We start from the raw sequence: 57671 nt of genomic DNA on the forward strand, positions 1-57671 counted from the left end.
AATGAGATACGATTCCCCGTCAAATACGTAACGAATCTTTTTTTGCTGGATTAATTTTTCAACATATGCTTCTGATACTTCTAAGTATTCAGCTGTTTCTCCAATTGTTAAATACATGCATGTGCACCACCGTTCGTTTCATCTTACAAATTATATCACGAGCTGGTGAAAAAACAGATATCGCTTGTTCATGTTTTTTTCATCTTTTCTTCACTGATTCGTCAACTCGCTTTTGTACAGTATTCATACACCCACTCAAACACTAGGAGGTGATGATCCTTCGCATGACAAAGAAAAATATTCGGACCTATGCCACATTTTTAACTGTAGGCGCAAGCAATACGATGATTGACTTTCTGTTCTTCTTTTTTTTCACTGCTTTCTTTGTTCCCTCTTTTCTTGCACAGTGCCTGTCCTATACAGCAGGAATGCTGAACAGTTATGTTTGGAATCGAAAATGGACGTTCCAAGTAAAAAAGAAAGCGGACAGGTGGGAATGGATCAAGTGGGCCACAGTCAACGGCGCAGCGTGTCTCCTCACCTATGTTGTCTTATATGTCATGCAGCAAGCAGGTTTCTCATTATTCATTAGTAAAGCGATTGGTACCCTTCTTGGCATGATGATCACTTTTACTGGAAGCCGCCTATGGGTGTTTCCATCAGAAAACAAACGATCAGAAATGGAGCGATGATTCAATGAACATCAAAAAAGCCGTTATACCAGCAGCCGGATTAGGCACACGTTTTTTACCCGCAACGAAAGCACAGCCAAAGGAAATGCTGCCGATTATCGACAAACCCGCCATTCAATACATAGTTGAGGAGGCTGTTCAATCAGGCATTGAAGATATACTGATTATCACAGGAAGAAATAAAAAATCGATTGAAGATCACTTTGACCGTTCGATTGAGCTAGAACAGAATTTGCTTGAAAAAGGAAAAAAAGAACAGCTGGCTGAAATCAAACATATTGCGGATATGGCAAATATTCATTATATTCGTCAAAAGGAGCCCTTAGGTCTTGGACATGCGGTATTATGTGCACGTCATTTTACTGGCAACGATCCTTTTGCGGTGCTTTTAGGTGATGATGTCATGGTGTCAGAAAGACCTGCACTCTCTCAGCTCATGGAAGTCTTTGAAGACAAACAAAGAGAGGTCATTGGCGTCCAGCAAGTGGATCGTCTAGATGTCAGTAAGTATGGTATGATAAGACCAGCTAGAGTAGACGGTCAAGTGTTTGAAGTCACAGACTTAGTGGAAAAGCCAGCTATTCATGAAGCTCCTTCCGATTTAGCCGTGATGGGCAGGTATCTGTTAACACCATCGATTTTTCCTATTCTACAAGGAATCGAGAGAGGTGCTGGGAACGAAATCCAGCTGACAGATGCCCTGAAAATCATTGCACATGAATCACCCATTTATGCAAAACAATTAGATGGGATGAGATTTGACGTTGGTGATAAGCTGGGCTCATTTAAGGCAGCGGCTGAAATTGGATTGATGCGTCATGATATGCGGCCAGCCATGCTAGCATATATGCAAAGCATACTCATGAGAGAAGCAAAACAAGCATAGGCTCTTATAAGGATGCTTGAAGAAAATTCGTATTTAAAGGCAGAGTGAAATGAATGGGAACCTTGTTTAATGAAATTTTAACCTGGCTGACAAGCCTTGGTTACGCAGGTGTTGCACTTGGACTGATGATTGAAATTATTCCGAGTGAAATTGTACTTGCCTACGGCGGATATATGGTGTCAACAGGAAGCATTGGATTTGTTGGAGCCGTCATCGCTGGGGTTATTGGAGGAACACTTGCCCAGTGCTTTATTTACTGGATCGGCCTTTATGGCGGAAGACCTTTTTTAACAAAGTATGGGAAGTATTTATTCATCCATGAGCATCACATTGCCACGGCAGAACGCTGGTTTGACCGATATGGAACTGGTGTCGTATTTACAGCTCGTTTTATCCCAGTCGTGCGCCACGCGATCTCAATTCCAGCTGGTATTGCAAAGATGCCATTTCTCAAATTTGTTCTTTTGACCGGATTAGCCGCCATCCCTTGGTCCATCCTATTTATTTATCTTGGAATGCAACTTGGGACAAAATGGGACCACATTCAAAGTGTCGCTCACACGTATACAACACCAATTATGGTCATTGCTATCGTTCTCATCGTACTGTATTTCGTTTTGAAAAAAATTCGCACAAATCGAAAACGGACAATCTAACGAAAACGCCTTTCACTCGTCATGTGAAAGGCGTTTTTTCTATGCGTGCGTCGATTGTTTTTTCATATATTGAGATAATTCCATAATCATTGCACCCATTCTTTCAAGTGAAGGGGCTAGAATGCGGCTTATCCCCTCTTCTTTTAAAGCTTCAGCTGTGACTTTTCCAACAGCTACAGCTAATACATGCTGCTCGAATAGATGTTGCAGTTCTTCTTTTTTGTCCCATTCTTCTGCTAGTTTGAAAAAGGCATGAACCTGAACAGCGGTTGTAAAACAAACGGCATGGACCTTCCCTTCTTTCATTTCTTGAAGCAAAGTGTCCGCCGCCTCTGGTTCAGGGGGCGTGTGCTGATATGGCATGAGCTGCAAAACGTCTGCTCCCTTGTGATGTAAAAAATCAATGAGAGCTGGTGCATTTTCGCCGTGAAGCTGCACCATGACCCGTTTACCTTGAAGTTCTTTGTCTTCTAACTTTGAAATGAGGTCACGAACGGTTCCATCTTCATCAGAAACATCTGGCTGAATGCCGTGTTTTTTTAGAGCCGCGAACGTTTTGTATCCTCTTGAAGCGATATGGGCACTTGATAAAATGTTCATAAAAGCTTCTCCAAGCTGCAGCTCTTCTGCACTTTCAATTAATGTGTCTGTGCCGATACCCGTTGTTAAAATGACCCAGTCAGCTCCCTTCTTTACAAAGGTTTCTATGCCTGGCTTCAATTCCTCTTTGGCTAAAAATACAGTGCCCTGAAGAGAACGAATAACAGCTTGTCCTCCTTGCTTTTCAACAAGTGTACGCATTTCTTCTGTTTTTCTTGTTCCGCATATGGCAATGGTCTTTCCAGCTAAGCCTTTACTCATTCTCATCCCTCTTTTTCTATCACATGTATGATGTATTGTATTAAATATAGATTTATTTGGAAGACGTTGCAAGTGTCTACTAAAAAAGAGCTTGACGTTTCTATCGAATTCGAGTATCTTTTGTAAGTGCAAATTGTAGGAGGTCATTATGGAAAAACAGAATGTTCAAGCAATTCGATTATCAATCGCAGACCCAACACCACTTGGTTTGTTTGGTTTAGCAATGGTGACGCTTGTTGCGTCTTCACAAAAACTAGGAATCACAGATGGCACATCCCTTATTTTACCTTGGGCTATCTTCCTTGGAGGAATCGCGCAGCTGATTGCGTCCATACAAGATTCAAAGCATCATAATATTTTTGGAGCCACTGCCTTCGGCGCATTCGGTCTTTTTTGGATGGGCGTTGGAACCACTTGGCTCATTCAAGCGGGCGTTTTTGGGAAAACGCTTGCGGGAGCTGCGGACCCAAAACAACTAGGTTTTGCTTTTATTGGTTATTTGATTTTCAGCTTATTTATGACGATCGGTGCAATGGAAACACATAAAGTATTGTTTTTGATTTTCGTCTTTATTGATTTCTTATTCATTGGCCTGTCCCTAAGCTCGTTTGGTGTGATGTACGATGTGACTCATACGATGGCTGGTATTGCAGAATTGATTATTTCTCTTCTTTCATTTTATGGTTCTGCAGCTGTTGTGCTGAATACACATTTTGGTCGTACAGTACTGCCAGTTGGACAACCATTTCGCGTGTTTACTAAAGCATAAATAAAAAAGAACTGCTCTTGGCAGTTCTTTTTTTATTCTTATTTTTCTTGTTCCTCTTGAAATATCTCTGCAATGATTTCATAAGAACGCATTCTTTCTTGATGGTCAAACATATCAGAATTAATCATGACTTCATCTGCTTGAGTCGCCTCAATAAAGGCTTCTAACTCTTTTTTCACCTTTTGTTTATCCCCGATCATCGTCGAACTTAATTGTTCGTCCACCATCGCCTTCTCATAAGGACTCCACAGCCCATCCATACTTTCAACAGGGGCTTTGAGTTTTCCTGGTGTATTGCGAATGAGGCTCAAAAACCGCTGATAATGAGACGTCGCCAAATACTCAGCCCGCTCTGTTTGATCAGCAGCAAAAACCGTCACACCAACCATCGCATAAGGTTTTTTTAACACATCTGAAGGTTGAAATGACTGTCTGTATAATTCTAAAGCAGGAATGGTATTTTTAGGGGAGAAATGTGCCGCAAAGGCAAATGGCAGTCCCAATTCTCCTGCAAGCCTTGCACTAAAACCACTTGAACCAAGAAGCCAAATTGGTATATCCAATCCTTCTCCCGGAACGGCTCTTACATGTTTTTTGACCTGACCAGTCGGTTTGAAATATTGCCGAAGTTCTTCAAGCTGCTCAGGGAAATCCTCTCCATTATGAAGATTACGTCTAAGTGCCCTTGCCGTTAACTGATCTGTTCCGGGTGCCCTGCCTAGACCTAAATCAATTCTCCCTGGATACAAAGTCTCCAGTGTTCCAAATTGTTCTGCAATAACGAGTGAAGAATGGTTTGGAAGCATAATCCCCCCAGAACCAACCCGGATCTTTTCAGTCCCTCCAGCAATATGTCCAATCAAGACGGATGTTGCTGAACTCGCAACCCCTTCCATATTATGATGCTCCGCAAGCCAATATCTATGGTAGCCCCACTTCTCAGCTTTTTTTGCTAAATCCATACTATGTTCAAATGACTCTTTGATTGTGCCACCTTCTGTTACAGAGGATAAATTTAACACGGAATATGCTGCACGTTGTAAAACTGATTGACTCATACATGATGCCCCATTTCTATCAAAAATCATACTAGTTTCATTCTTTCAACACCATAACATAAAACGATTTAACTTTTAAATGATTTGATTCGATGATTTTCGAAATGATGAATTTTCTAGGTTTTACTTCCGATTTAAAAATTCGTACATAGAATGAAATATCAATTTTAGGAGATGGGCAATTTGTACAATCAATTCGATCACAAATGTCCCTTTTGCGGTAGATATCATGAGCAGCCTCATTACAAAAGATCACGTCATGACCGTCCTCAAAGAAGAGACTGTCCTTTTATTAAACAAGAACATTCAAAACAAAACAGACCTCAAGGGGATCCGTCTTGTGCAAAAGGAGAAAAACAATCAAAAATAATTCAAAGGGTTGGACGAAGAGGCCCAGCAGGTCCGGTTGGGCCTACCGGACCAACCGGACCTGCTGGCGGATTAACCGGTGTCCTCCCTTTTAACCCCTCACAATCACAAGATTACGAGGCTGGTCAAGTTGTCACGTATAATGGCAGTACTTATATTGCTAAGGTAGATGCTCCCTCAGGAATACCTGGACTTTCCCCCGACTATACCCTTTTGGCGGCTTCTGGGAAAACTGGCCCAACTGGCCCTACAGGGGTAGGATTAAGTGGTATTGAAACATATGATCCAGAAAGAGCATCAATGTATTCAGTCGGTCAAGTGGTCACTTATGAAGGTGGTACGTATATTGTGAACTCTGCTCCACCTTTAGGTACGCCAGATACGTCCCCGGATTATACGCTTTTGGCAGCACCTGGTGCTCCAGGTTCTACTGGAGTAACGGGCAGCACTGGAGCTACAGGAATTACTGGTGCAACCGGACCTACTGGGGCAACGGGAATCACAGGTGCAACTGGATCTACTGGTGCTACAGGTATCACAGGTTCAACCGGACCTACTGGCGCCACTGGTATCACAGGTTCAACCGGAGCTACTGGTGCTACAGGTATCACAGGTGCAACTGGACCGACTGGGGCCACGGGTATCACAGGTTCAACCGGAGCTACTGGTGCTACTGGTATCACGGGTTCAACCGGACCTACTGGTGCTACTGGTATCACAGGTTCAACCGGAGCTACTGGTGCCACGGGTATCACAGGTTCAACCGGATCGACTGGTGCTACTGGTATCACGGGTTCAACCGGACCTACTGGGGCCACTGGCATCACAGGTTCAACCGGTCCGACTGGTGCTACTGGTATCACGGGTTCAACTGGAGCTACTGGTGCCACTGGAATCACAGGTTCAACCGGACCTACTGGTACTACAGGTATCACAGGTTCAACCGGTCCGACTGGGGCAACTGGTGTGACGGGCAGCACTGGACCAACTGGTCCGACTGGAGCTACGGGAATCACAGGTTCAACCGGACCTACTGGGGCCACTGGAATCACGGGTGCAACTGGAGCTACTGGGGCCACTGGCATCACGGGTGCAACTGGAGCTACTGGTGCCACGGGTATCACAGGTTCAACCGGACCTACTGGTGCTACTGGTATCACAGGTTCAACCGGACCTACTGGTGCCACGGGTATCACAGGTTCAACCGGATCGACTGGTGCTACTGGTATCACGGGTTCAACCGGACCTACTGGGGCCACTGGCATCACAGGTGCTACCGGACCTACTGGTGCTACAGGTATCACAGGTGCTACCGGTCCGACTGGGGTCACTGGTAGCACAGGTTCAACTGGAGCTACTGGTGCCACTGGTATCACAGGTGCTACCGGTCCGACTGGTGCTACTGGTGCTACAGGAATTACAGGTTCAACCGGTCCGACTGGTGCTACTGGTATCACAGGTGCTACCGGACCTACTGGTGCTACAGGTATCACAGGTTCAACCGGAGCTACTGGTGCCACGGGTATCACGGGTTCAACCGGACCTACTGGTGCTACTGGTATCACAGGTTCAACCGGACCTACTGGTGCTACTGGTATCACAGGTTCAACCGGAGCTACTGGTGCCACGGGTATCACAGGTTCAACCGGATCGACTGGTGCTACTGGTATCACGGGTTCAACCGGACCTACTGGGGCCACTGGCATCACAGGTTCAACCGGTCCGACTGGTGCTACTGGTATCACGGGTTCAACTGGAGCTACTGGTGCCACTGGAATCACAGGTTCAACCGGTCCGACTGGTGCTACTGGTGCTACAGGAATTACAGGTTCAACCGGACCTACTGGGGCTACAGGTATCACAGGTGCTACCGGACCTACTGGTGCTACAGGTATCACAGGTTCAACCGGTCCGACTGGGGCCACTGGTGTGACGGGCAGCACTGGACCAACTGGTCCGACTGGTGCCACTGGCAGCACGGGTGCAACTGGATCTACTGGTGCCACGGGTATCACAGGTTCAACCGGACCTACTGGTGCCACTGGTGTGACGGGCAGCACTGGACCAACTGGTCCGACTGGAGCTACGGGAATCACAGGTTCAACCGGACCTACTGGTGCTACTGGTATCACGGGTTCAACCGGACCTACTGGTGCTACAGGTATCACAGGTTCAACCGGAGCTACTGGTGCCACGGGTATCACGGGTTCAACCGGACCTACTGGTGCTACTGGTATCACAGGTTCAACCGGACCTACTGGTGCTACTGGTATCACAGGTTCAACCGGAGCTACTGGTGCCACGGGTATCACAGGTTCAACCGGATCGACTGGTGCTACTGGTATCACGGGTTCAACCGGACCTACTGGGGCCACTGGCATCACAGGTTCAACCGGTCCGACTGGTGCTACTGGTATCACGGGTTCAACTGGAGCTACTGGTGCCACTGGAATCACAGGTTCAACCGGACCTACTGGTACTACAGGTATCACAGGTTCAACCGGACCTACTGGGGCCACTGGTGTGACGGGCAGCACTGGACCAACTGGTCCGACTGGAGCTGGAGCTACGGGAATCACAGGTTCAACCGGACCGACTGGTGCTACTGGTATCACAGGTTCAACCGGACCTACTGGGGCCACTGGCATCACGGGTTCAACTGGAGCTACTGGGGCCACGGGTATCACAGGTGCTACCGGTCCGACTGGTGCTACAGGTATCACAGGTGCTACCGGTCCGACTGGTGCTACTGGTATCACGGGTTCAACTGGAGCTACTGGTGCTACAGGAATTACTGGGGCAACCGGTCCGACTGGTGCTACTGGTGCTACAGGAATTACAGGTTCAACCGGACCTACTGGTGCTACTGGTATCACAGGTTCAACCGGACCTACTGGGGCTACAGGTATCACAGGTGCTACCGGACCTACTGGGACCACTGGCAGCACGGGTTCAACTGGAGCTACTGGTATCACAGGTTCAACCGGACCTACTGGGGCCACGGGTGTGACGGGCAGCACTGGACCAACTGGTCCGACTGGAGCTACGGGAATCACAGGTTCAACCGGTCCGACTGGTGCCACGGGTATCACAGGTTCAACCGGACCTACTGCGGCCACTGGCATCACGGGTTCAACTGGAGCTACTGGGGCCACGGGTATCACAGGTGCTACCGGTCCGACTGGTGCTACTGGTATCACAGGTGCTACCGGTCCGACTGGTGCTACTGGTATCACAGGTTCAACCGGTCCGACTGGTGCTACTGGTATCACAGGTGCTACCGGTCCGACTGGTGCTACAGGTATCACAGGTTCAACCGGTCCGACTGGTGCTACTGGTATCACGGGTTCAACTGGAGCTACTGGTGCTACAGGAATTACTGGGGCAACCGGTCCGACTGGTGCTACAGGTATCACAGGTTCAACCGGACCTACTGGTGCTACTGGTATCACAGGTTCAACCGGACCTACTGGTGCTACTGGTATCACAGGTTCAACCGGACCTACTGGTGCTACTGGTATCACAGGTGCTACCGGACCTACTGGGACCACTGGAATCACGGGTTCAACTGGAGCTACTGGGGCCACGGGTATCACAGGTTCAACCGGACCTACTGGGGCCACTGGTGTGACGGGCAGCACTGGACCAACTGGTCCGACTGGCGCTACGGGAATCACAGGTGCAACCGGTCCGACTGGTGCTACAGGTATCACAGGTTCAACCGGACCTACTGGGACCACTGGAATCACGGGTTCAACTGGAGCTACTGGGGCCACGGGTATCACAGGTTCAACCGGACCTACTGGGGCCACGGGTGTGACGGGCAGCACTGGACCAACTGGTCCGACTGGCGCTACGGGAATCACAGGTTCAACCGGTCCGACTGGTGCTACAGGTATCACAGGTTCAACCGGAGCGACTGGAGCCACGGGAATCACAGGTGCAACCGGTCCGACTGGTGCTACTGGTATCACGGGTGCAACCGGTCCGACTGGGGCTACAGGAATTACAGGTTCAACCGGAGCGACTGGGGTCACTGGTAGCACAGGTTCAACTGGAGCTACTGGAGCTACTGGTGCCACGGGTATCACAGGTTCAACCGGTCCGACTGGTGCTACAGGTATCACAGGTTCAACCGGATCTACTGGGGCCACTGGAATCACGGGTTCAACTGGAGCTACTGGGGCCACGGGTATCACAGGTTCAACCGGACCTACTGGTGCTACTGGTATCACAGGTTCAACCGGAGCTACTGGGGCCACTGGCATCACGGGTTCAACTGGAGCTACTGGGGCCACGGGTATCACAGGTTCAACCGGACCTACTGGTGCTACAGGTATCACAGGTTCAACCGGATCTACTGGTGCCACGGGTATCACAGGTTCAACCGGTCCGACTGGTGCTACAGGAATTACAGGTTCAACCGGATCTACTGGTGCCACGGGTATCACAGGTTCAACCGGACCTACTGGGGCCACTGGTATCACGGGTGCTACCGGTCCGACTGGGGCCACTGGTGTGACGGGCAGCACTGGACCAACTGGTCCGACTGGCGCTACGGGAATCACAGGTTCAACTGGAGCTACTGGTGCCACGGGTATCACAGGTTCAACTGGAGCTACTGGTGCTACAGGAATTACAGGTTCAACCGGACCTACTGGGACCACTGGCATCACGGGTGCAACTGGATCTACTGGTGCCACGGGTATCACAGGTTCAACCGGACCTACTGGGGCCACTGGTGTGACGGGCAGCACTGGACCAACTGGTCCGACTGGCGCTACAGGTATCACGGGTGCTACCGGACCTACTGGAACAGGTGGTTTTACGGATACAGCACTATATGCTGCTAATAGTTCTGGTCCTACCATTGTTACTGTAGCCTCGGGAACGAATATTCCATTGCCGAACTTTCAAAACATTACCGGTTTTACAGCAAACGGCACAAGTACGGTTTTTACCGTTCTGCAAACAGGTAAATATTATATTACGTATCAAGTCAACACCACTACAGCACTTTTGATTAATACGCGTTTGCTGTTAAATGGAACAAATACTATTTCTGGTTCTGTTCAATCACCTACTATCTCTACTTCATTTATTAACAATACTGTCATTGTTAATTTAACAGCTGGTAATACTATTTCACTGCAGTTTTTTGGAGTGGTTGTCACAGCTATATTAGTTGGCGGTGGTGGTGCGGCCGGAGCAACCTTGACCATCATACGGCTCAGTTAAGCAAAAAAAGAAAAAAGAAAGGCTTTTCAGCCTTTCTCAGACCGTAGACAAACCCCACCTTTACTTCAAGTAAAAGTGGGGTTTTCACTTATTTTGATAAAATTGATCAGTTGCTTTACGCTGGACATGGCTCTTTCCATGTCCAGTTTGCTAATTTCTTAAGATTCATGGCAGCAAAAGTAAGCATCGCCTGCATCGAAACTTTTTTCAATCCTCGAAGTTTCGTCCATCGCATTCCATGCTTTTCTTTTGCATCCGCAAAAACGCGTTCAATCGTTTCTTTCCGTTTTGCATAGATGTTCTTATTCATTTCAGTGAGTCTCAGATGGTCTGCTTCGTCTAGGTAGTCCTGCCAAATATGTCGGTGAATCTGTTTGGTGTGATTTTGACTTTGTGTACAGTTATCTAGAAACGAGCAGGATTTACATACCTCTGAATCGGACGCATATTGCTTATATCCCTCTCTAGTCGTTGTACGATAAGAAAGAATTTGCCCGTTTGGGCAAATGTAACAATCAAAATGTGCGTCATATACGTATTCATTCTTTTTCAAGTAACCAGCTTTTGTTCTCGGGCGGGTGTAAGGCATGACAGGTCTTATCTCTTGATCCATTAAAAACTTGGCGATATATGGTGTTTTATATCCAGCATCTACTGCGACTACATTGGGTTTTCCGACTTTCTTTGTCACCTTTGATACGAGTGAATCTAACATACGACTATCATGAACATTTCCACCAGTGACCAGTGATCCTAAAATAAATCCTTTTGAATCACAAGCCGTATGAAATGAATAAGCAAATAACTTTTCACGTTCATCCTTTACATAGTAGCCACTCTCTGGGTCAGTTGTACTGACCTTGATTTCTTTTTTCTCTTTCTTATTCTGTAGGGGTAACGGCTTTTTTCCATGTTCCTCACGATCAACATTGATCTCCTCATGAAGCTGATTTTGATAACTTCTCGTTTCTACTCGAACAATTTTCTTTTCAAGTTTTTTCTTATTGGCGTTTGCTTTTACATGAGTTGAGTCAATGAAAGCGATAGATGGATCAACGAGACCTTTTTTCATCGCTTCTCTTAAGATTCGATAAAAAATTTGTTCGAATAAATCTGTATCATGAAAGCGTCTCACGTAGTTCTTACCGAAGGTAGAAAAGTGCGGAATTTTCTCCGAAAATCCATATCCAATAAACCAACGATAAGCCACATTAGTTTCAATTTCTTTAATGGTTTGACGCATAGAGCGAATGCCAAATAGGTATTGGATCAAAACCATTTTAATAAGAACAACGGGATCCACACTTGGTCTGCCGTTATCAGAACTATAATGATCTTTGACAAGATCATAAATGAAATCAAAATCGATCGCTTGATCAATTTTCCGTACAAGATGATCTTCAGGCACTAATTCATCTAAGGCCACTACTTCTAATTGATTTCTTCTTTCTTCTTCACGTTTCGATAACATGTTCATCCCCCACAGAAATGTGTTATTGCCCTTATTATACAAAAAAGCGTGTAGACTTTGTCTACACGCTGAGAAAGGCTTTTCAGCCTTTCTTTTTTATGTCTTCTATAACTTTTATACAATGTTCGATATCATTAGATTGTAAGAGGTGAAAAATAGATTGGATGACGGTAAACTCTAAATTCCACCATTCTAACAACTGAAGTTTTTCAATGATATCAGAAGAAAACCGATATTTCATGAGCCGCTGTGGGTTCCCTGCGACAATCGCATATGGAGGCACATCTTTTGTAATCAGACTATTTGCTCCAATGACTGCCCCGTTTCCTATCTGTACCCCTGACATGATTGTTGCTCCATATCCAATCCAAACATCGTGCCCTATACACACATCCCCTTTTGATCGTGGATGTCCTTCAATGTGGGCAGCATCTGTGAAAATTTGATTGAAGGGATATGTGGTGACCCAATCTGTTCGGTGTTCACCACCAAGAAAAACTTTTACTTCGTTTGCGATGGAACAAAACTTTCCTACATTCAGCGTTGTTCCTTCTCCCCACGTCAAGACTTGAAAATCTGGTCCAGCATAAGTGAAGTCACCGATATCATATGAACTGAGCTCACTTCTTTGGTTTAAAAACATAGAAGATCAGACCCCCTACAAAGTAATCGATCTTCGTATATATATGCCAGATGATAGGCTCACATTATGATTGGACAAGTGCAACGATCTGCTTTTTCTTCCATACCAGTCGATAATAGCCGTATTGGAGCAATAAGTTTACAAAAAAGGCTGCCGGATATCCTATCCAGATTCCTTTGATCCCAAGCGATGTATGATGTGATAGCACATAAGCCACTGGTACTTCAACAAGCCAAATGGAACAAATACTAAAGATGGTCGGCCATAGAACTGTGCCACTTGCTCTCATTGTGGCTGCAACGATTTGTGCTGTTCCGAAAATGAGATAGCTCCATAGGGTAATCACGACCAAACTATATGCAATGTCAATCGTTGCAGGATCTGTTAAAAAGATAGATAAAATTTGCGGTGCGAAAATATAGACGAAAATAATAATCAATCCGCCTATTGCAAAGTTTAGCCCCAGCCCAATTTTAATGACATCCTTCAAACGATTCATGTTTCCTGCGCCAATGAATTGTGCGGCGAAGATAGAAACCGCAATACCAAGGCTCACTGCAGGCATCTGTACATAACTTACGACTTGATTGACAACGCCATAAGCTGCGGTCGCCTGTGATCCATAATCGTTGACAAAAGAAATGACAGCAATTTCTGATAAAGAAATGAGAATCATATTAATACTAGAAGGGATACTTAACTTTAATAGCGTTTTTAATAAATCCCCTTTCATCAATAAATGCTTTCTAACCGACGCATCAATGCGCAGCGGGTGTTTTGTTTTATAAAGATAGATATGAAGAATGATAAACGTAACGATTGTAGAAATCACAGAAGAATACGCAGCACCATATAAACCAAATGCCGGTAAACCAAGCCAGCCGAATAATAAAATTGGCAGCAATAAAATATTGGTTCCTGTACTAATCATTAAGAAATAAAATGGTGTTTTTGAATCTCCTGTTCCTCGTAAAAAAGTTGTATAGACAAAATAAAGAAATAAGATGGGCATGGAGATGAATAGGATTCTGGCATATGCCGCACTTTCCTCCACAATATTTGCAGGTGTCCCCATCAGATGTAAAATATCTGTGGCAAAAAAACCTCCAATGACAGCTAAAGAAAGTCCGATTAAAAAGGTAAACGAAAGCGTTGTACCGATAATTTCCTTTAACCTCTGCTCATTTTTTGCTCCGTATGCTTGTCCAATCAGGATCGAGCTCCCTGATCCAATCCCAATGGAAAAAGAAACAAGTAAAAAGAAAAGTGGAAAGAATGCAGAAATCGCAGCTACTGCATCCTCTCCAATCCATCTACCGACAAGCACAATGGAAACAAGCTGTCCAATTGATTGCAAAATATTGCTTAATAAAAGTGGAATTAGAAAGATCGACATGGTTTTTACTAAAGATTGATTATTATCTAACGTCATGATGGTTCTCCTTCTCTGTCTAAAGATCCTCAGCTAACATGCTGACAATGCGGTCTTCTATCTCTTTTCCTTTTTCGTCATCAACGAGATGATTCAATAAGATGGAAAAAGCAAGCGTTTTTCCACTCTGCGTTTCAATATATCCAGATAGTGTGCTGACCGTTGATAGCGTACCTGTTTTTGCACGCACTTTTTCTAGTGTAGCTGGTTCTTTCAATCTATTTCTTAATGTACCTCCCACCATACGCTCACTTGCCCCAGCTAACGGAAGTGCATGGACATAGGTGTTAAACCATTTTTCCTTTTGAATGTTTGTCAAAAATAACGTGAATTGATTTGCAGAAACAAGGTTAATCGGTGATATGCCTGATCCGTCTCTCAACACAGTCATGGATGGATCTATGCCAAAGGCAGGAAGACGTTCATTCAGCACGTCAAGCCCTTTGTCAAAACTCCCTTTGTTCTTTACCCGCTTCCCAAGTTCTTTTAACAGAATTTCTGCATGTGTATTGTTGCTTAATTTCATCATCGGAACAAGAAGATCGGATAAAGGCATTGATGAATGGGAAGCGATTTTTTTCGCTTTTTTAGGAACTTGTTTTGTTTTGAGTGGTCCTTTCAGCTGAATCCCCTCAGCCTTTAATGCTCGTTTCATTAAGTCTAAAGCATACGTTGTCGGTTCCCATAATGCGACCCATTGTTTAGACGAGGATGCTTTTAGCGGAATCGTCCCAGTCAGTGTAATTTTGTTTGTACCGTGAGAGCGTTTAAAAGATATTTTCTTCTTTCCACCTTCTGGCACAGTTTGCACTTGATTGACAACTTGAGCGACGTCAGTCTTCGGGATCATCTCATAGCTGGCCTTCTGCCCTGCTTTCTTTCCCGGCTTAACTTCGAGAATGATCGTTCCTGCATCATAATCCTCATTCGGTGAAGCAGTAAGAGCAGATATTTGAGCGCCGTAATATTGATCTTCATCACTCCACGGCAGATCGATGGAATACCTTGTGTCATCAAACCAAGTATCATCTGCTGCAAGCTGTCCACGAATCGTATGTATTCCGGCCTTTTTGACTTGTTTGGCTAATACGGCAAAATCGCTTTCTAACAATGTCGGGTCTCCAGTGCCTCGGAGATAAAGATTGCCGTGCAATGTTTTTTTGTGAATTGAACCATCTATCCAAACGTCTGTTGGAAAAGTGTGTGTTTCACCCAGTAGATCGAGTGCGATAGCAGATGTGAGTAATTTCATATTAGAAGCAGGAGTCAGACGGATGTCCGCTTGATGTTCATAAAGAAGAGAAGTGTCAGAAGTATCGCGTACGCTGATGCCAGCAATTGCGCCCTCTAAATCAGGTGCTGTTCGAATGAATTCGTCTAAAGAAGTGATCCATTTTGATTGATCATCATGAGCCGTTAGTTGTTCATCTTTCACTGAAAAAGGGAGAAATAACATCGACAAAATACATAGTTGTAAAAACATGACCTGTGAGAAACGTTTCACGCAATCCCTCCTTTTTAGAAAAGCAGCCAAATTTAGCAGATTATGTTCATTATACACAAAAGAACGTTTGTTCTCAAAGGTTTTTTAAACAGAAAAGTCAGCTTTCTTTGACGAAAACTGACAAGCCTCTTTTACCTTTTTTCAGGATTCCAGCCATCGCTTCCGCTAAGCACGGCTTGAACGGTGATTTGACTTGCTTCGTTTTTTGTTAATATCGTTGACCATTTCACCCGGTTTGCCACATGACTCCCTGCGCCCGTTGATCCATATTCTTGATATCTAGCCGTTCTTTCGTTGTCTTTGTTCTCCCAGTTATGCCATCCCTCAGCTTTAATATGTTCATCCATTTTTGTTTGGAGGAACGTGACAGCCGAATGTGGTCTCCATGGACGGCCTAAGTACACAGATTGAGACGAAGCCGTTCCTTTATTTAATGTGGAATCAATAAAAACGTAGCCATACTTTTGCGCTTCTGTTGTGGATGCCGCTGTAATATACCCATTTCCAAGACTTTTTATTTCAGCTCTTTTAAATACAGCCGTTGCTGAACCAAAGATGAAGTCAACCGTGCCCTCGATATAGCAATCTTCATAATATTGTCTCCCTGTGCCTGTGGCATAAAGTGTATCTTGATAACCTAGAACACGTACGTGTTTAAACACAACCCGGTCCCCGGATACATAAAGGGCAACCGCCTGCCCTGCGTTTCGGCCAGCTGTATTTTGAAACGTGATATTTTCTGCGTAAAAATGATTTGCCCGAATCATTGTACTAGAGCTATTGGTTGTGCTCCCGCTGCTTGCATTTGTATCATCATACGTCAGAATCGTCTGATACTGATTTTCTCCAATAAAGGACACATACGACTTATTTTGCGGAAGGAGAATCTTTTCTTTATACACACCATTTTTAATATATATCGTCGTTTGCTGTTGATTGTTCACTGGTATCGCATCAATGGCAGATTGAACCGTTCGAAATGTCCCATTTCCTTTTTGATCGACAATAAGCACGCGGTTTGTTTGATGGTTGTGTCCAGCTGCTTGCGCATAAGCTGAGTCAAAAAGCAGTAAGGCCAATACCATCATCAGCAGTCGTTTTCCATACTTCATCACACATCTCCCCCTTATATTGTGAACGTTTTCATTGACGTATTCTTTTTGATCCTATTCACTTATAAAACAAAAAAACACAAAAAAACATCCACTGTGTTAGGTTGTGGATGTTTTTTCATATTTCATCGCATAAATTCCTTCATTTTCAATCCATTCACAAAATAGGACGTCTTTATAGGAGGAAATGTGCTGCTTTTTCAATTGCTCTCTCAGCCACGCTTCATCAAATCCAGCTTCCTTTAAATCTTTTCTTAGAATCTCTCCGTCGATAATAAACGTTCTAGGCAATGTGACTTCTTTTCCTTTCACGTTCACATCTTCGGCTGTAGCTGGTGCATATTTCATTTTCGGAAGCACACTCACAGACCCATCCGTTTCCAAAATGGCAAATTCAATTTCATTAAGAGCAAAATGCCCTTTCGCTCGAATCAGCGTCTGCAGCTGATTTAAATCGAGCATATTTTTCTTTAATCGATTGTAGTGAATCTTTCCTTTATCAATCACAAGAGTGGGTCTTCCCTCTAAAAAAGCGCGAATGGATTTGAATTTTTGTGAAAGCCATTCAACTGTGTAGATTAAAACGCCCCAGACTGCAACTGCAAAAAGGATATGTAGCACGCTGACTTCTGGATCAAAAATGGCGTTACCGACCATCTCCCCTAAAATCAGTGCAGAAATAAAATCAAACGGCGTGATTTGTGCAAATTGTGTTTTCCCTAATAGCTTTGTAATGAAAAATAAAGCGAAAAATCCGATAAAGAGTTCAATCAAAATATTAAAAAATGGCACACATATACCTTCCTTTCTCACTGCATGTACTTACAGCATGTACAGGAAAGGAAGGTTCTAAACCATTTATGAAGGCAGTAAAATAAAGACGTCGTCTCCCTCAACCAATGCTTCATATGTTTTCACGCATCCATGATCTGGTTCTTGAACATTTCCTGATGAAAGATTGATTTTCCAATCATGCATTGGACAGAAGACATGATCTCCGCTCACCATTCCTTCAGCTAGTACACCGCCTTTATGAGGACAGCGATTTTCAATGGCTTTGAACTGCTTGTTAGAGGTTTGAAAAACAGCTAATTCAAGTGGACCGGCTGCGACTGTTTTCCCTAGCTGCAATGGAAAATCTGATATTGTACCAATATGAACTTTTACAATTGAAACTGTCATCTGATCTCATCCCTTCAATTGATTTAGACGGAAGCAGTTGCCTTTTGAAATAATTGTCTTGTTTCTGTTTCGTTCTCTCGAATCTCTTGCCACGGTTCTTCATAAGTTGAAAGTGCGATGTCCATTCTTTCGATGAGTGCTGCACGTTTCTTGTCATCTAGCAGTACCGTTTGGATATGATTCAATCCAAGCCGTTCAACCCAAGCGGATGTTCTCTCTAAATAATTTGCGGTTTCTCTGTAATATTGAAGGTAGGCTGCGGCCATTTGTTCTACTTCTTCTGCTGTACTTACTTTCATTAATAAGTCTCCAGCTCGTAAATGTGTCCCTCCATTCCCGCCAGCATACAATTCAAATCCCCCATCGATACCTACGATGCCAAGATCTTTAATCCCAGATTCAGCACAGTTTCTTGGACAGGCTGATACGGCCATTTTGACTTTGTGCGGTGTGGCAAGTCCTTCAAATTTCTTTTCAAGTGCGATCCCAAGAGAAATGGAATCTTGCGTTCCGAATCTGCAAAATTGTTCTCCAACACAAGTTTTGACGGTTCTTAATGATTTTCCGTAAGCATAACCAGACGGCATATCTAAATCAGCCCATACTTTTGGTAAATCTTCTTTTTTGACACCTAAAAGGTCGATTCGCTGCCCTCCAGTCATTTTCACAAGCGGTATCTCATATTTGTCAACGACATCCGCTATTTTTCTCAGGTCATTAGCATTTGTCACGCCCCCGTACATACGTGGAACGACCGAATAGGTACCATCGTTTTGGATGTTGGCATGCATTCGTTCATTCACAAATCGCGAGCTTTTTTCATCTTTGTAGTCAAGCGGATACATCATCCCTAAATAGTAATTCAGTGCAGGCCGGCACTTTGAACAGCCTTCTTCTGTTTCCCAGTCAAGTACATTCATCACTTCTTTGACATGCTGCAAACCTTTCTCTTTTATTTCATGAATCACTTCATCTCTTGATAAGGTGGTGCAGGCGCAGATGGTTTCTTTTTGCGCAGTGCGGTTTGCATCATCGCCTAAAGTGTGCCATAAAATCTCTTCCACAACAGATTGACAGCCTCCGCATGACCGAGAAGCACTTGTACATTGCTTGACCTCTTGTATAGTCGTTAGGCCTTCTTTTTGAATAGCTGCCACTATTTGACCTTTTGAGACACCATTACAGCCGCAAACGATATGGTCGTTTGCCATTTGTTCAATCGTGTTTTCTTGCGCCAGCTCATTTGATGTTAAGACAGATACTTTTTCCATATCTGACATATCAACACCTTCTCTAATGTACGAGAATAAACGTGGTCCATCGCTTGTTTCTCCAAACATGACGGCGCCGACTAATCGGTTTTGCTGGAAGACTAGTTTTTGATAAATACCTTGCTGTTCGTCAAAAATCTTAATCGCTTGTTTCTCATCATTTTCGATAAAATCTCCAGCTGAAAATACATCAACCCCTGATACTTTTAGCTGTGTCGATAGTACAGATCCTTCATAAGGCGCCGGAGACATGTCACATACATGCTGTGCGAGCACGTTTGCTTGATCGTATAATGGCGCGACAAGACCGTACGTTTGTCCTCTATGTTCAACACATTCTCCGACTGCGTAAATCCGCGGGACACTTGTTTCCATGAAATCATTGACGATAATCCCCCGGTTCACTTCAATGCCGCTCGTTTCGGCAAGCTTGTGATTCGGTTTAATTCCTGCCGCCATGACCACCATATCTGTCTCTAATGTAGAACCATCTGAAAATGTTAGCCCTTCTACCCTTGTATCTCCTAAAATCTCATTTGTCTGTTTTCCTAATAGAAAGCTCATGCCTTGTTTTTCTAAAGCTGCTTGCAGAAGCTGACCTGCCACCGGATCGAGCTGACGGTCCATTAAATGAGAGCCAAGGTGAATGACGGTCACTTCCATACCTAAGTTTAATAGACCACGCGCGGCTTCAAGTCCAAGGAGCCCGCCTCCAATGACGGCTGCTTTTTTGTACATCATAGATGCTTTGACCATTTCCTCTGTGTCTTGTAATGTACGAAAAGCTGTTACCCCTTTTTTATCGCTCCCTGGAATGGGCGGGATGAACGGGAGTGACCCTGTCGCTAAAATTAAACGGTCATAATGCACGGTCCGTCCTTGATCACTCATAACGGTTTGATTGTCTGGATCGATCTTCACAATGGTCTCATTTGTAAACAGCTGAATATGATGTTCCTTGTACCAATTCCAATCGTTTAACGTAATATCCTCTGTCTTTGTATCCCCTTGGAGAACTTTCGATAAAAGAATCCGATTATAGTTAGGATACGGCTCAGTTCCAAATACAGTCATGTCGAATCGTTCATTGTCCGTTTTTAAAATGTTTTCGAGCGTTCGGATACCAGCCATACCATTCCCTACTAATACGAGTTTTTCTTTCATGAAAAACACCCCTCATGTGATCGTTTTTTAGAAAGTACCATAATCTAAACAAAGATGGAAAATACATGTTAAAATTTCTCACATAGTTTTCAATTCTTGTAGGCTGACAGCTGTACAGGACAATTTTTAAAACCTGGCATTTTACTGTGTGGATCTAACTGTTTACCAATTAATAGGTTAATTGATTGATGTTTATTCCAGTGAAATGGAACAAACACAGTATCTTTTCGGATGCTATCTGTTATGTGGCACCTCATGATGACGCTTCCTCGTTTTGACTGGATGGTGACGAGCTCCCCGTGCTGAAATCCGTAAGCTTCGGCTGTGTCAGGATGAAGCTCTGCATAAGCTTCAAACTGCCGGGCAACAAGAGAGGTGCTTTTTCTTGTTTGAACGCCCGTTTGGTAATGAGCCATCACCCTGCCGGTCGTTAAATAGAGTGGATATTCTGGACTGACTGGTTCTTTTGCACCCTGTTGTCCATGTGCAACGACTGCAAATTTTGCTAATTGATCAGGATGTGAGAATTGATGCTCAAATAGTCTTTCTGTTCCTCGGTCTTCCAAATGAGAGCAGGGCCATAATATGCCTTGCGTCTTCCTTAACCTGTCATAGGTCATACCGGAATAATCGGCTTTGGCTCCTTTCGTTGCTGTTCTCAATTCCTCAAAGATGTCTTCTGCAGATGAAAAAGAAAAAGAGCCGCCTTTGCCTAATACTGCTGCTATATCACAAATGATTTGCCAATCGTGCTTTCTTTGGTGTTTGAGTGGATAGGTTGCTTCTCTCAGCGTAACGCGTCCTTCAATGTTCGTCATGGTCCCTTCGTCCTCTAAATATGACGAAGCTGGTAAAATAACATCTGCGAGTGCAGCCGTCTCAGAGATAAATAAATCAATTGCGACAAAAAAGGACAGCTGCTCGATGGCTTTTTTGATAAAGCTTGCATGCGGACCTGATTGAACGGGATTAGAACACATTAAAAAGAGCGCTTTTATCTCTCCTTTCTGCATTTTTTCAAACATTTCAAAAGCAGATACACCTTTTCCAGGCAGTTCTTTTTCATCGATCTTCCATATTTCAGCCATTTCTTTTCTATGTACTGGGTTTGTGATATCACGGTAACCAGGAAGCTGATCTGCTTTTTGTCCATGCTCTCTTGCACCCTGTCCATTTCCTTGCCCAGTAATCGCGCCATAGCCACACCCAATCCGGCCAATTTTCCCAGTAACAAGCAGAATATTCAGGAAATTACGAACGGATGCTGTTCCGTCTATTTGCTGCTCAATGCCTCTTGCAGTCAGAATCATGCCTGTTTTTTCGCGTGCGAATTTTCTCGCTATTTTTTGAATGACTTTCATCGATACACCGGTTTGCTGCGTAATGTCTTGCAGGGACATGTGTGAAATATGCTGTTTCATTTCTTGAAAACCTGATGTTCGTTTTTTAATAAATTCTTCGTCTAGTAACTGTTCATGAAGCATGACGTGTAAGATTCCATTTGCGAGTGCAGCATCTGACCCAGGCCTTAAGCTGACATGTAAGTCTGCTAGCTTGGCTGTTGCTGTTTTTCGCGGATCGATCACGATGAGAAATGCCCCGTTCTTTTTAGCTTCTTCCAAGTACGGTATGAGGGTCGGCTGACATTCCGCTATATTGGTTCCAACCAATAGTAAAACCCGGGCATGCTTGATGTCACGAAGCGGAAAGGTTAGACCCCGATCAAGTCCAAATGTTTGGTTAGCTGCTGTTGCTGCTGAAGACATACACAGTCTTCCATTGTAATCAATGTATTTCGTTTTAAGGGCGACCCTTGCAAATTTTCCGAGTAAATAAGCTTCTTCATTTGTAATCGATGCACTACCATACACACTGATAGCATCGTTCCCATGTTCCGTCTGAAGGGTTTGAGTGCGTGCTTTGATTTCGTCAAGTGCCTCCTGCCAAGTCACTTTGACAAATTGACCGTTTCTTTTGATGAGGGGGTGATTCAATCGTTCCTTGTGCAGTGCGTGCTGGTGGGCATGCTGCCCTTTCATACAGATCCTGCCGAACGTAGTTGGATTATGAATACCTATCGTCTGGTAGCGTGTTCGCCCTTCTGCGTGCTGCTCGACTAATTGCATTTTGCACTGCATACTGCAAAACGGACATTGAGATGGGAACACCCTTTTTCGCTCTTGCTGCTCTGATGTTTGCTGCACATATTGTAAAAAAGATTGATTCATACATTCACACCCTTTTGTCTACTTTGCTCAAATTGTTCGCAGAGCTCTTCTCTCATTTCCTCATCGAGCAATTTTTCTCGGATGGAAATGATGCCGTTTTTTTGGATCCAGTCTCCAATAGATTCTTGAAAATATGCACGTTTTCTATAATCTTCAAGCAGTGCTTTTAAAAAAGGAATCAGCTCATCCGTTCGGCTCACAGAATAAAAAAGCTGACCTGCCTTAGGTTGACGTATGCTGCCTCCTATATAAATGTCCCATTCATCCAGCTGCTTCTTGATGCAGATGTCATAGATGGGGCTGAAATGACATACGCAGGAAGGACCAGCGATATGAATCGATGTGACTGCAGGTAAAAGCGTGTTTTCTAGTTGTCTTTCGATCTCCATGACAAGTGTTGTGACAGATGGATCGTGACGACAATCACATGAAAGAACATGAGAAAGTCTCTTGCTTTCCTGTGGCATGATGTGTCCATGTTCTTTTACAATATGGGCGGCCTCTTGTGAAATACCGATCAGCCGAATTCGTTTATTCTCCGTTAGTTCTACGTGCTGAATTTGCTTTTGCTCTAATAATTCGGTTATCATCTGTAAAAATGTCAGATCAAGACGGCCACCATATAACTGAGGCATTAGTATGTGCTCATGATCTGATGGGCTGTCTTTTACGAAAAGATCTTGAAACTGCTCAAGATAGTATGGAATGGCTGCTCGGCACTTGTCACAGCCGTTATCTGTCATCCAATCAAATTGTCTTCTTACTTGCTCTTCATTCAGCGGCTGCTGATTTTTTATATACGAAAAAATGGTCTGTTTCTCTACATTTGTGCACGAGCAAAACGTGTCCAGTGCTTCCGTTAGCTGATTTGATGAGACATGGCAGCAGGCACGAACAAGCTCTTGACAGCCTCCGCAGCCCGTTGCGGCCCCTGTCTGTTTTTTTATCTCTTCTAAATTTGTCAGCTGATGGACCGATATGCTTTTGAATATCGCTCCCTTCGTCACCGTGTGGCATTGGCAGATGAGGTCCTCTGTTTTTAATGAATCTAAAGGGGATATCTGCTCTTCATTCAGTGATTTCATGACTACGCTTTTATCACGCCCCACTTTTACATCCTGCAAAAGCTGCTCAGCTCTCTCAAGTTGACCAACTAATACAACGCCTGTGAGCACATCATGTTCAAACACTAGTTTTTTATATACTTCTTGTTCTTCATCTAAGTAAGTCACCACTGAAGCGGAGGGGGATCGGTTTACAATACTGCCAGCAGAATAAATAGATATGTCATTTGCTTTCAATTTTGTTGAATAAATGGCAGGAGGTAAATTCATGACCAGTTCATCTAATAAATGATTCGCAAGCACGTTTGCTTGTTCATAAATAGGCTGCACAAGACCGTGCACCATCCCCTTATGCTCTGCACATTCTCCAATAGCATAAATATTCTCAACGTTTGTCTGCATGACATCATTTACAACAATGGCTTTTCTTGTATGAATGCCGTGCTGTTTTGCAAGCTCTATATTCGGACGGACCCCTGTTGTGAAAACCACGAGATCAGCATCCACGATGTCTCCACTTTTTAACAGAACGCCTTCTACTCTCTCGTTTCCTAAACATGCAATCGTATGAGCATTTGTTTTTACCTGAATCCCCTTGCGACTTAATTGTTGAGACAAAAGCCCTGCAGCTGTTTCATCTAATTGGCGTTGCATAAGCCAATCCGTGTGATGAATCAAGGTTGTCTTCAGTCCAGCGATCTGTAAACCAGCGGCCACTTCCACACCAAGTACACCACCTCCAATGACTGCTGCACGCTCATAGCGTAAAGAATCAGCGTAAATGGCCTCATAATCGTCAATCGTACGAAAAGCATAGACCCCTTTTTTGGATACGCCTTGTATAGGCAGAAAATGAGGCGATGAGCCTGTGGCGATAACCAGTTTGTCATACGGGATATTCCGGCGTGCTTCTGTCATGAGCAATTGACGCTTTGTATCGATGTGGACAACTGCTTCGCCTGTTTGGATGGTGATGTCATGTTTGGTGTACCATTCTTTTGGCTTTAGTTCAATCTGAGACAATGATTCACTTTTTTGTAAAACCGATGAAAGTTTTATTCGATTGTAAGCTGGGTGCTTCTCTTTTCCAATGATTGTGATGGAATAGCGTTCTGGCTGTTTCTTTACAATATGTTCGATACATTTCATACTCGCCATGCCGTTTCCGATAAACAAGAGTTTACGTTTTGCCATGTGAGATCAACCTTTCTAGCTTTTTGCGCCAAAGCAATGTTTGCCTAGATTATGGCACACATTTGTAAAAAAGTGTTTATCCATGTCATTTTTTCTAACACAATACTTCCATTCCTTCTATCAACTCGCTATCTTTAAGTCAGAAAATTCAAAATAAAGGAGGGGTTTTGTGAAACTCTCAGAATTGACTTCTAGTGGTCACCCTAAGACATTGTTTGGTTCATTTTTATATTTTGACGTGAGTTTCATGATTTGGGTTTTGCTGGGGGCACTCGGTGCTTTTATTGCACAAGATTTTGCCTTATCGACAATAGAAAAAGGCATGATTGTAGCCATTCCGATTTTATCCGGATCTTTTTTTCGAATTGTGCTAGGCCTATTAACAGACCGAATGGGACCTAAAAAAACAGCGATGATGGGCATGATTTTGACCACCATTCCGCTCATATGGGGGTTTTTCGCTGGTACATCCCTTTCAGAGCTAGTACTGATCGGGATTTTATTAGGGGTTGCAGGTGCGAGTTTTGCGGTCGCTTTACCGATGGCAAGCCGCTGGTACCCTCCTCATTTACAAGGGGTAGCGATGGGAATTGCCGGCGCCGGAAACAGCGGAACACTGATCTCGACACTCTTTGGTCCAAGGCTTGCGGAGATGTATGGCTGGCATACAGTGATGGGGCTCGCTCTTATTCCTTTAAGTTTCGTCTTTTTGTTTTTTATTTTCACAGCAAAAGATGCACCAAACCAGCCCGCCCCTCAGCCGCTTCGGTCCTATTTTTCAGTCTTTCAAGTGAAAACAACGTGGTTTTTCTGTCTTCTTTATGCAATTACATTCGGTGGTTTTGTCGGACTTTCAAGTTTCTTGAGTATTTTCTTTGTGGACCAATATGCGATTTCAAAAATTCATGCCGGTGATTTTGTGACGCTTTGTGTGGCGGCAGGCAGCTTCTTTCGGCCAGTTGGCGGTTTGATTGCCGATAAAATTGGCGGGATGAAAGTACTGCTCGGTTTATTTGCTTTGATTGGTATCTGTTTAGGGGCAGTGAGTAGTCTACCTGCTTTACCAGTGGTCATTGCGCTTTTATTTGTCGGAATGATGTGTCTTGGTATGGGGAATGGGGCGGTGTTCCAGCTTGTCCCGCAAGTGTTTCATAAGGAAATTGGGATTGTGACTGGAATTGTAGGGGCTGCAGGAGGCATTGGGGGATTCTTTTTACCAAACGTTCTTGGCAGTTTAAAAGAAATGACGGGCTCCTATACGTTTGGCTTTTTGACTATTTCTCTTTTTGTTCTTGCTGTCTTCCTCTGTTTGGTTGTCTCCCAGTTCAAACGTAAAAAAGTCATTATCCAGCCAACCATGTCTGAATCATAAAAAGCCATGACCACTCTTTGGTCATGGCTTTTCTCTATATATGGTAAACACCCTTTGTTTGACCTATTTTGGCAGAACCGAACTCCCCATTAAATAACGGTCTACCTCATGCGCCACTTGTCTGCCTTCGTTAATTGCCCAGACAATCAAGCTTTGACCGCGTCTTGCATCTCCCGCTGCAAATACGCCTTCTACATTCGTTGTATATTCCCCATATTTTGCGTCAATCCGATTGTTTTTGCTGTCCACGCCAAAGTGTTTCACTAGCGGCTGTTCAGTTCCCTCAAAACCAATCGCAATAAAGACTAGCTGAGCTGGCCATACCTTCTCTGTTCCTGGAATCTCATGAAATTCAAACTTCCCTTGCTCGTTTTTCACCTTTTCCATTTGAATGGTATGAAGCTCTTTTAACTTCCCATTTTTATCAGCCACAATCTTTGTGGTTTGAATCGAATATTGGCGCGGGTCTTCTCCAAATTTTGCTTGTGCTTCTTCGTAAGCATAATCTAGAGAGAAGACATAAGGCTGTTCTGGCCACATGTTATCCCCTACACGTGTATCTGGAAGCTTTGGATGCTTTCCGAATTGAACAACACTTTTTGCTTTTTGGCGAAGTGCAGTTGCGACGCAGTCAGCGCCTGTATCTCCTCCGCCAATCACAATGACGTCTTTCCCTTTTGCGTCAATAAAGTTTTTATCTTTGAATCCTGAATCAAGCATGCTTTTTGTTGCGAGTGTTAAATAATCCATTGCCAGGTGAATCCCTTTTGCTTCCCTGCCTTCAATTAACAGGTCACGCTGCTTTTGTGCACCTGTACAAAGGATGACCGCATCAAATTGCTCTTTCAGTTCATCAGCCGTGATATCCACACCAATTTCTGTATTGGTCACAAAGTCAATGCCTTCTTGTCTTAAAAGTTTGACTCTGCGCTCAACGACTTCTTTGTCGAGCTTCATATTCGGAATACCATAACTGAGTAGTCCGCCTAGACGATCAGATCGTTCAAACACGGTTACAGCGTGTCCTGCCTGGTTTAGTTGGTCTGCACTTGCCAGTCCTGCTGGTCCTGATCCGACAATGGCGATCTTTTTCCCTGTACGACTTGAAGGAATTCTTGGTGTAATCCAGCCATTTTCAAAACCTTTATCAATGATCGTTCGTTCGATATTTTTAATCGATACTGCTGGATCATTGATCGCGACGGTACATGAGCCTTCACAAGGTGCTGGACATACTCTTCCAGTAAATTCAGGGAAATTGTTCGTTTTTTGTAGTCTTTCAAGCGCTTCTTTCCATCTGCCCCGGTAGACAAGGTCATTCCATTCTGGAATTAAATTGTAGATCGGGCAGCCAGAAACGCCGCCCCTGATCTCCATCCCAATTTGACAAAACGGTGTTCCGCAATCCATACATCTAGCACCCTGCTGTTTCAATACCTCATCTGTATAAGGAGCTGAATATTCTTTCCAGTCATTTTGACGAGTGAGAGGGTCACGTTCATTTGGCTTTTCTCTTTTATAATCCATAAAACCTGTTGCTTTGCCCATTGTCCTCTCCCCTTTCTTAATGAGCGACGGCTGCTTTTTGCCCGTTTGCCGTTTCTTTATTTTTCGGTTTTGTGTTTGCTTCAAATGCGAACATAACAGCTTCCTCGTGGCTGAGGCCTGCTTGTTTTTGTTCCTCAATGCTTTGAAGCATCATTTTGTAATTTCTCGGAATGATCTTAATGAATTGATTCTTTTCTTGTGCCCAGTTCTCTAGAAGCGCTGCTGCTTTTGAGCTGTTTGTATAATCAAGGTGTTCCTGAATCATTTGCTTCACTTCTTGTTCTTCTTCGTGATCTGTGAGTTTTTCAAACATGATCATTTCCATGTTGCACATTCTTTTGAACTGTTTTGCATCGGATGTATGCACATAAGCGATACCGCCAGACATCCCTGCGCCAAAGTTCTTCCCGACGTCACCTAAAATGACAACACGTCCGCCAGTCATGTATTCACAGCCGTGATCACCGATTCCTTCAACGACCACATTGACACCTGAATTACGCACGGCAAATCGTTCACCTGCACGACCGTTAATATACGCTTTTCCGCTTGTCGCGCCGTAAAATGCAACGTTACCGACAATCACGTTCTCATGTCCATTTTGTACAAAGTGATCAGATGTTTTGACAGCAATTTTGCCTCCAGAGAGTCCTTTGCCGATATAGTCATTTGAGTCACCTGTTAAATATAAAGACATCCCCTTTGGAACAAATGCGCCGAAGCTTTGTCCAGCTGAACCAGTGAACCGAAGTGTGATCGTATCCTCTGGCAGACCTTCTTCTCCGTAGCGCTTAGACACTTCGCTGCCCGTAATCGTTCCAGCTACACGGTGAATGTTGCGAATGTTTAGTGACAGATCAACCGGTGTTTGATGATCGAGCGCTTCCTGTACATAAGGGAGAATCTCATTCATATCCAGTGATTCATCAATTTTATGATTTTGTGGCGTTCTGAATGTGCGTGGTCCCTCTGGCTGATAAAGCAGGGTTTCAAGGTTCAGCTGTCCTGCTTTCCAGTGTGCTTTTGCTCTTTCACTTACTGATAAAACATCCGTACGCCCAATCAATTCATCCATTGATGTAAAGCCAAGTTCAGCTAAAATTTCTCTTACTTCCTCTGCAATAAACATCATGAAATTGACAATGTGATCAGGGTCACCCATGAATTTTTTGCGAAGTTCAGGGTTTTGAGTAGCGACTCCGACTGGGCAAGTATCTAAATGACATGCTCTCATCATGACGCATCCTAATACGACAAGTGGAGCTGTCGCAAAGCCGTATTCTTCTGCTCCTAAAATCGCAGCCATGACAACGTCGCGTCCTGTCATTAATTTGCCATCCGTCTCAAGAACGACTCGCTCTCGAAGGCCGTTTAAGACAAGGGTTTGATGCGCTTCTGCCAATCCAAGCTCCCAAGGAAGTCCTGTATGTTTAATACTTGTTTTCGGAGAAGCTCCAGTACCGCCATCATATCCACTAATTACGATGACATCCGCTGTCCCTTTTGCTACACCTGCTGCAATCGTACCAACGCCAGCTTTAGAAACTAGCTTGACACTGATGCGTGCATCACGGTTTGCATTTTTCAAATCATGGATCAATTGAGCCAAATCCTCGATTGAATAAATATCGTGGTGAGGCGGTGGTGAGATTAGGCCAACACCTGGCGTAGAACCACGTACGTCTGCGACCCAAGGATATACTTTATTTCCTGGCAGCTGTCCGCCTTCTCCCGGCTTTGCACCTTGCGCCATTTTAATTTGCAGTTCATCTGCATTGACTAAATAATGACTTTTCACGCCAAAGCGGCCAGAAGCAATCTGTTTAATTGCACTTCTGCGATCATCCCCGTGCTCATCTACTGTGAAGCGTGCAGGGTCTTCCCCGCCTTCTCCGCTGTTGCTTTTGCCGCCAATTCGGTTCATCGCAATCGCTAGTGCTTCATGCGCTTCTTTACTTAGTGAACCAAATGACATCGCACCTGTCTTAAAGCGGCGTACAATGGATTCAGCAGATTCAACTTCTTCTAGACGAACTGGCTTTTGTTTTGAACGAAAAGCAAATAGATTTCTAAGGAAACCAATTCGTTCTTCATCCGCTGCCTTCGTGTATTGCTTAAATAAATCATAATCTTCGTTGCGGCATGCCCACTGAAGGGTATGAATGGTTTTTGGGTTAAAGGCATGATGCTCTCCATTTTTTCTCCACTGGAACTCACTGCCTGATTCTAGCGTTTGATCAGTTGATGCCTGATACCCAGCCTCATGACGAAGCTTTGCTTCACTTGCAATGGTGTCAAGATCAATACCGCCTAGCTGAGAAGCTGTTCCTGTGAAATACGCCTGGATGACATCTTCGCTAATGCCGACTGCTTCAAAAATTTGTGCGCCTCGATAGCTTTGGACAGTGGAAATTCCCACTTTAGACATTACTTTAACTACGCCCTCAGTCACACTTTTCCCAAACTTTGTGACAGCTTCATCAAAGCTAATCGCAATCGCTTCTTCAGCAATAAGCTGTTTGTATGTTTCGTAAACGAGGTACGGATGGATCGCATCTGCACCGTAGCCAATCAGTGCGGCAAAATGATGAACCTCTCTTACTTCTCCAGATTCGACGATTAAGCTCACCTTTGTTCGTAAGCCTTGACGCACAAGATGCTGATGAAGTGCACTCAATGCAAGAAGTGGTGGAATCGGCACTTTTTCTTCCGTCATGTCACGATCGGAAAGAATTAGTAAAGATACCCCTTCACGAATCGCTTTTTCTGCCTCTTCAAACATCGCATCAAGACCACGTTTTAGGTCATCAGTGAAAAGTGTATGAATCGTTTTGCTTTTAAAGGCGTTATGAACAATCGTTTTCAAGCCGTTGAACTGCCCACTTGTTAAAACTGGTGTATAAAGTTTAATTCTTCGGCATGAATATTCATTTGGATGTAAAATATCTCCCTCAGCACCTAACCAAGTCATGGTTGATGTAACGAGCTGCTCACGAATGGCATCAATTGGCGGGTTCGTGACTTGAGCAAACAGCTGTTTGAAATAAGAAAACAGCGACTGCGCACGATCTGATAACACAGCAAGCGGTGTATCACTTCCCATTGAGCCGATTGGGTCCTTGCCTTCTTCTAGTAAAGGAATTAAATACTTTTGAATGTCTTCGTACGTATAATGGAAAGCACGCTGACGTGTTAGCAAATCACTCATTATACTAGAATTTTCTGAATTTTCTTCAGAGCGATTGACGTGAACCATTTCTTCATCGAGCCATTTTTGATAAGGAAGTTCATTCGCAATCGAAGATTTCACTTCTTCATCCGAAATAATGCGTCCTTCTTCTAAATCGATTAACAGCATTTTACCTGGTTCAAGACGGTCTTTATACTTCACATCTTCTTCATTTGTGTCAATGACGCCGACCTCAGATGAGAAAATGATATGATCGTCATTTGTCACGTAGTATCTCGCGGGTCTTAATCCGTTCCGATCTAAGATGGCGCCGATTTGTTTACCATCCGTAAACGAAATCGCTGTCGGACCATCCCAAGGCTCCATTAACGAACTATGGTATTCATAAAATGCCCGTTTCTCTTTAGACATGTGCGTATTCTCCGTCCACGGCTCAGGGATCAGCATCATCGCTGTATGAGCAGGAGTACGCCCAGCAAGTACGAAAAATTCAAAGGCATTGTCTAAAATGGATGAATCACTTCCGTCTGCATTCAGCACTGGCAAAATCTTGTCTAGATCTTCTCCGAAGGCTTCAGACACGAATTGTTGTTCTCTTGCTCTCATCCAATTGATGTTTCCTCTTAATGTGTTGATTTCTCCGTTATGAATTAAGTAACGGTTTGGATGCGCTCGTTCCCATGTCGGGAATGTATTTGTACTAAATCTTGAATGAACGAGTGAAAATGCAGAAACAAATGTTTCATCCTGTAGATCAAGATAAAAAGCATCAACTTGATCTGATGTTAAAAGCCCCTTATATACAATGGTTTGACTAGACAGACTGACAAAGTAAAATTGTTTTTCTTCTGCTGTTCCCCAATTTTCAGCCTGCTTACGGATGACATATAATTTTCGTTCAAATGACAAACGGTCTGTTACGTTGTCGTTTGCTCCGATGAACACTTGCCGGACAACCGGACAGCTCTTCGCTGCAACCGTTCCAATTTTCCCAGCATCAACAGGGACCGTTCTCCAGCCAATTAATGTTTGCCCTTCTTGTTTAATGAAGCCGTTGATCTTTTGTTCGATCGCTTGACGCATTTTGGCATCATCATCTTTTGAAAAGAACACCATTCCTACCCCGTAACGGCCCTTTTCAGGAAGTGCAAAGTCTTGACAGTTCTTTCTAAAAAAAGCGTCTGGCAGTTGTACCATTAATCCGGCACCATCACCTGTATACGGATCACTGCCTTGCCCGCCGCGGTGATCAAGCTGGCACAGCATTTGCAATCCCTTTTTGACGATGCTATGTGTCGCCTCCCCTTTTAAATGGGCGTACAGTCCGATTCCACATGCATCATGTTCAAATTCAGGACGGTAGAGACCTTGTGGTTGTGGTAGTTGATTATAAGTCATCGTTTCTCTCCCCCGTTTAAAAGATCCGTTTTTTCACAGTAATAAAATCTCACAAACTCTGTAACTTATTTTAAGTTTTCAAATTAATATAAACAATATATAATTTAGATCAAAACAATCTCTTTTTGAGATAGATGGGTGTGAAGTGCAAAAATGGAGCTTCGTCAATTACGTTATTTTGTAGAAGTTGCTGACCGTGAACACGTGTCAGAAGCGGCTGAAAACTTACACGTTGCCCAATCTGCCATCAGCCGGCAGATTGCCAATTTAGAAGAAGAACTTGGAGTGGCTTTATTCGAACGAGAAGGACGAAATATCAAATTAACGAAAATCGGCAGACAATTTTTGGACCATGTCAGAACCGCCCTAAAAGCGATAGATTACGCCAAAGAACAAATTGATGAATACTTAGACCCCCACAAAGGGACAGTGAACATTGGATTTCCTACAAGTCTAGCAAGCCAAGTGCTCCCTTCTGTCATTTCCGCATTTAAGCTGGAATATCCAGAGGTCGATTTTTTACTTCGGCAAGGTTCCTATAAGTTTCTGATTGAAGCTGTCAAAAATCGAGACATTGATCTTGCCTTTTTAGGACCCGTCCCGACAAACGATCCTCAAATAGAAGGAAATATCTTGTTTTCCGAAAGCATTTATGCCCTTTTGCCTATTAGTCACCCCTTTAGCGGGCAAAGAAGTATTCATTTAAGTGATTTGAGAAAAGACCATTTCGTTTTATTTCCTGAAGGGTATGTGCTGAGACAAATTGCGGTTGATGCCTGTAAGCAGGCTGGCTATGAGCCTACTATCTCATCTGAAGGAGAAGATTTGGATGCCATTAAAGGTCTTGTGTCAGCGGGTATGGGCGTTACCTTATTACCCGAAAGTGCCTTTTATGAAACAACACCGCGATTTACAGTGAAAATTCCCATTGATTTCCCTCAAGTGAGAAGAACGGTCGGAATTATTGCTTCTAAATCGAGAGAGATGTCTCCTTCTGCCCATGATTTTTATATGTTTGTAAAGGACTTCTTTTCAAAAATTGAACAATATAAATAATTCATTAAAACAAGACATTTCATTTGTAGAAATAATCCCTCTTTGTATATGATGAGTTACAGAACAACAGACTATATGGAAGAAAGGTAATCGTATGAAATCAATTTTATCGTTTTTAAAGCCCTATCGGCTATCCGTTGTGTCCATTGTGATTCTCACCTTTTTAAGCAGTATGCTCCAGCTGTATTTACCGACGCTTACGGCAGATATCGTTGATGTCGGGATCGTGCAAGGAGATGTCGCTTATATATGGAAAGTTGGGGGCTGGATGGTGGGTTGTTCTTTACTTGCCATCTTGCTCACGATTTGGAAGTCCTACTTGTCATCTAAGACAGCTCTAGGCTTCGGGCGTGATATGAGAAGACAGCTGTTTGTGCATGTCGAACAATTCTCATTAGAAGAATTTCAAAAAATCGGGACATCTTCCTTTATTACAAGATCCACAAATGATGTGAAACAAGTTCAAGATGTCACGATCATGATCTTACAAATGATGACACGGGCGCCTCTAATGCTCGTTGGTGGAATTATTTTGGCTGTATCTAGAGATGCTGTGTTATCTCTCATCTTTTTAGCAGCTCTTCCCCTTCTTGGCGGGTTCATTTATTTGGTGTCAAGAAAAGCGATCCCCCTCTTTGGCCAGCTTCAGAAAAAAACGGACCGGCTGAACTTGATTATGAGAGAGTCGCTTTCAGGCATTCGGGTCATTCGAGCGTTTAACCGAGTAGATGACGAAAAAGAACGTTTTCAAGAAGCCAATACATCGTATAAGGATACTGGCCTTAAAGTCAATCGATTAATGGCGTACTTGTTCCCTTTTATGCTCATTATCATGAACTTCACGAATATCGGCATTGTCTGGATTGGCGCTAATCGGATTGATGCCGGACAGATGGAAGTCGGGAATCTGATCGCCTTCATTCAATATGCGATGATGATTTTAATGGCACTCATTATGCTGTCTATGAGTTTTATTATGGTGCCTAGAGCTCAGGCATCAGCTAAACGGATGAATGAAGTGTTAAATCTAGAACCAAAAATTAAAGACAAAAAAGAAGCTGTCACTAAACTTGATCAGCCAGCCCAGTCCATTCGCTTTGAGAATGTGTCATTTTATTATTCAAATGCTGAAAAACCAGCCGTTCAAGACATGACGTTTGAAGCCAAAAAGGGTGAAACGACGGCGATCATCGGCAGTACAGGTTCCGGGAAAACGACCCTTCTTCAGCTGATGACACGTTTTTACGAGGCAACAGAAGGAAAAATTACATTAGATGGTGTCGATATTAGAGAATTGCCTCAAGAGAAACTGAGAAGTCAGATGGGTTATGTTTCTCAAAAAGCCATTTTATTTAGCGGAACCATTGCTGATAATGTGCGCTTTGGCAAACGAGATGCTACAGATGACGAGATTTGGCAGGCACTGCGGACAGCACAGGCCGAAGAATTTGTTTTGCAAAAAGATGGCGGAATTCACGCAGAGATAGACCAAGGGGGTTCGAATCTCTCTGGCGGTCAAAAACAACGTCTTTCGATCGCAAGAGCACTCGTAAGAAAACCTGCATTCTACCTGTTTGACGATAGCTTCTCTGCCCTTGATTACAAAACGGATGCAAAACTTCGGTCAGCGCTAGAAGCTGAAAAAGAGCATGCTGCTTTGATTATTGTGGCTCAAAGAATCAGCACAGTGAAGCATAGCGATAAAATCATTGTGTTAGATGATGGAAAAATAGCAGGTATCGGTACACATGAACAGTTACTGAAAGATAACCTTGTCTATCAAGAGATAGTCGCATCACAGGAAGGTCAGGAGGTGGAGCAAAGATGAGTAAAAAAATGTCTACTGGAATGGGACATAAAGGCGGTCACCCAAGGGGCCCAGTACAAAAACCGAAGGAATTTAAAAAAACACTTCTTCGTTTAACGGGCTATTTAAAACCGAGGAAATTTCAGCTGATCATTGTCCTGATTGCAGCGATCGGTTCAACCGTTTTTAATGTCGTCAGTCCAAAATTACTTGGGGATGCCACCTCTTCCCTATTTGAAAGTTTTACACAAGGAACTGGCGTTCAATTCGATGTCATTTCACGCATTTTATTGCTGCTTGTTCTATTATATGTCGTAGCATCTCTTTTCTCATTCGTGCAGCAATATGTAATGGCGGGTGTCTCGCAGCAGACCATTGCTGAATTAAGGCAAGAAGCAAATGACAAGCTCACACGTCTCCCCCTTCGTTATTTTGATAAAACAACACACGGAGACACGCTGAGCCGGGTGATGAACGACATTGATAATATTAATACTTCTTTACAGCAGGCACTCACGCAAGTGATCACATCTGTTATTACAGTCATTGGAATTGTCGTCATGATGCTTTTCATCAGTCCGCTACTGACGCTGCTTGTTTGTTTGACGCTGCCTCTTAGTTTGTTTGCGATTCGAGGCATTACATCATTTTCGCAAAAGCATTTTAAAGCACAGCAAAAAGAACTAGGGATGATCAATGGACATATTAATGAAATGTTCACAGGACATCAGACGGTTCGTGCGTATGGCTATGAAAAGAAAGCCATTGATACATTTGATCAATTAAACGAACAACTATATGAATCTTCAAGAAAAGCACAATTTATCTCCGGCTTAATGATGCCGATGATGACCTTTATTGGGAATCTTGGCTATGTGGCGGTAAGTGTTGCTGGCGGAATTCTTGTCATTAACGGGAATATTCGTGTTGGGGATGTGCAAGCATTTATCCAATACACACAGCAAATGTCGCAGCCGCTTGTGCAAGCATCCAGTGTTGCAAACTTAGTTCAATCTGCTATCGCTTCTGCTGAACGGGTGTTTGAAATTCTGGATGAAGAAGAAGAACATGCGCAAGAAGATGCAGCGATTGATCTTAAATCCCTTTCCGGAGATGTGGCCTTTGAGCACGTTCACTTCGGTTATGAGAAAGATCAACCCATTATTAAAGATTTGAATTTACAAGTCCGAGAAGGACAAACGGTGGCCATTGTTGGGCCAACAGGCGCTGGAAAAACAACGATTATTAATCTGTTAATGCGCTTTTACGAGCTAGATCAAGGCTCCATTCGCATTGGCGGCGTAAAAACAACCGACCTCAGCCGAGAGCAAGTGCGTGACTTATTTGCGATGGTTCTTCAGGATACATGGCTCTTTGAAGGCACAATTTATGACAACATCGCATATGGCAGACCAAATGTTTCAAAAGAGGATGTGTTGAAGGCCGCTAAACATGCCTATGCAGACGATTTCATCCGCACCCTTCCAGATGGATATGACACACTCTTAACAGAAGATGCCGGCAACCTCTCACAAGGTCAGCGTCAACTGTTAACCATCGCCCGTGCCATCTTATCTGATCCGAAGATATTAATCTTAGATGAAGCAACAAGCAGTGTCGATACACGGACAGAGATGCATATTCAAAAAGCGATGAATGAATTAATGAACGGCAGAACAAGCTTCGTCATTGCACATCGACTTTCAACGATTAAAGATGCCGATCTCATTTTAGTCATGAAAGATGGCACGATCATTGAAAAAGGAACTCATCGTGAGCTTTTGAAAGAAAAAGGCTTTTATGCAGACCTCTATATGAGTCAATTTGCCGAAAACCAAGTCGGTTAAACAGCACCAAAAAGGATAGACAGCATGTAAAAATGCCTGTCTATCCTTTTTGTGATGCCTTAAGCTTCCCGTTTTTTGACTTTCACACTAAGTTTCGTCATGTAATCCGCTTCATTTTTAGACATCAGAGAATGAAGTAAATACTCCTCAAAGACATCTCCATCCAGTATCATATCCTCTGCTTCGATTCGATCTAATAAACGTGAATAGGCAGTCTCCATCTCTTCATATGTTCCTTGTTGATACATGACTGCATATAGACCCGCTGGCTTTTTGACTGCATCCGGCCCTTCCATTCGGCAAAACAGCCTATCAGATTGATGATAATGACGCTGCAAAAACGGCTCCTTGTTTAAAACAGAACCATTTGCCGCGGCACCTTTAATACCAATCCCTTTCAGAAATTCTCCTACAATTCGAGAAATTTCTTCTACAGGTGTGTTTGAATCAATCGGGTTTGATGTACTGAGGACGATCGGTTCTTCTGGCAGTTCTTGAAACAAGACCTCCCCTGTTTTCACTGATGATAATTCATTCGTTGTCTCGATCACACGAAAAAGAAAAGATTGAATATCCTGTAGTTTTTGGATCTCCTCCCCGACCTTTTCTGCTTGCTCAACCGCCAGGCTTTGCAATTTTTCCTGAGAAGGCTCAGTAAAGTATTGTTTTAATTGCTTGATCGGAAATTGAACAGCACGAAGAGATTGAATGGCCATGAAATGATCAAACTGTTCAAATGTATAATAACGGTACCCATTTTCCTGAACACCTGCCGGCTTAAACAAATCGATCTTATCATAATAGAGCAGTGTATCTTTTTTCACTTCAAATAATGCCGCAAATTCTCCAGTTAAAAATGTTTTTTGAACATCGTTCATCATTTTTAGGGCTCCTTTCTTGACTATGGAGTTACTCCATCCTTTATGATAACATGCAGAAACACCACATATGTGGAGAAAGGATTTACACATGAACAAAATCGCACAAGATCAAGTCACATTATCACTTGCAAATCAAGAAGACTTCCCTTTGATGAAAAAAGAACTGCAAGATGCTTTCACAGCTGGCATCATTGATGCATTTGGCGATGCAGAAGGTGGACCAATTCCTCCTGATGAGTCGATTGATGAAACTTTTTATTCGACTGAGAACCTTGTCTATCATATTTTACTAAACGGTCAAAAGGCAGGAGGGGTTGTTTTAAAAATCAACCCTCTCACACACCGCAATTCGGTGGACCTATTATACATTTCTTCATCATCTCACAGCCGAGGCATTGGTCAGGCAGCATGGAAAGCCATTGAGGCGCAATATCCAGAAACGAAGGTGTGGGAAGTTGTCACTCCTTATTTTGAAAAGCGCAACATTCATTTTTATGTGAACAAATGCGGGTTTCAGATTGTTGAGTTTTATCACTTGCACCATCCAGATCCGAGCTTGCCTCATGAGAACGATCAAGAAAATGACCCTTTAGCGCCTGAGACATTTGAATTTTTCAAATTTGAGAAAGTCATGAAAAAAGACCGTTCAAGTTCATAAAAAACTCCCCCTCATATGGGGGAGTTTCAGCGTGTAGACAAAACCTCGCATTCGCCAAGAACAAAAGCTGGTTATTTAAAAGAATGAATACGTGTATGATGCATATTTTGATTGTTACATTTGCCCCAACGGGCATTATCGTACAACGACTAGAGAAGGCTATAAGCAATATGCGTCTGATTCAGAGATATGCAAGTCCTGCTCGTTTTTAGATAACTGTACACAAAGTCAATTGGACGAAACTTCGTGGACTCAAAAAAGTTTCAATATAGGCGATGCTTACTTTCGCTGCCATGAATCTCAAAAAGCTAGCAAACTGGACATGGAAAGGACCATGTCCAGCCTAAGTCAACAGATAAATTTTATTAAAATCAGTGAAAACCCCTCATCTGGGGAGTTTTTATTTTGATATAATGTGAGGCCTTTCATCCGTCGCAAGAATCGCAAACAAATAATGATCTTTCCACTCCCCATTGATTTTTACATTTTGTCTAGATAGACCTTCTTTTTGAAAACCTGCCTTTTCAAGTACTCGTATGGAACCTATATTATGAGGCTGAACACCTGCTTCAATTCTGTGAAGATCCAGCACATGAAATGCCTCATCTAGCATGAGGGCAATTGCTTCAGTTGTGTAGCCTTTTCCATTATGTTTTTGATCAAGTCCGTATCCAAGCCAGGCGCTTTGAAGAACATCTCTGACAACACCAGATAATGTGATTGTGCCAATGAGCTGATGTGACGCGCGGTGGAAAATTCCTTTTGCATATGTTTCGTCTTTTTGGCGGCTTTGCTGAAATGTCTGAATTCGCTTCAATTGTTCGGGGATGGTGTAAAAATCCTCTTGTCTAAATGAAGTAAATGGCTGAAAGAACTCGCGATTTTCATATTCAAGTGTTGCCAGTGCTTCAGCATCGCTTTCTTTGAAATCTCTTAAATAGATCGATGTGTTGATCGTTTCCATGTCGTTCCCCCTTTTTTCTCTCTTCTTTTATCATACACTAAAAAAACACTACCCCAAGGAGAAAGGTAGTGTTTGTTACATTCATTCTAGCTTCTAATCTGACCATCACCAGATAGAAGCAGCTTTGTCGTTGTCAGTGCAGGAAGTCCCATCGGCCCTCTTGCGTGCAGCTTTTGAGTAGAAATGCCAATTTCAGCGCCATATCCTAGTGCACCGCCATCTGTAAAACGTGTAGATGCGTTATGATAAACAGCGGCCGCATCGACTTCGTTTAGAAAGATTTGTGCGTTTTTTTCATCCTCTGTTACGATGGCTTCTGAATGTTTGGTTCCGTACTGATCAATGTGGTGAATGGCGTCCTCAATTGAGTCAACGACTTTCACCGCAAGATCAAGACTTAAATACTCATCTGTCCAATCTACTTCCTCCGCAGGAACCGCTTCGGAAAAGAAAGATTGAGCGTCTTGATCTCCATGCACAGTGACATGATGCTGAAGGAGTGCTTCATTCAATGCTGCACCATTTTTTTTCAGCCAATCGCGATGAACGATCAGAGTCTCAAGCGCATTACAAACGGCCGGACGATTTGTTTTCGCATTGATGACAATCTGAATGGCTTTTTCTACATTCGCTGTTTGATCAATAAAGATATGGCAGTTCCCTGTCCCTGTTTCAAGAACTGGAATGGTCGATTCTTCTACAACTGTTTTGATTAACGAAGCCCCGCCTCTCGGAATTAAAACATCGATCCATTCTTTTAGATGAAACATCGCTTGAACCGATGAACGGTCTGTTTGTTCAATAAACTGTACCGCATCACGAGGGATCTTTGTTTGATCCAATGCCTCATGAATGACGCGGACGATGGCTTTGTTGGAAGAAATAGCGGAGGAACCGCCTTTTAAAATCACTGAGTTGCCTGCCTTGAGGGCAAGCCCTGCTGCATCGACAGTGACATTCGGTCTCGCTTCATAGATCATCCCGATCACGCCGAGCGGTACTCTTCGACTTTTCACATGTAAGCCGTTCTCAAGAGTCCATTCATCCAATATTTCTCCAACAGGATCTGTTAATCTCGTCACAAGCCGCAAACTTTCCGCAAACTCATGAATTCTCTCTTCATTTAACATTAATCGATCCATTAATGCTTCAGAGAAGCCCTTTTCTTTTCCTGCCTCTAAATCCTTTTGATTTTCCTGTAAAATAAAATCACTTTGCTGTTCGAGTGTTTCTGCTATTTTCAGCAGCGCCTCATTTTTTTCCTCTGTTTGAAGTAAACCTAGTTTTTTTGATACGTGCTTTGCTTTTTTCGCTTTTTCTTTGACCGATGTGACAACTTCAGCTGTCAGTGTCATGAAATTCCTCCCTTATGATTAGCAAACTGGTATTGATAAATCTAAATGACAAACAAACGCTTCAAGATCTACGACATGCACCACTTCATCCTGTAGCAAGTCACCGTTCAGTGCGAGTTCGTCGGACGCATAATTGACAATGCCAAGCCCTATTTCTCTTTCATCTTGATCTAAAATACGGACAACATCGCCTTTTTTAAACGAACCCTTTACATTGACTATGCCGTCAGAATCCAGACTTTTCTCACGATGCATGAGAAGCTCCTGTGTTTTCTCTTGAACAACGATTTCGCCTTTTGGGCCAGAATGAAAAGCAATCCACTGTTTTTTATAATTCAGCGGCGCTAAATTTTCGTCAGCTGTAAAATAAGTGCCGTCCTCTGTCCCGTTGATGGCTTTGTCTAAAATGTGAGGTGTATCGGCTTTTCCTAAAAAGCCATTGATGCCTGAGGCCATTGAAATTTTAAAGGCGTCGAGTTTTGATTTCATTCCGCCTGTGCCAACGCTGCTTCCCGCATCTCCAGCGGCTGCTTCGATGTCTTCTGTGATTTCTGTGACTTCTAGAATTCTCTTCGCATTCGGGTTTGTATGAGGGTTATCTTCATACAAGCCGTCAATATCAGATAAAATAGCGAGGAAATCCGCATCAATCAGTCCAGCTACTTTTGCAGACAATGTATCATTATCTCCAAATTTCAACCGATTGATCGTCACTGTATCATTCTCATTAATAATCGGGATGATCCCTCGATCTAATAACACATTCATTGTATTTCGCACATTTTGATAGCGCGTTTCATCTGAAAAATCGCTTCTTGTAATTAATAGCTGTGAAGCAATATAACCGTGCGATAAAAATAAAGTAGAATATGACTCCATTAAAAGCCCTTGCCCTATTGAGGCAGACGCCTGTTTTTCTGGCAGTGTTTTCGGTCTATCAATAAACCCTAATTTTCGGTAACCAGCTGCAACCGCACCAGATGAGACCAAAATGACTTCGTGTCCTTCATCTTTGAGTTTTACAATTTGATTGACGAGGTTTTCTAGTTTTTTTAAACTAATCTCACCTTGAAAGCTAGTAAGAGAGCTGCTTCCGATTTTCACAACAATTCGTTTTCTCTCTTTATCTGCGTACACCTTATCACTCCTGTATTGAGGCTCTATTTATATCGTTACTTTTTGTTTTTGCTGTTCACTTATTTCTTTTGATCGATTGGCAGCATGTTTGACAGCCTGTTTGATGGCTTCTCCTCCGCCAAAATCATCTAATGCATATAGTCCTGCAGCAGTTGTTCCATTAGGTGACGTAATTTTTTCTCTGAGGACAGAAGGATTTTCAGCTGTTTCTTGCAGCATCTTCGCTGCACCGAGAAGTGTCTGTGTACCGATTTGACGGGACATTTCTTTTGATAAGCCAGCTTCTTCTCCAGCCTCTTCGATTCTTTCCATTAAGAAATAAAAATAAGCTGGACCGCTTCCGGCAATTCCTGTGAAAATATCCATTTGCTCTTCCTGAATGGTATACACTTCTCCCATTTCAGATAAAAGAGCACGACTCATGCTTACATGTTCATTTTTCACATAACGTCCAGCAGATAAAGCGGTCGCCGACGCCCCAATCGTACTTGACGTATTTGGCATTACTCGCATAACAGGCTGCCCTTCATGCAGCATGTCTTCAATATACGATGATTTCACACCTGCAAGTACAGACAGGATGAGCTGATCTTTCTGAATATGAGGTTTTAATGATTCAAGTGCTGTTTCAGCATCCTTTGGCTTCATTGCCAGGATCAACATATCCATTTCTTCAAAAGGAAATGAATCCATTGTGGCTGTTTGGATTCCGTAGCGTTTCGTTAGTTCGTTTAATCGCTGCTTATTTTGCTTGTTTGTTGCGTAAATTTGGCTGAGCGGCATCTGACCTGATCGCACAATACCTGCAATCATTCCTTCCGCCATAGAACCTGCTCCAATGAAAGCAACTTTCTTTTGATCAATGATATTGATCCTCTCCCTTGTTCGCTTTTTGTTCGTGTTTTTCGCACGTTAGTTATCGTAACATGATGAGAAATCGTGTCAAGAAAGAGCCAGCGCTTTTCAAAAGTCCCGAATACACGCTGAACAGCTTGCGGTATGTATGTTAGCCGTGTTTTTTAAAATCATCAATTTAGATCAAAAGAACTATACAGATTTGAACCATAGTACCCTTTCGTTCGACTGAATTCACCATTTTATTTTTGGTTTCGGTGACTTCAATTCTAGTTTTTAGAAAGCGCTATCATTTTGATGACTTTCTATTTTCCTATAGGAAGAATGTGTTTGAATCTTTCGATTAGACTATTGACATATTTTAGAAAACATGTCCGTTGAAATGCGTTTTTCGTGGTGATACCGTGAAAGGGAATCAAGAGAAAAAGGAGCGTTCATAATGAAAGTAAAAGAAAATTACGTCAATGTCATCCCAATGAAAGAAATCCGATCTACTGATGACCTTCTTTTCCCATTCCCTATTTACAATGAATTACGATCGCAGGGTGATATTCGATACGATGAAACGAGAAAGTGCTGGGATCTTTTTCGATATGCTGATATTCAGTCCGTTCTGAAGCAGCCAAAAGTGTTTTCATCACAGCGAGGAAGAAGCACATCTAAAACGAGTATTTTAACAATGGACCCTCCAAAACATACCAAAATGAGAGCACTCGTCAATAAAGCCTTCACGCCAAAAGCGATCAAACAAATAGAAGAAAAGATCAAAGACTTGACCCATGATCTATTACATCAAGTAAAGGATCAACGGACCTTCGATATTGTGCAAGATCTGGCCGCTCCCCTACCTGTCATGATCATCGCCGAGCTTCTCGGTGCAGAAGTGAAAGACAGAGAGCTGATCAAAAAACATTCAGATGCTCTAGTTGCAGGAGCCAAAGATGATTCAAAAGAAGCTGTTCAAGCCGTTGTCGACATGCAAAAACAAGCAGAAAAAGAGCTGTCAGAGTACTTTGCTCATTTGATCCAAAAACGAAAAGAAATGCCAGCCAATGATTTAATCTCTCTTCTCATCCAAGCGGAAATTGACGGTGAGCGTTTATCAGAAAATGAACTGCTTGGCTTTTGTATACTCTTACTCGTTGCTGGTAATGAAACAACAACGAATTTAATCACAAATGCCGTACGACTTTTAACAGAGCAGCCGCATATCGCCGAATCAGTGCGGCAAGACCTGTCTCTCATTCCTCAATTGACAGAAGAAACGCTGCGCTATTATCCGCCTGTTCAAGCGATTGGGCGAGTTGCAGCAGAGGATGTTCAGATTGCCGGTTCTCACATTGAAAAAGGAGACTATCTTATCAGCTGGGTGGCATCTGCGAATCGTGATGAACGGAAGTTTGACGATCCAGATACGTTTCGTCTTGACAGAAAATCAAATCCACATTTGAGCTTTGGCTTCGGCATCCATTTTTGTCTTGGTGCCCCTCTCGCCCGGCTTGAGGCTCATCTAGCACTTGAGATTTTACTCCGTACGTTTCGAGAAATCACCTGTGCGGCAGATCAGCTGAAACCGATTCAAAGCACGTTTGTGTTTGGGGTCAAAGAATTCCCTGTGCAGGTCACCCGTTTTTAAAAGTCCCTTTCATTAGGGGCTTTTTTTCATATGCTTATCCTTACCTTCCTCGTCTGAACATGCTAAAATAAAATCCATATGTACAGTGATCACGGAATTCGGAAAGGAAGCTAAACGTATGACCGATTACACAGCAATGAAAGACGGAATATTCAAATCAGTTTGTTCGTTAGATTGCCCTGATCAGTGCGGTCTTTTAATACATAAAGAGAACGGAAAGATCGTTAAAGTTCAAGGAGATCCAGATCATCCAGTCACTCAAGGAAACATTTGCAATAAAGTGCGGAATGTCACAGCTCGTTTATATGATGAAAAACGTCTGACAACACCATTAAAACGTGTAGGTCAAAAAGGTGACCGGCAGTTTGCTCCAATTACGTGGGAAGAAGCGATTGAAACCATTCGTCAAAAATGGACAAAACTGATCGAAGAAAAAGGACCAGAAAGCATTTTGCCTTACAGCTTCTATGGGAATATGGGAAATCTCAATGCAGAAGGAATGGACCGCCGCTTTTTCTATCGACTTGGCTCAAGTCAGCTAGACCGAACCATTTGTCAGTCAGCCGGAACAACTGGCTATAAATATACAATGGGCGCAAGCATCGGGACAGACCCAGAAGAGACCATTCATACGAAACTATTTATCTTTTGGGGCATCAATGCGGTTTCAACCAATATGCATCAAATCACGTTGGCACAAAAAGCTCGAAAGCAAGGGGCTAAAATTGTCGTCATTGATGTACACAAAAACCAAACGGGCCGGATGGCAGATTGGTTCGTTCCGCTTCGCCCTGGCACTGACAGTGCGCTAGCTCTTGGGATCATGCATGTCCTTTTTAAAGAAAACCTCACAGATACGTCATTTTTAGAGACTTACACGGTCGGTCACAATGAACTTCGCGAGCATGTGAAGCAGTACGATCCAGAAACGGTTGAACAGATCACGGGTGTCCCGAAAGAAGACATCATCACACTTGCGAGAATGTACGCAGAGACATCGCCGTCTCTCATTCGTATTGGCAATGGGCTACAGCATCACGATAATGGCGGTATGAGTATTCGAACCATCTCCTGCCTCCCCGCCCTCACCGGTCAATGGTTGCACAAAGGCGGCGGTGCGATGAAATCGAACTCTTCTTTTCTTAGTTATAATGAAATCGCTCTTCAGCGGCCGGAATTATTAAAGGAACGCGAGCCTAGAACATTTAATATGAATCAGCTAGGCAGCGTGCTAACGAACGCAGAACCTTCTATTGATTCTCTTTTTGTCTACTCTTGCAACCCGGCTGTTGTGACACCTGAAGCAAATAAAGTAAGAGACGGTTTAATGCGGGAAGACTTATTTACGGTTGTCCATGACTTGTTCATGACAGAGACAGCCACTTATGCGGATATTGTTCTGCCAGCGACCTCTGCCTTTGAAAATGAGGATTTTTATACTTCTTACTGGCATCATTACATTCAAATTCAAGAACCTGTTATAGAACGTTATGGAGAAAGCAAATCAAACACAGAAGTGTTTCGTCTTTTGGCTCATGCGATGGGCTTTGAAGATGAAGCCTTTAAAGACACAGATGCGGAACTAATGGAACAAGCTCTTCATCATCCTGAAAATCCGTACTATGAAAACATTTCATATCAAGCGTTAAAAGAGAAAAAGTGGATCAAAGCAAAACGAGGGCCTTTCGAAGATTTAAAGCTCCCTACCCCAAGCGGGAAAATTGAGCTTTACTCTGAACAAATGAAAAAAGATGGATATCCAGCCCTCCCAACCTATGTACCTTTATTCAAGGAAAGTGATTATCCACTAACGTTTATACCGGGACCAAACCATAATTTTCTTAATTCCACCTTCTCTCTTCATGAGAAGCATCAAAAGCTTGAGAAATTTCCGAAGCTTCATATGAATGAACAAGATGCAAAAGAAAGACAGATTGAAGATGGGGACATGGTTCGTGTGCTGAATGATCGAGGAGAATGCGAGCTCATCGTGTCAGTCGGACAAAATGTGTTATCTGGTGTTGTTGTCAGTCAGGGATTATGGGCAGACCAAAAAGGCAAAAAACATTTGGTGAATGGCCTCACACCTGATCGTTTGGCAGATATGGGCGGTGGTGCGACGTTCTTTTCCGGCAGAGTCGAAGTTGAAAAATTATGATAGAAAGAGCCAGGCGTTTTGCTCCCGGCTCTTTTCTTTGACTTTTTTAGTTGCCAATAAACAGCTGATTGGTCATCACATTTGCACTTCCGCTGCTTTGGTAGCCTTCTACAGTAAATGCCGTTTCATACATTTTCCCCATTGGCATCCCTAAGCTTTCCCATTTTTTAAAATGCGCACTGACGGAGACCGTTCCGCTTGTACGTTTCGTTTGACGTACACTCCAATATTGCTTGAAGGTTGCGATTCCGATAATGGAAGGCTGATTGACACGGGTTGTTTCATAAATGTCATATGTGCCCCCGTCAGCATAAAATGTTCCTTTATGTGTGCCTGTTGGACGATATGTGCCCCATGAATCAACAATGTAGTATTCTGCTAATGGAGATTGTGTCCAGCCATAGACACATAAATAGGAATTCCCGACTGGGTTAAAGCTTGCGTTGTAATTGATGGAGATGTTGCCAAGTTGATGGTGAGTTCTAGTGGAATCAAACTTTTTTCCTTTTCGAAATAAAGCATTTCCGATATTGTTCCAGCCTGCACTAAATGCCCCGCCGTTATTGAGTGTCATCGAGGTGTTTCCATAATCCTTCCATAATTCATAATCGTACCCGCTATGGTTACCCATTTCATTATTCGTAATGGTTCTCGCATGGGCTGGTACAGCCGTCAGTATAAGCGTCAGTCCAATACACATCACAAACAACAGTCTTAATTTTCTCAAATTCATCTTCCATTCCTCTCCTTTTTCATCCTTTTGATTCTGTTATCTCTAAGATGAAACGAATTCATCACCTCCTTTCATGCCCCCACTCACTACTAGATTATCGATACTGTGCTAGACCCGCATGAATGTCTCTTGTGTTTGTATAAATGCTTTGATACAAACGAAAGAGATGATCATATACATCGACATGCTGTTGATTTGGTGTAAATACGGCTGCTTGATGGATAAACTGATCCGCGCACGCCTCAAGTGACTGGTACCAGCCGCATCCAACTGCTGCAAGCATCGCTGCACCTAACGCAGGCCCTTGCTCATTTTCAAGCTGAATCACCTTAGCTTGAAAAATATCTGCCTGCATTTGAAGCCATGTATGACTTCTCGCACCTCCACCAATGGACACAATAGCATCTATTCTTTTTCCGGCCTGCCTGAATAAAGCGATCGATTCATTTAATGAAAAAGTGATTCCTTCGAGCACAGCTCTAACCATATGCGCTTTTTCATGCCGGCTGTCTAATCCAATGAAGCTTCCACGAATGACTGAATCTGCATGAGGCGTTCTTTCCCCAACTAAATATGGCGTAAACAGCAATCCATTTGCGCCAGGCGCTATATCCTTTGCTCCGGCTAAAAGGGCTTTAAACGAATCATTTGGAGCAAGTAAAGATTTAATCCAATCGAGGCTATAACCTGCTGATAAAGTGACTCCCATTGTATAAAAAGCGTCTTTTTTGGCATGATGGAATAAATGCAAGTTTCCATTCAGCTCTCTGTTATGATTTTCTTCATAGGAAAGAATGACACCTGATGTGCCAATGCTGCATAGTGTGTGACCTGATGATAAAATGCCGGCACCAATGGCACCGCAAGCATTATCCGCTCCACCTGCAAAAACCTTCGCCTCTTCTGTCATCCCGGTTTCCTTTGCGATCTGCGGCAAAAGTGTTCCAACCTCCGCCTCCGATGAAACGAGCGGCGGGCAAATACGAATCGGAATATCAAAGGTTTGACAAAGCTCCTGACTCCATGCTTGTTCTCCAATATCCAACAGTAACGTACCAGCCGCATCAGAATAGTCCATATGAATAGCGCCGGTTAATCGATATCTGACATAATCTTTTGGAAGTAAAAACAAATGGATTCGTTGATCAATTTCTGGTTCATGTTCCTTTACCCATAACAACTTTGGCAGTGTAAACCCTTCTAACGCCTGATTTTTTGTGATCGCTTGCAGCCTGCCTCCTAGCTTTTCTGTCATGCGCCCGCATTGCGATGTTGTTCTTGTGTCATTCCACAAGATGGGAGGCCTGAGCACCTGAAGGGATTCATCCAATAAAACAAGTCCGTGCATTTGTCCAGAAAAACTGATGCCTTCTACCTGCATTGACTGAACAGGCCTTCTCTCCATAAGTTCTGTCATCGCGGCCATCGTCTGCTCTACCCAGTCTTCAGGATTTTGCTCGCAATAACCTGGTTTGCTTTGAATGAGGCGGTAAGATTTAGTCGTCTCGCAGCATACCTTCCCGCTCTCATCTACTAATATCACTTTGACTCCGCTCGTTCCAAGATCAATTCCCATCACATACTTCATGTGTTCACTCCTTCAAAACATCAGCCCGCTCCATTAATCTTCTAACAAATATTGATTCAATCTGGCTTTCAGCTGTTCCTCTCTGCCAGATTCGTTTCTGATGAGCGGATGTTTCAGTGCATATTCTTCTAATGTATGAAAGTTTGCCGTTCCTTCTGAAATCTCCCGCCCAATTCCTTCAGAAAAACTACGGTACCGGTGCTTGATCACATCTTCAAACACACGGTCTTCTATGAGTCTATGAGCCACCCGCAGCCCTTTTGCGAATGCATCCATCCCCGCAATATGGGCATACAGAAGATCTTCCAGTTCAAAGGAGGCTCTTCTGACTTTTGCATCAAAATTGAGACCGCCTGTTCCAAGTCCGCCATTTTGCAAAATTTCATACATGGCGAGTGTTGTGGCATATAAATCCGTTGGGAATTCATCTGTGTCCCAGCCTAGAAGGGAGTTTCCTTGGTTGGCATCAACGGAACCGAGCAGTCCATGAATTCTTGCTACACGCAGCTCATGTTCAAACGTATGACCCGCTAATGTCGCATGATTGGCCTCGATATTTAATTTAAAGTGTGTATCCAATCCATATTGTTTTAAAAAGGCGATCGATGTCGCTGCATCCGTATCATATTGATGAGTTGTCGGTTCCTTCGGCTTTGGCTCAATTAAAAATTGACCTGTAAATCCAATTTCTTTTGCATAATCGACCGCCATATGCAAAAAGGTCGCCAAATGGTCAAGCTCTCTTTTCATATCTGTATTCAGTAGTGTGTCGTAACCTTCTCGTCCTCCCCAGAAAACATAATTTTCTGCGCCGAGTTCCTTTGCTGTTTCGATGCCCTTTTTCACTTGTGCAGCTGCATAGGCAAATACATCTGCATGACAGGATGTGGCTGCACCGTGAACAAATCTTGGATGCTTAAACATATTAGCCGTGTTCCATAGAAGCCGAACCCCGCTTTGCTGCATGTAATCTTTCATTCTTTCTATGATGATGTCTAACTGCTGATTGGTCTCTTGAAGCGTGTCGCCCTCTGGTGCAATATCACGGTCATGGAATGAAAAATACGGAACATCCAATAGATCAAAGAGCTGAAAAGCCACTTCCAATCTAGCTTTCGCCAAATCCATTCCACTATAAGAATCCCAGGCCCTTTTCATCGTGCCAGTTCCAAACATGTCTGTTCCATCAGCAGTCAGTGTATGCCAATAAGCGACGGAAAATCGCAGGTGGTCTTTCATTGTCTTTCCGCCAATCATTTCGCTCGGATTATAATATTTAAATGCGAATGGGTTCTTTGAATGTTTTCCTTCATATTGAATGTTGCCAATCCCCTGTAAACTACTTAACGAAGTCATATTTGATTTGACCATAAGTGATTCCCCCTATATATTCACTTAGTAAGTTGATTCAACAAACGAATGAACGAGTTTACCAACTAATCTCTTTGAATTTTCCATATTTTTTAGTTTTTTAGAAATATTTTCGTTATAATAAAATGAAAAGCATGTTTTATAGAGAATGAACACGATAAAAAGTGGCTTTTCTTCACTTAATCTAAAGACGAAACAAATGGAGTGGATACAATGGATATTGCGGATCAGAACTTTGTGAAAAAAATAAATCAAAAGCTATTGCTAAACGAAATTCTGCACCATGCACCAATTTCCAGAGCAAAATTATCTGAACGCACTGGGTTAAATAAATCGACCGTTTCTTCTCAAGTGAGTACATTAATGAAAGAACATCTTGTTTATGAAATCGGTCAAGGCGAATCTAGCGGCGGAAGAAGACCCGTGCTTCTCATGTTTAATAAACGTGCAGGTTACTCTATCGGCATTGATGTCGGTGTTGATTATATCAACGGCATTTTAACAGACCTTGAAGGGTCGATTATTCATGATGAGCAGCTCAAGCTCCCATCCAGCACACCTGATGTGACCGTCCGTATTTTAATTGAATTGATTCAGCAGTTACGTTCACACATTCCTTCTTCTCCATACGGGCTGATTGGTATAGGGATTTGTATACCAGGTCTGGTCGATGCAGATGAACAAATTGTGTTTACGCCTCATTCAAAATGGAAAAATGTCGATCTGAAAACAAGTCTCCAAGACACATTCCAAGTACCGGTTTTTATCGAGAATGAAGCAAATGCCGGTGCGTACGGTGAAAAAATCTTCGGTGCTGCTAAACATTATGACCATCTGATCTATGCAAGTATCGGCACTGGTATTGGAATAGGCATCATTATCAATCATCATTTATATAGAGGCACGAACGGTTTTTCTGGTGAAATGGGACATATGACGATCGACTTTAATGGACCGACATGTAGCTGCGGAAATCGTGGTTGCTGGGAACTGTATGCATCTGAGAAGGCACTGTTCCAATCGCTCCAAACAGATGGTCAGCCATTCACCTATCAAGATATTGAGCGGCTGGCGAAGTTAAATGATATGAAGACACTCAATGCCTTGCGTAACTTTGGCTTTTACATTGGGGTAGGTCTCACAAACGTTCTGCATACCTTCAACCCACAAGCCGTTATTTTACGAAACAAGGTCATTGAATCTGAGCAGGCCGTTCTAAGTGTCATTCAAGATGAAGTATCCTCTAGAATGGATGCACAATTCAGCTCACGGGTGGAGCTGCTCCCTTCGTCATTAGGACAAAACGCACCAGCCTTAGGGATGACATCTCTTGTCACTGAAGCTTTTTTGCGTGATGTCACGCCTTCACCATAATGGAATACATGTTAAAGAGAGACAGCCTTTAGAGTGTTGTCTTTTTTTATTCAGTTGTTTCTTCGTATCGAAAATACTTAAAATCGGCAGGCAGACGTTCGCCGCTTGTGTCTTGGCACTGCATTCCGACAAAAGCCCCTGTAAAGAACCCCCCTCCTCGAATAAAATCATCTGATAAATGGGTCGATTCAAGCGGTACATCTATTTTTTCCCACTCTTGTTGATCAAAAGAATAAGAATACGTGTACGTCTCTCTCTGAACAGTCACTTTTAAATACACATACGGAATCTCGTCTGGGATAATGATTTTTTTAATTAGCGGCTGAGAAAAGGCCAGATTTTCACACACAGATAACTCAAGGATACGGCCAAGCGCCTCGTCATAAGTCACCTGAAGTGCAGTCCAATTTTCCGTATTATAATAATTCACAAGACCTGCCGCTTGCTGAAAGTTTTTCGGAAAGAAGGAAACCGCTGTCTCTGCTTCAAAATAAAAGCTTTGCCAGCGCCTCGCAACAAACGCTTGGGTAAATTTAGACGTTAAAGATTCCTGCCCATACAGCCTTAAATGATGAGGATTTTCCGTCACTGAACCAATCTGATCCGTAAATGGGATTCTTAATGTTTGAAAATGTCTATTTAACGATGAATCTTTAAATTCATCGACAATGTGATAGGTTGGAGAGAACTCTTTTACGCTCATCGCAGGCGCTTCAACCTCTAGGAGCCCCTCTTTTCCGCCTACCACATACGGCCAGCCATCTTTCCATTCAAGCTTTTGTATGGCTGTCTCTCTTCCTAAAGGGCACCAGCCTCTTTGCTGAAAAATGGATTCCTTCCTTGAATGAATTGGGCGGCCAGTCAGATGAGCCATATACCATTCATTTGTATGCGTTTGTACAATGGAAGCATGCCCGCATTTTTGTAGTGGATGGCTAGGCGCATGAAAAGCCGTTAAAATTGGGTTGTCAGGATGAACCTCGTACGGCCCATCAATACGCGAGGAACGGGCGATTGTGGCTGCATGTTCGTAACGTGTTCCCCCTTCAGCTGTTAATAAATAATAGACATCATTGATGTAATAAAGATGTGGGGCTTCTGTCAGTTTGATTGGCGTGCCTTTAAAAATGACCTTCCGCTCACCGACCAGTTTTTTTTCAGATACACTATATTCCTGCAAGGCTATACCTGCAAAGGAGTGATGTTTTTCTCGATGGTCCCACAGCATATTCAACACGTATTTCTTTCCGCTTGGATCATGGAACAAGGAAGGATCAAACCCAGAACTATTGAGCCGAACCGGATCGCTCCACTCGCCATCTACTTCGTCAGCTGTGACCAAATAATTATGACCATCCTTAAACGGACCATCTACTACTTTAATATCTGAATAGATGAGCCAAAACTGACCATCCGCATAACTTAAACACGGCGCCCAAACCCCGCCGGAATCAGGATTTCCTTTCATATCGAGTTGAGAAGTTTTTTGCAAGGGACGCGCGACGAGCCGCCAATGGACGAGATCCTTCGAATGATAAATTTGCACCCCCGGGAACCATTCAAATGTAGAAACCGCCATGTAATAATCCTCTCCCGCACGGCAAATACTTGGGTCAGGGTTAAACCCTTTGAGCACTGGATTAGTAATCTTCAATTGAACTTCCTCCTCTTTCAGAGAACTACATTTTAAAGTCGTCCATATGATCGATATACACCTTGTCTCTATTCTCAAGCTCTCGTACGACTTTTTTATGTTTTTCTTCATCTAGGTTATAAAAATTAATATCAACCATCGCTAAAATTAGTAAGCATACAGGAATCACCGTTGTCGTGATTAAAATGCCCAGTAAAGCTTCTGGTGTTTGCACTTGGTTTGCAATATAACCAAATCGGTCAAGGACAAGCCCTGGAACGATGCCGCCTAAGGCCATCCCAAATTTAAAGAAGAAGCCAATCACTGCGTAGATCAGTCCACCCATTCTTTTCCCTGTTTTATATTCACCATATTCAACGGTTTCAGGAATGAGTGCCCACATGTAAGCACCTGCTGTAATACTCCCTGCAGCCGCAACGAGCCTGAAAACAAGTATTAAAGTGATTTGACTCGGCGGGATCACAAGTAATGCAAGAAGGCCAACAATATTCAGCAATAATGAATAATTCAGCAGCTTTTTCTTTCCTAACAACTTGTGCAGCTTAGGAATAAACGGCAACACCATTAAAGCTGGCAGACTGCCAATCAGGCCGTACCACTTCACTAAATCTTCTCTGCCTAGGTTATACGTCACATAATAGATCCCGACTGAGTTGCTGATCGAGTTCACACCAAAGATAATGATAAAGAAAATGCTTAACACAACAAGCGGACGATTCACTCGTAACTGGACAAAGAGATCACTGAACTTGATCTTTTCCTCTGGCTTTTGAAGCGTGACGCGCTCATTCGTACTTTTAAAACAGAAAATCAATAATCCGCCCCCAAGTACACCGAGAAATGCCATCGTGATCTGCCAGCCAAGTGCTGTATTTCCTGTTGTATCACTCAAAAACGTCGCAAGAAACGGAACAAAAAAAGCAACAACTAACCCACCGAGATTTGCAAAAAGCATACGAACAGACGTAATACTGACGACCTCTTGGTTATTTCTTGTCATTGCGGAAGTTAAAGCACCATAAGGAACATTGATGAACGTGTATGTAAGTGATAAACCAACATACGTGATGTACGCATAAATGAGTTTTCCCATTTCGGAAAAATCCGGTGTCGTAAAACAAAGAATGGCAAGAACGGCAAAAGGTAACGCACCAAATAACAAATAAGGTCTAAACCGGCCAAAACGGCTGTTCGTTCGGTCAACCATCGCCCCAATAAACGGATCTGCAAGCGCATCGATGGCCCGAACCACCAAAAACATTGTCCCTGCTGCTGCTGCTGATAATCCATAGACATCCGTATAAAAAAATAATAGATACGTAGAGACAGTTGCATAAATTAAATTACATGCGAAATCTCCTGAAGCATACCCCACTTTTTCAGACATACGAATCTTCTTTAAATTCTCACTCACCATGAGTTTTCTCCCTTCTTCACTTAGCCTCTTCTAACGGACAGATGGTGCAGGGCAGCAGCAATCAATAGGTCGAAAATAAAGCGCTTTCAATCCGTTGTAAAAATGAAGCTGAACATCTCTTTCTTTCAGCTTAGCCCACATAGCAGCAAATCATTCGCTTTACACAATAGATCAATAGATGATCGCCATCTTAGTTTATCGATTAAACAAACTAAGATGAATTCATTTTATAAAATATGATCTGACTTTTCAATATTTTTTGAAAAAATAATCCAAATAATTGATTTCTTGTCATTTTTTCTATGATATGAGGATATGAACCTTCTTTTTATCTTCCAAAACAAAGAGAACTCAAATAATGGTTGCATTCACACCAATCCCATGCTATATTAATCAAGCGATGAGCTGAATTGTGTAAGTCGGGTAACACGTCTCTTTGAGACACACACGAATGTGGCGTGTGGTTATTCCGCCTCAATACGCAAAAGACATCTTCTGATGAAGATGTCTTTTTTCTTACCCTATTTTGGTGCCATTTTCAACCGGCTCATCAGTGGCAAGCAGGACAACGTCTTCTTTTGACGGCATGCCTCCTAAGACAAGCACCTCTGATTTAAACCCGGCAATTCTTCTTGGCGGGAAATTGACCACTGCAATAATTTGTTTCCCAGTGAGATTCTCAGCCTGATAACGTTTTGTCAGCTGTGCACTAGATTGTTTTATGCCAATCTCATCCCCAAAGTCAATCTTCAGCTTGAAAGCAGGCACTCTTGCTTCTGCAAAAAATTCTGCTTCTACTATCGTCCCAACACGAATGTCTAACGCTAAAAACTGTTCAATATCTGCCATTAGAATCTCTCTCCCTTTCAATCTTTCATAAAAAAGCTCACATTTTTCTTCTGCTAGATGACCACTTGTCTTCCACTAATTTCTTTATTGTAGCACACCCTACTCTTCTAAAAGAAAGAGTTAAAAAGCCTATTCATTGAAAATCCTTTTTAGTTTACATAATGATTTTATAGTAGTCTATTAAATATTTGCATCATGAAAATGAATTCGGTAAAATGGCAAATAATCCTACTGCTTCCTCTCGAATATTTCGGGGAGGGTTAACACTTGTTTACATTATCAGATATGTGGACGTTTTGCTGGTCGTTTTTCGTCATTCTTCCTATCGTTGCCATCTTGCATCAGCTGGGCCATATTGTAGTCGCCTGGCTGTTTGGAGCAAAGGTTTCGTTTGCGCTTGGCAGAGGCAAAAAAGTATTGAAAATAGGCGTCGTTGAAATTAGAAGAATCTATTTTCTAGATGCATTTTGCCACTATGAAGAAATGAGGAGAAATAACCGTTTCTCACACATTCTTGTCTACTTAGGCGGATCATTATGCAACCTGCTCAGTGTTCTCATATTGAACACAATGATCGCCAACGATTTCCTGCCAGAACATCAATTTTTCTATCAATTTGCTTACTTCTCAGTCTACTATGTATTTTTTGCTTTACTGCCAGTACAGTATGCAGATCATCATCCGAGTGATGGGCAAGCGATTGTGAACATCATTCGTCACGGTGAACCATGCGACATCATTGATTAAGATGAGTGGCTTTCACTGTCGATTTGATACTGAATCGTTAAAAAAGGAATACCGAATAGCTTCATTTGATGAATTGCTGTGAGACTTTTTTCCGTCTCCGGTTTCATATGAAAGCTTTCTTCCATTGGCAGTTTCATGGTGATGAAAGACGTATGCAAATACAATCCTTCATCACCCGTACTGCCATTTGGACTTTTACTTTTTAATAGAAAATCTTCCTTTTCATTCAAAGGTTTTAAAATAGCCGTAAGCTGTGAAAAAGGAAGCGGCAAAGCAATATTCATATAGACTGTCTCTTCATCATGGTGCTGAGCATAGAGCGCATAAAAGACTTGCTCGCCTTTCTCATTGCGCCTGATCCACACACGTACATTCTTCCTTTCTTCAAGAGGATGTTGAAATCTTGAAAGACTCCCCGGCATTTCATATGGCATTCGTGATGACCCTAAATAGAGCTGTCCTATTTGTCTAAAAACAGGTTGAAGCAAAAAGACAAACGGCCTTACCCACCAATGAAAACAGACGGCTGCTTTTAACCTAAAGGACATCGGGTCCTCATAAAATCTGCGAATAACAGGTGACACACACTCTGCTGAAAATGCCTTTCCATTTAATTGGTCAAGAGAATCGACTAAACCAATCTTCTCATCATGCTGCATGTCGTCATGTTGAAAAGACATGACCTGAAAACGACCGTGAACTCTCGATACCGGAAAATCCTTCTGTTTCAATCGTTCAGCTGGTCTTTCAATCAACCATCCAATGAGGCCTGGTAAAATAACCAAACTTGCATTGATACTGCCATGAAACCAAATCATTTGATCCATGCTGATGTAGGTAACATGTAAAAGCATTCCGGCAGAATAAAGGAATGATAGGACGATCGTTCCCATTAACATGATGCTAGAAAACACAACGAACCCTTTTGCGACAGTTGAACGAAAAGAAGTTGTCATACACAAAATTCCATACAAATAAAGTGCGATCACATACAAAATGACGCTGAACGTATCAAACAGGCGAGAATAGCTGATTCCAACAGCAATCATCACTGGCGACAGTAAAATAACCCAGCCGCCCACTTTGTATAGCGTCGTCTCTTTTTTCCGCTGCCTCCCCAATAATCCATAAAAGATAGGGATAAAAAAAGCCGAGTAATGAAAATGAATAGCGGTCAAAAGTACAATCATCGGTGAAAATGTCATCACTTGTATATCTGCTATGTACAGCCAGAACCAAAGCCCACCTAGAGCGATATACATACATGCGCCATCGATCATCA

General features: G+C 43.0%; 41 protein-coding genes and 1 pseudogene (2 of these 42 only partly in view). 15 read left to right on the top strand and 27 right to left on the bottom strand.

Annotation, left to right across the window (positions count from 1 at the left end; translation table 11 throughout):
• A protein-coding gene (locus NSQ70_RS09235; protein ID WP_008346618.1) for an excisionase family DNA-binding protein crosses the window boundary here: on the bottom strand, window positions 1–117 show its 5' portion. It extends 114 nt beyond the left edge of the window; the window shows 117 of its 231 coding nt (coding positions 1–117); its start codon is at window positions 115–117; the stop codon falls past the left edge of the window.
• A gap of 155 nt (window positions 118–272) precedes the next feature.
• Here NSQ70_RS09235 and NSQ70_RS09240 point away from each other — a divergent pair, with 155 nt between their 5' ends.
• From NSQ70_RS09240 to NSQ70_RS09250, 3 genes are read left to right on the top strand one after another with little or no spacing between them, the layout of a single operon-like run.
• A complete protein-coding gene (locus NSQ70_RS09240; RefSeq protein ID WP_342502580.1) occupies window positions 273–692 on the top strand; it encodes a GtrA family protein in 420 nt (139 codons plus the stop codon).
• A 4-nt stretch (window positions 693–696) separates the two neighbouring features.
• Window positions 697–1578, top strand: coding sequence for a UTP--glucose-1-phosphate uridylyltransferase GalU (galU, locus tag NSQ70_RS09245; RefSeq protein WP_061419301.1), 882 nt, complete (start codon window positions 697–699; stop codon window positions 1576–1578).
• 53 nt (window positions 1579–1631) lie between these two features.
• Window positions 1632–2234, top strand: coding sequence for a DedA family protein (locus NSQ70_RS09250; protein WP_007499192.1), 603 nt, complete (start codon window positions 1632–1634; stop codon window positions 2232–2234).
• Window positions 2235–2273: 39 nt separating this feature from the next.
• Here the strand turns inward: NSQ70_RS09250 and NSQ70_RS09255 are convergent, their stop codons facing one another.
• Entirely contained in the window at window positions 2274–3095 is an 822-nt protein-coding gene (locus NSQ70_RS09255) for a uroporphyrinogen-III synthase (protein WP_058337187.1), read from the bottom strand.
• A gap of 148 nt (window positions 3096–3243) precedes the next feature.
• Between NSQ70_RS09255 and NSQ70_RS09260 the strand changes: the two genes are divergently transcribed.
• Window positions 3244–3864: a GPR1/FUN34/YaaH family transporter gene (locus NSQ70_RS09260; protein WP_007499188.1), complete on the top strand. Its 621-nt coding sequence runs from the start codon at window positions 3244–3246 to the stop codon at window positions 3862–3864.
• A 38-nt stretch (window positions 3865–3902) separates the two neighbouring features.
• Here NSQ70_RS09260 and NSQ70_RS09265 read toward each other — a convergent pair whose 3' ends face one another.
• Window positions 3903–4922 carry an LLM class flavin-dependent oxidoreductase gene (locus tag NSQ70_RS09265; RefSeq protein WP_331831931.1) on the bottom strand — a complete coding sequence of 340 codons (1020 nt, stop codon included), beginning with the start codon at window positions 4920–4922 and terminating at the stop codon, window positions 3903–3905.
• 174 nt (window positions 4923–5096) lie between these two features.
• On the opposite strand from NSQ70_RS09265, the gene NSQ70_RS09270 reads away from it, so the two are divergent.
• Complete coding sequence (locus NSQ70_RS09270; protein ID WP_342502581.1) at window positions 5097–10529, top strand: hypothetical protein; 5433 nt, start codon at window positions 5097–5099, stop codon at window positions 10527–10529.
• A 115-nt stretch (window positions 10530–10644) separates the two neighbouring features.
• Here NSQ70_RS09270 and NSQ70_RS09275 read toward each other — a convergent pair whose 3' ends face one another.
• The 10 genes from NSQ70_RS09275 to nirB (NSQ70_RS09320) form a co-directional block, all read right to left on the bottom strand.
• On the bottom strand, window positions 10645–12000 hold the full coding sequence (locus NSQ70_RS09275) for an IS1182 family transposase (RefSeq protein WP_024719428.1): 1356 nt from the start codon (window positions 11998–12000) through the stop codon (window positions 10645–10647).
• Window positions 12001–12082: 82 nt separating this feature from the next.
• Window positions 12083–12643 (bottom strand): CatB-related O-acetyltransferase, encoded by a 561-nt coding sequence (locus NSQ70_RS09280; RefSeq protein ID WP_072368391.1) that lies wholly within the window; start codon window positions 12641–12643, stop codon window positions 12083–12085.
• A gap of 64 nt (window positions 12644–12707) precedes the next feature.
• Window positions 12708–14075 carry an MATE family efflux transporter gene (locus NSQ70_RS09285; protein ID WP_035703202.1) on the bottom strand — a complete coding sequence of 456 codons (1368 nt, stop codon included), beginning with the start codon at window positions 14073–14075 and terminating at the stop codon, window positions 12708–12710.
• Between the two features lie 19 nt (window positions 14076–14094).
• Window positions 14095–15579, bottom strand: coding sequence for a D-alanyl-D-alanine carboxypeptidase/D-alanyl-D-alanine-endopeptidase (gene dacB / locus NSQ70_RS09290; protein WP_342502582.1), 1485 nt, complete (start codon window positions 15577–15579; stop codon window positions 14095–14097).
• Window positions 15580–15710: 131 nt separating this feature from the next.
• Complete coding sequence (locus tag NSQ70_RS09295) at window positions 15711–16691, bottom strand: pectinesterase family protein (RefSeq protein ID WP_268431751.1); 981 nt, start codon at window positions 16689–16691, stop codon at window positions 15711–15713.
• Window positions 16692–16790: 99 nt separating this feature from the next.
• The gene (locus tag NSQ70_RS09300; RefSeq protein WP_281215230.1) at window positions 16791–17483 is read right to left on the bottom strand and encodes a DUF421 domain-containing protein; all 693 of its coding nucleotides are present in this window, start codon (window positions 17481–17483) and stop codon (window positions 16791–16793) included.
• 66 nt (window positions 17484–17549) lie between these two features.
• Entirely contained in the window at window positions 17550–17873 is a 324-nt protein-coding gene (nirD, locus tag NSQ70_RS09305) for a nitrite reductase small subunit NirD (RefSeq protein ID WP_008346593.1), read from the bottom strand.
• 23 nt (window positions 17874–17896) lie between these two features.
• Window positions 17897–20308, bottom strand: a complete 2412-nt coding sequence (nirB, locus tag NSQ70_RS09310) for a nitrite reductase large subunit NirB (RefSeq protein ID WP_268431753.1) — start codon at window positions 20306–20308, stop codon at window positions 17897–17899.
• A gap of 89 nt (window positions 20309–20397) precedes the next feature.
• Complete coding sequence (locus tag NSQ70_RS09315; RefSeq protein WP_342502583.1) at window positions 20398–22536, bottom strand: nitrate reductase; 2139 nt, start codon at window positions 22534–22536, stop codon at window positions 20398–20400.
• Complete coding sequence (gene nirB / locus NSQ70_RS09320) at window positions 22533–24794, bottom strand: nitrite reductase large subunit NirB (protein WP_256689324.1); 2262 nt, start codon at window positions 24792–24794, stop codon at window positions 22533–22535. Before nirB (NSQ70_RS09320) ends, NSQ70_RS09315 begins: the two co-directional genes overlap by 4 nt.
• 169 nt (window positions 24795–24963) lie before the next feature.
• On the opposite strand from nirB (NSQ70_RS09320), the gene NSQ70_RS09325 reads away from it, so the two are divergent.
• Window positions 24964–26166 carry a nitrate/nitrite transporter gene (locus tag NSQ70_RS09325; protein WP_251211189.1) on the top strand — a complete coding sequence of 401 codons (1203 nt, stop codon included), beginning with the start codon at window positions 24964–24966 and terminating at the stop codon, window positions 26164–26166.
• Window positions 26167–26229: 63 nt separating this feature from the next.
• Here NSQ70_RS09325 and gltD read toward each other — a convergent pair whose 3' ends face one another.
• Window positions 26230–27714: a glutamate synthase small subunit gene (gene gltD / locus NSQ70_RS09330; protein WP_342502119.1), complete on the bottom strand. Its 1485-nt coding sequence runs from the start codon at window positions 27712–27714 to the stop codon at window positions 26230–26232.
• 16 nt (window positions 27715–27730) lie between these two features.
• Complete coding sequence (gene gltB / locus NSQ70_RS09335; RefSeq protein WP_342502120.1) at window positions 27731–32302, bottom strand: glutamate synthase large subunit; 4572 nt, start codon at window positions 32300–32302, stop codon at window positions 27731–27733.
• A 153-nt stretch (window positions 32303–32455) separates the two neighbouring features.
• Here gltB and NSQ70_RS09340 point away from each other — a divergent pair, with 153 nt between their 5' ends.
• The 3 genes from NSQ70_RS09340 (at window position 32456) to NSQ70_RS09350 (ending at window position 37012) form a co-directional block, all read left to right on the top strand.
• Complete coding sequence (locus NSQ70_RS09340; RefSeq protein WP_024718330.1) at window positions 32456–33358, top strand: LysR family transcriptional regulator; 903 nt, start codon at window positions 32456–32458, stop codon at window positions 33356–33358.
• Between the two features lie 94 nt (window positions 33359–33452).
• Window positions 33453–35186 carry an ABC transporter ATP-binding protein gene (locus NSQ70_RS09345; RefSeq protein ID WP_338703245.1) on the top strand — a complete coding sequence of 578 codons (1734 nt, stop codon included), beginning with the start codon at window positions 33453–33455 and terminating at the stop codon, window positions 35184–35186.
• Window positions 35183–37012 carry an ABC transporter ATP-binding protein gene (locus tag NSQ70_RS09350; protein WP_335350693.1) on the top strand — a complete coding sequence of 610 codons (1830 nt, stop codon included), beginning with the start codon at window positions 35183–35185 and terminating at the stop codon, window positions 37010–37012. The genes NSQ70_RS09345 and NSQ70_RS09350 overlap by 4 nt, the downstream gene beginning before the upstream one ends.
• 59 nt (window positions 37013–37071) lie before the next feature.
• Here the strand turns inward: NSQ70_RS09350 and NSQ70_RS09355 are convergent, their stop codons facing one another.
• Window positions 37072–37893 carry a MerR family transcriptional regulator gene (locus NSQ70_RS09355; protein WP_268431763.1) on the bottom strand — a complete coding sequence of 274 codons (822 nt, stop codon included), beginning with the start codon at window positions 37891–37893 and terminating at the stop codon, window positions 37072–37074.
• Between the two features lie 88 nt (window positions 37894–37981).
• Here NSQ70_RS09355 and NSQ70_RS09360 point away from each other — a divergent pair, with 88 nt between their 5' ends.
• Entirely contained in the window at window positions 37982–38551 is a 570-nt protein-coding gene (locus tag NSQ70_RS09360) for a GNAT family N-acetyltransferase (RefSeq protein ID WP_268431764.1), read from the top strand.
• A 54-nt stretch (window positions 38552–38605) separates the two neighbouring features.
• A pseudogene (locus NSQ70_RS09365) lies at window positions 38606–38898 on the top strand (IS5/IS1182 family transposase); the annotation flags it as partial.
• 53 nt (window positions 38899–38951) lie between these two features.
• On the opposite strand, the gene NSQ70_RS09370 reads toward NSQ70_RS09365, so the two are convergent.
• The 4 genes from NSQ70_RS09370 to proC form a co-directional block, all read right to left on the bottom strand.
• On the bottom strand, window positions 38952–39515 hold the full coding sequence (locus NSQ70_RS09370; RefSeq protein WP_178896681.1) for a GNAT family protein: 564 nt from the start codon (window positions 39513–39515) through the stop codon (window positions 38952–38954).
• Between the two features lie 86 nt (window positions 39516–39601).
• Window positions 39602–40870, bottom strand: coding sequence for a glutamate-5-semialdehyde dehydrogenase (locus NSQ70_RS09375; RefSeq protein ID WP_335350842.1), 1269 nt, complete (start codon window positions 40868–40870; stop codon window positions 39602–39604).
• 18 nt (window positions 40871–40888) lie between these two features.
• Window positions 40889–42007: a glutamate 5-kinase gene (gene proB / locus NSQ70_RS09380; protein WP_025207481.1), complete on the bottom strand. Its 1119-nt coding sequence runs from the start codon at window positions 42005–42007 to the stop codon at window positions 40889–40891.
• 27 nt (window positions 42008–42034) lie between these two features.
• Entirely contained in the window at window positions 42035–42880 is an 846-nt protein-coding gene (gene proC / locus NSQ70_RS09385; protein WP_342502589.1) for a pyrroline-5-carboxylate reductase, read from the bottom strand.
• A 421-nt stretch (window positions 42881–43301) separates the two neighbouring features.
• Between proC and NSQ70_RS09390 the strand changes: the two genes are divergently transcribed.
• Entirely contained in the window at window positions 43302–44498 is a 1197-nt protein-coding gene (locus NSQ70_RS09390; RefSeq protein WP_342502121.1) for a cytochrome P450, read from the top strand.
• 118 nt (window positions 44499–44616) lie between these two features.
• Window positions 44617–46656: a molybdopterin oxidoreductase family protein gene (locus tag NSQ70_RS09395; RefSeq protein WP_342502122.1), complete on the top strand. Its 2040-nt coding sequence runs from the start codon at window positions 44617–44619 to the stop codon at window positions 46654–46656.
• 46 nt (window positions 46657–46702) lie between these two features.
• On the opposite strand, the gene NSQ70_RS09400 is transcribed toward NSQ70_RS09395, so the two are convergent.
• The 3 genes from NSQ70_RS09400 to xylA form a co-directional block, all read right to left on the bottom strand.
• Entirely contained in the window at window positions 46703–47389 is a 687-nt protein-coding gene (locus NSQ70_RS09400; protein WP_008346560.1) for a glycoside hydrolase family 11 protein, read from the bottom strand.
• A gap of 94 nt (window positions 47390–47483) precedes the next feature.
• Window positions 47484–48977: a xylulokinase gene (xylB, locus tag NSQ70_RS09405; RefSeq protein WP_342502123.1), complete on the bottom strand. Its 1494-nt coding sequence runs from the start codon at window positions 48975–48977 to the stop codon at window positions 47484–47486.
• Between the two features lie 33 nt (window positions 48978–49010).
• Window positions 49011–50348: a xylose isomerase gene (gene xylA / locus NSQ70_RS09410; protein ID WP_024718319.1), complete on the bottom strand. Its 1338-nt coding sequence runs from the start codon at window positions 50346–50348 to the stop codon at window positions 49011–49013.
• 213 nt (window positions 50349–50561) lie between these two features.
• On the opposite strand from xylA, the gene NSQ70_RS09415 reads away from it, so the two are divergent.
• On the top strand, window positions 50562–51722 hold the full coding sequence (locus tag NSQ70_RS09415; protein ID WP_256688441.1) for an ROK family transcriptional regulator: 1161 nt from the start codon (window positions 50562–50564) through the stop codon (window positions 51720–51722).
• A 46-nt stretch (window positions 51723–51768) separates the two neighbouring features.
• Here NSQ70_RS09415 and NSQ70_RS09420 read toward each other — a convergent pair whose 3' ends face one another.
• The 3 genes from NSQ70_RS09420 to csaA all read right to left on the bottom strand — a co-directional run bounded on the left by NSQ70_RS09420 (window position 51769) and on the right by csaA (window position 55642).
• Window positions 51769–53376: a glycoside hydrolase family 43 protein gene (locus tag NSQ70_RS09420; protein ID WP_268431771.1), complete on the bottom strand. Its 1608-nt coding sequence runs from the start codon at window positions 53374–53376 to the stop codon at window positions 51769–51771.
• A 25-nt stretch (window positions 53377–53401) separates the two neighbouring features.
• Window positions 53402–54793 carry an MFS transporter gene (locus NSQ70_RS09425; protein ID WP_024718316.1) on the bottom strand — a complete coding sequence of 464 codons (1392 nt, stop codon included), beginning with the start codon at window positions 54791–54793 and terminating at the stop codon, window positions 53402–53404.
• 516 nt (window positions 54794–55309) lie between these two features.
• Window positions 55310–55642 carry a chaperone CsaA gene (gene csaA, locus NSQ70_RS09430; protein WP_017367427.1) on the bottom strand — a complete coding sequence of 111 codons (333 nt, stop codon included), beginning with the start codon at window positions 55640–55642 and terminating at the stop codon, window positions 55310–55312.
• A 267-nt stretch (window positions 55643–55909) separates the two neighbouring features.
• Between csaA and NSQ70_RS09435 the strand changes: the two genes are divergently transcribed.
• Window positions 55910–56389, top strand: coding sequence for a hypothetical protein (locus NSQ70_RS09435; RefSeq protein ID WP_007500681.1), 480 nt, complete (start codon window positions 55910–55912; stop codon window positions 56387–56389).
• Here NSQ70_RS09435 and NSQ70_RS09440 read toward each other — a convergent pair.
• Window positions 56386–57671 carry the 3' portion of a YndJ family protein gene (locus NSQ70_RS09440; RefSeq protein ID WP_342502124.1) on the bottom strand. 340 nt of this gene lie beyond the right edge of the window, so the window shows 1286 of its 1626 coding nt (coding positions 341–1626); its start codon lies off the right edge, out of view; its stop codon occupies window positions 56386–56388. The genes NSQ70_RS09435 and NSQ70_RS09440 overlap by 4 nt on opposite strands.

This window comes from Bacillus sp. FSL R5-0397, assembly GCF_038593395.1.
GTDB lineage: Bacteria > Bacillota > Bacilli > Bacillales > Bacillaceae > Bacillus > Bacillus altitudinis.

Bases quoted from the DNA above. Each gene is read 5' to 3' on its own strand.
- NSQ70_RS09390 (WP_342502121.1), top strand. From the start codon at position 43,302: ATGAAAGTAAAAGAAAATTACGTCAATGTCATCCCAATGAAAGAAATC.
- NSQ70_RS09350 (WP_335350693.1), top strand. From the start codon at position 35,183: ATGAGTAAAAAAATGTCTACTGGAATGGGACATAAAGGCGGTCACCCA.
- NSQ70_RS09360 (WP_268431764.1), top strand. From the start codon at position 37,982: ATGAACAAAATCGCACAAGATCAAGTCACATTATCACTTGCAAATCAA.
- NSQ70_RS09285 (WP_035703202.1), bottom strand. From the start codon at position 14,075: ATGACGTTAGATAATAATCAATCTTTAGTAAAAACCATGTCGATCTTT.
- NSQ70_RS09260 (WP_007499188.1), top strand. From the start codon at position 3,244: ATGGAAAAACAGAATGTTCAAGCAATTCGATTATCAATCGCAGACCCA.
- NSQ70_RS09240 (WP_342502580.1), top strand. From the start codon at position 273: ATGATCCTTCGCATGACAAAGAAAAATATTCGGACCTATGCCACATTT.
- NSQ70_RS09315 (WP_342502583.1), bottom strand. From the start codon at position 22,536: ATGAATCAATCTTTTTTACAATATGTGCAGCAAACATCAGAGCAGCAA.
- NSQ70_RS09425 (WP_024718316.1), bottom strand. From the start codon at position 54,793: ATGGTGAGTGAGAATTTAAAGAAGATTCGTATGTCTGAAAAAGTGGGG.
- NSQ70_RS09280 (WP_072368391.1), bottom strand. From the start codon at position 12,643: ATGTTTTTAAACCAAAGAAGTGAGCTCAGTTCATATGATATCGGTGAC.
- nirB (WP_256689324.1), bottom strand. From the start codon at position 24,794: ATGGCAAAACGTAAACTCTTGTTTATCGGAAACGGCATGGCGAGTATG.
- xylB (WP_342502123.1), bottom strand. From the start codon at position 48,977: ATGAAGTATGTGATGGGAATTGATCTTGGAACGAGCGGAGTCAAAGTG.
- xylA (WP_024718319.1), bottom strand. From the start codon at position 50,348: ATGGTCAAATCAAATATGACTTCGTTAAGTAGTTTACAGGGGATTGGC.
- csaA (WP_017367427.1), bottom strand. From the start codon at position 55,642: ATGGCAGATATTGAACAGTTTTTAGCGTTAGACATTCGTGTTGGGACG.
- NSQ70_RS09345 (WP_338703245.1), top strand. From the start codon at position 33,453: ATGAAATCAATTTTATCGTTTTTAAAGCCCTATCGGCTATCCGTTGTG.
- NSQ70_RS09355 (WP_268431763.1), bottom strand. From the start codon at position 37,893: ATGATGAACGATGTTCAAAAAACATTTTTAACTGGAGAATTTGCGGCA.
- NSQ70_RS09395 (WP_342502122.1), top strand. From the start codon at position 44,617: ATGACCGATTACACAGCAATGAAAGACGGAATATTCAAATCAGTTTGT.
- NSQ70_RS09275 (WP_024719428.1), bottom strand. From the start codon at position 12,000: ATGTTATCGAAACGTGAAGAAGAAAGAAGAAATCAATTAGAAGTAGTG.
- NSQ70_RS09295 (WP_268431751.1), bottom strand. From the start codon at position 16,691: ATGAAGTATGGAAAACGACTGCTGATGATGGTATTGGCCTTACTGCTT.
- NSQ70_RS09370 (WP_178896681.1), bottom strand. From the start codon at position 39,515: ATGGAAACGATCAACACATCGATCTATTTAAGAGATTTCAAAGAAAGC.
- gltB (WP_342502120.1), bottom strand. From the start codon at position 32,302: ATGACTTATAATCAACTACCACAACCACAAGGTCTCTACCGTCCTGAA.
- NSQ70_RS09375 (WP_335350842.1), bottom strand. From the start codon at position 40,870: ATGACACTGACAGCTGAAGTTGTCACATCGGTCAAAGAAAAAGCGAAA.
- NSQ70_RS09340 (WP_024718330.1), top strand. From the start codon at position 32,456: ATGGAGCTTCGTCAATTACGTTATTTTGTAGAAGTTGCTGACCGTGAA.
- nirD (WP_008346593.1), bottom strand. From the start codon at position 17,873: ATGACAGTTTCAATTGTAAAAGTTCATATTGGTACAATATCAGATTTT.
- NSQ70_RS09270 (WP_342502581.1), top strand. From the start codon at position 5,097: ATGGGCAATTTGTACAATCAATTCGATCACAAATGTCCCTTTTGCGGT.
- NSQ70_RS09415 (WP_256688441.1), top strand. From the start codon at position 50,562: ATGGATATTGCGGATCAGAACTTTGTGAAAAAAATAAATCAAAAGCTA.
- nirB (WP_268431753.1), bottom strand. From the start codon at position 20,308: ATGAAAGAAAAACTCGTATTAGTAGGGAATGGTATGGCTGGTATCCGA.
- NSQ70_RS09400 (WP_008346560.1), bottom strand. From the start codon at position 47,389: ATGAATTTGAGAAAATTAAGACTGTTGTTTGTGATGTGTATTGGACTG.
- galU (WP_061419301.1), top strand. From the start codon at position 697: ATGAACATCAAAAAAGCCGTTATACCAGCAGCCGGATTAGGCACACGT.
- NSQ70_RS09265 (WP_331831931.1), bottom strand. From the start codon at position 4,922: ATGAGTCAATCAGTTTTACAACGTGCAGCATATTCCGTGTTAAATTTA.
- NSQ70_RS09255 (WP_058337187.1), bottom strand. From the start codon at position 3,095: ATGAGTAAAGGCTTAGCTGGAAAGACCATTGCCATATGCGGAACAAGA.
- NSQ70_RS09250 (WP_007499192.1), top strand. From the start codon at position 1,632: ATGGGAACCTTGTTTAATGAAATTTTAACCTGGCTGACAAGCCTTGGT.
- gltD (WP_342502119.1), bottom strand. From the start codon at position 27,714: ATGGGCAAAGCAACAGGTTTTATGGATTATAAAAGAGAAAAGCCAAAT.